Raw genomic sequence first — 45475 nt, 5'->3', positions numbered from 1 at the left:
GGTTTCGTACCATACGGCGCAACGTTCCTAATGTTCATGGAATACGCGCGTAACGCTATGCGTATGGCTGCTCTGATGAAAACTCAGAACATCCAAGTTTACACGCATGACTCTATCGGTCTTGGCGAAGATGGTCCAACTCACCAACCAGTTGAGCAAATCGCTTCTCTACGTCTAACTCCAAACATGAGCACATGGCGCCCATGTGACCAAGTTGAGTCTGCTGTTGCTTGGAAACTAGCAATCGAGCGTAAAGATGGTCCTTCTGCACTTATCTTCTCTCGTCAAAACCTTGCACAACAAGATCGTGACGCTGAGCAAGTAGCAAACATCGCTAAGGGTGGTTACATCCTGAAAGATTGTGAAGGCAAGCCAGAGCTTATCCTTATCGCAACGGGTTCTGAAGTTGAGCTAGCGGTTAACGCTGCTGCTGAGCTAACGGCTGAAGGTAAGAAAGTACGCGTAGTTTCTATGCCTGCTACTGATGCGTTCGACAAACAAGACGCGCAGTACCGTGAGTCTGTACTTCCATCTGACGTAACGGCACGTATCGCTGTAGAAGCTGGCATCGCTGACTTCTGGTACAAGTACGTTGGTTTCGGTGGCAAGATCATCGGTATGACAACGTTCGGCGAGTCTGCACCTGCAGGTGAGCTATTCAAGATGTTCGGTTTCACTACTGAAAACGTAGTAAACACAGCGAAAGAGCTTCTAGCTTAATCTTGAATACATTGTCTCGCCCTTCAATGGGTTGATGCATACAGAAAGCCCCGCATGAAAATACGGGGCTTTTTTTGTCTTTTCTCTCATTCGGATTAAATCTAACGGCTATTTTTCTTCGAAACGCTTTGCCAGTTGGTAGAACTCATTGACTTGTTCTTTTAGCTCTGTGGAGTGGTCTTTCACAGAATGCGTTGCCACTAAGTTTTGTTCTGCGGTCGAGGCGATAGACTGCATATGCAGATTGACTTCACTCGACAGCTCACGTTGCTTATGAGCAGAACTTTCAACAGACTGCATGAGTTCATTCATGGATTGCATTAGGTTTTCGACTTCCGACAAGCGCTCTGCACTCACCTTCGCAACATCACCACATGCGTCCGTTTGCTCACGGTTCGCCAGAATATCTTTTTGCCACCCTTCAATCGTCGTTAGCATGGTATCGATGCTCTCTTTGATCTGAACCGTAGCCTTTGAGGTTCGACCCGACAATGCACGGACTTCGTCGGCAACAACGGCAAAGCCTCGTCCTTGCTCGCCCGCTCTCGCCGCTTCAATCGCAGCGTTCAGGGCCAACAAGTTGGTTTGTTCGGCGATTCCACCAATCTCTTCCATTATCTTGCTTACGCTCTGCGCTTGATCGCTCAGTTGGTAAGTCGTTTGAGTCGCCTTTTCAGCCTGAGAAGCTAGGCTCTCTAAGTTTTGATGAGTTTGATTAATGCTTTCTTTAGCGCCAGCACAGGTTTGCAAAGTCACATCAACAATCTGGTGCGCTTCTTCTGTGCGAGAAGAGACCTCATTGGCGGTGACTTCAACCTCTTCAGTCGCCTCTCGTACTTGAAGAATGTCTTTTGTTTGTTGATCTAAGGCTTCTGATACTTCAAATGACGTCGCATTTAGGTTGTCAGCCAAATCTTGTAACGGCTTGGCTGAGTCTGTCATGCGACCTAATACGGTGTGGATTCTTGCAGACAATAGTTTTAAGTGAAAATCGGCAATAGAGAACTGACTATTACCTGAATAAACAAGACGACTAACACTATCGAATTTAGATTGCAGCTTTTTCAACTGCAGTGGAGTATCAATCAGCTCTTGTCGGAAAAGCAGTGCTAATGCTGAAACAGGAAGTAGGCTCAACAACCATTGTGATACTTGCCCTACTTCAATGAGATTTGAAATTAACGGCGCAGCCAAAGAGCCTAGCAACACGGCGTAACGAACACTGTCACTGATCTTTAATGACCATTGGCGACCCGACTTTTCAGCCTTCAAGAGGCCTTGGTAAGCCTTATCTGCAACTTGTATCCATTCATTCTTTGGCTTAACACGAACAGATTGGTAGCCACTCACCTTACCATTGTCGTAAATTGGAGTTACATAAGCATCGACCCAGTAAAACCCACCAGATTTGGTTTTGTTTTTTACGATGCCACGCCAAGCTTTACCTTGCTTTAGGTTAACCCACATATCAGCAAAAGCGGCTTTCGGCATATCGTTATGCCTTACGATATTGTGGTGTTGCCCTAGCAATTCTTGTTGGCTGTATTCCGCTATGCGACAAAAAGCATCATTACTGTACGTAATCACGCCTTTTAAATCAGTGGTAGAGACAAGTTGTTCGTTTTCGCTGAGAAGCGTTTCACGAGATTGAGTAGATGAGCTGACAGTCATTATATTAACTTAGGTTAATTATTATTTTAGGCGAGGAATATATACAATTATTAAAGTTATGACAAAATGTGAACGTCACATTTTGTGTAAATGCCTGCTATTTATACAAATATTAGCTAAGTACCTCACAAAGCTAATAACTTCACTATCTTCTCACGCCAACAGTCACGACTCATCTAAGTTTACGGCAGTGGTAAATTTCACGGTTCTCATTGAGACAGAGGTATGGAATTTACGAATATTCAGATCTTTGCGTAGTACTCGCTCCACAAAGTCTTCGTAGGCTTGAATGTCTTTGACCGTCACAATCAGCATGAAATCAAAGCTGCCTGATATCTGATAGCACTGCGTGACCTCTTCTGCCTTTGAAATAGAATGGCGAAAGATTTGGTAAATATCCCCTCGATCACGCTCCATTTCCACGGACACAACCAAAGTCATCTTACTGCCGGTCAGTTCTGGATTAATGATGGACACACCACCGACAATCACGCCCTCTTCTCTCAGCCGTTTCACTCGCTTTAAGCAAGCAGGCGGTGACAACCCGACCAGCTCTGCTATTGTTAAATTTCACGTCATTTAAACACTGAAAGTTACTCTCAATACCCTAATTATTGATATTTTGAGTAAAAATAATTTGAGCATGGGTATTTACTAATGACTCAGTTATTACATGCGTATTTTAAAACACCGATAATAAAAAATCATCTTATTAGTTAGAACACAACGCCTTGTATAAAGCGCCCTCCAGAATAATAACCACGACCTAATCAATGTTATTAAACATCCAAACTATCAACTATTCATTCAACAAAACCCATTAAATAACTGACAATAGAATAAATAGCACTCCTTATTTTATATTAACTCTAAATGTTGAAACCGGAACGAATAATTAATTGTAATAATTATCCATTTGATTGGTAAAATTTATAAATATATTTTGTTACATAACCAAAACTAATGGCTTGATATAATAATGTCACACAAAACAATGGCTTTAATGGTTCTAATTTTTTCCTCACTGTCACAGGCTTCCACTATTGAGAACGACGAACTATTGCTTAAGTCATTGATAAAACAAGGTGTTATCTGTTCAGGCTTAACCTATGAGGAAAATCAAGAAGCTTTGCGTATCTATCTCAACGCTAAAAAAGTGAAGAGCACTCCGTTTGATTCAAAAAATAGAAAAGAGACAACCAATACAAAAGAGATAGAAGGTAAAAAACATACAACAAACACACGTCAGTTAAATAAGACACCACAAGAGTGTATTAGGCCAAACTCGGACAACAGATCCGAATAAGGCAAGTTGATACTGATATCGACATGGAAATATAAAAAGGAAATATAATGAAAATGATGAGAAGTACATTGTTGGCTTCAGCAATGCTTACTCTATTTAGCGTCAGTGGTTATGCAAAAACACCTATTGATTTAGGCGTAGTTAATGAAGACAAACTCATTGAAATGCTAGTTAGACAAGGCTTAGTCGACCAAGATGCAACCGATGTGGCAAAGCAGGATGCGCTTGACCGTTACTTGAATAATAAAATCAATTCCGGTTTCAAAGGCGATGCTCAATTCGGAAAAAAAGCACTTGAGCAACGCGCAAAAATACTCAAAGCCATAGAAAAAGGGTCTGGCGTTAAAAAAGCGAGTGTCTTTGCTTTAGAAGTCGGCACCAAGCGCACCGATAAAGTACTCGCTCTATTGGTCGATTTCCCTGATTTGAACTGGGATGACAACAAGTTGACCGAAGAGCACACGCAGATGCTCTACGAGAGCTACAGCCCTGAACATTATCAAGAGTTGTTGTTTTCAAATTCTGGCTACACAGGGCCAAATGGCGAAAACCTAATCTCGATGCGCCAATATTACCAAAGCGAATCAGGCGACAGTTACAGCGTTGCAGGTCAAGCGGCAGGTTGGTATCGCGCCTCTAAGCCTGCGTCATTCTATGGTGGCAACTCCCCTACCACCGACAACGACCTAAACGCCCAAGAACTGGTTCGTGAAGCGCTGAATCAACTGGCTCAAGATCCGAGTATCAACCTTGCCGATTACGACATCGAAGATCGTTACGATTACGACGGTGACGGAAATTTCCGCGAACCCGATGGTGTGATTGACCACCTGATGGTGTTTCATGCATCGGTAGGCGAAGAAGCCGGTGGTGGCGTGTTAGGCCCTGATGCGATTTGGTCTCACCGATTCAACCTTGGTCGCACTCATGTACTGGAAGGTACTTCTAGCTCGCTTCCAGATCGATTTGGTGGCCAATACGCGGCGTTCGATTACACCATTCAACCGATTGATGCGGCTGCAGGTGTTTGTGCCCACGAATATGGTCATGATTTAGGCTTACCAGACGAGTATGACACGCAATACACAGGCAGAGGCGAACCGGTTTCTTACTGGTCAATCATGTCTTCGGGCAGTTGGGCTGGTCAAATTGGTGGTACACAACCAACGGCATTCAGTTCTTGGGCAAAACACTTCCTACAGAAATCGATTGGCGGACGTTGGGTTAACGATGATCAGCTCTCGATTGATGACCTAGAAGACAATCCACAAGTGTATACGCTGTTCCAAACAACGGATAACAGTCGTCCTAACATGATCAAAGTGGATCTTCCTGAAAAGCAGATTGAAAGTCTGAAACCCTTTGAGGGCGAGTATTCATTCCACTCTCAAAAAGGCGATGATCTGAAAAACAGTATGACTCGCAAGTTGATGATCCCAGCGGGTGATTCTGCACTGCTGTCTTTCAAAACTTGGTATGAGATTGAAAAAGACTACGACTTTGCGCGCGTGCTAATCAACGGACAAGCCATTGCAGGAAACATTACCTCAATGGACGATCCATACAACACGGACCTCGTTCCTGCTATTGGCGGCGAATCTGGCGGATGGGTCGACGCTGAGTTCGACGTTTCACAATGGGCAGGCCAAGAAGTGGAACTGTCTTTTGAATACATCACCGATGGCGGCTTAGCAATGGAAGGCTTCTATTTAGATAACCTTGCTGTTGTTGTCGATGGTGAAGTGACCTCAATAGACGATGGTGAGAGCAACTCCACCTTCTCCCTTAATGGTTACAAGCTGAGTAATGGATTCCATCAAGCGCAGCACTACTATCTATTGCAATGGCGCAGCCACATGGATGTTGATGAAGGCCTAGCGAACATCAAACGCATGGGACAACTGATGTCATTCGACCCTGGCTTGATCATTTGGTACGTCGACGAATCACTCACCGACAACTGGGTAGGTAAACACCCTGGTGAAGGTTGGTTAGGCGTGGTCGATGCAGACCAAAATGCCATGGTGTGGGCAAACTCTGGTGAAGCGGCTCAAACACGCTACCAAGTTCGAGACGCAGCGTTTTCACTCAAAGATCATACTCCAATGCGTCTTGTAAACAGCGACAACGATGTACTCGAAGATACCAGTTTGGTTGGCAATGCTAGCTTCTCGGATGACCAAGATTACACATCGCCTCAAGCGCCTGATTCAGGACGCATCCTGACGGAGTTTGGTTTAGCGGTCGATATTGTGAATCAGAGTGATAACAACGAATACGGTGTGGTTCGCTTATCTAAAGTAAGCCAACACAACATCGTTCCTACTGCGAACTTCGAGCTTAATGTGACTGGTCTGACTGTTTCTGCAAACAACTTCAGCTCAGACCAAGACGGTGAGATCGCCCGTTACCTATGGGACTTTGGGAACGGCACAACAAGTAACGAAGTGGCACCAACTTGGTCTTACGAGCAAGCGGGCGAATACACGGTGAACTTGACTGTTGTCGACGACAAAGGCGCTACCGCTTCATTTAGCTCCGTAGTGAGTGTTGAATCTCCAAACGCCCTTCCAGAAGCGAGCGCGAAGTACATTCACTTGGGCCGCTGGGTAACCATGTGGTCTACAAGTTCAGACAGCGATGGTCGTATTGTTGATACCGAGTGGACACTTCCAAACGGAAAGGTGAAACGAGGTCGCACATTCACTTCTATCTTCCCTTCATACGGAAAGCACGAGGTGACTCTGAAGATAATCGATGACCAAGGTGGGATTACGACTAAGACAATTTTGGTCGACCTGTAGCTCATCTTGGGTCTTAGGTTTTAAACGATAGACCATCAAAATAAGTACGCGGCTCTATCACACGTACTTACAAGCAAGCTTAAGCACTGTTGTCTTCGAGCATGAGCCAAGACAGCAGTTTTAAGGAAACGTTATTATTTAAGCCGTAAGCAAAAGCCCTACCGATTTGGTAGGGCTTTTTATTGGTCGCAGTTCGAGATACTAGGGTTTTAATCACAGTAACGAATTTACTGAACCACTATTCGATGAGCCATTACACAGGCTGCTTTTGAATACGCGATTTACGAGCACTAAATGCAAACAGCAAGATAACAGCTAACACGAATGGTAATACGTAGATATTAAGGTTCTGCCACCCTGCTGTCGATTCTAGCCAGCCAGAGAGCATCGCTGTAATCGTCACACAGCCAAAGACAATAAATTCATTAAACGCTTGTGCCTTAGCTTTATTCTGCGATTGGTAGGACTGACTAAACAAACCTGTTGCCGCGATAAACATAAAGTTCCAACCGACACCAAGCACAACTAGAGCCGCTCTGAAGTGCCAGATAGATTCGCCATGAATGTTAATTGCGATACAGACGACGAACAGAACCCCGCCTGCCAAGATCATCATTCTTGAGCCAAACTTCTCGATAAGTGAACCAGTAAAAAATGCAGGAACAAACATCCCCAATACGTGCCACTCAATGACGCCCGCTGCTTTGGTAAAGTCAAAGCCACAACCAATCATTGCCAATGGCGTTGCTGTCATCAGGATATTCATCACCGCATAAGCGACCATGGCAGCAAACACTGCGCCAATAAAGTTAGGCGCTTTTACTATCACACTGAGAGGATCGGATTTAGGTGCCTGACTATTAAAAGAGACTTTTGGAAACTGAATTGTTTGTAAGATGAGTAACGCAAGAATGTTCAATCCAATCAAAGAAGCAAAAGCACCAATGTACAAGCCATCTTGCGACCACTGTTGCGACATAATCGCCAAATTTGGTCCTAATACCGCGGCTAAAACGCCACCAGCCATCGAGATAGAGATCGCTCGATGACGTGCATTTTCATCACACACCTCGATTGCAGCAAAACGATAAAGCGTGCCAAAACCTATGCCTATCCCAAGTAAGAACGTAGCGAAACAAAACAGATAGAAATTTTGCTGAGACAGTGCGTAGGTGGCAAGACTAGCTCCTGTAATGCCAACCACATTACCAATGCTAAATCCTCTCTTTCTCCCTAACTTGCCTGAAATTAAAGATGCAGGAATAGTGGCTGCCATTAGACCCAAAAACTGCAGTGCAACCGGCAAGGTGATCATGCTGACACTGGGTGCAATCTGCTTACCGATCAAACCAATCACAGAGATCAGTAATATGTTACCCGTCATCAACAAGGCCTGACACAGTGAGAGCAGCCAAACATTTCTATTCATCTTCGTTCCTAAATATGAGCACAGTTGGTCAATAGACCAAAAATTCAACAAAGTCGCAACACTTTGTTACTCATAGCAACTCTACAAAGCGACCAATAGACCAATATAAAGTGCTACCACCACATGACTTTGATTAGCGTTACTTAAGACGCTAGAGTTGAAATTATCATTACTTAAGATAATAATAATTTTCTGTTATTTATAGGCTTTAGTATTTGAAGGTGAGTATGATTAATCCACTTTGGCTCAATACGTTTAAGACTCTGGTTGAAGTTGGCCATTTCACCCAAACGGCAGAAAAGTTGTATATGACACAACCTGGAGTCAGCCAACACATCAAGAAGCTTGAACAAGCTTGTAATTGTGACCTGCTATCTCGAGAAAACAAGAGCTTCGAACTGACCGAACAGGGTCGGATTATGTATCGCTATGCGATCAAACTAGAGAAAGACCAAGAAGATCTTTTTGAGTCTCTGAGTTTTGATAACCCTTATGCTGGGCAATGTCACTTGTCTTGCTCTGGCTCACTCTCTTTGCGTCTGTATCCCAAGCTTCTTGAACTTCAACAGCAACACCAAGAGCTCAGCATTAACTTAGAAGCCGCTCCAAACAAAAAGATATTGAATGACCTAAGCGAAGGCACTACCGATATCGGCATTGTTAGGCATTCCCCGAACGACAGCTACTACCAAAGCCAAGTCATCGGCAAAGAAGCACTGTGTCTTATTGTTCACCACAGCCTTGCTGATTTAGAGATAACGCCGCAAGTATTGAATGACATTGGCCTGATTGCCCACCCAGATTCTGCACACTATCTGTCTTTGTATTTCGACCTTTGCGGAGATAAAGACTTAGCGAACATCAACGTTAATGAGATACCAAGATCTGGCTACATCAATCAGCTTCACCAGATCTTGCTACCCGTATCAAAAGGATTAGGTTTTACCGTGTTACCGGCTGGCGCGGTTGAACACTTCCCAGATAGAGACAAGCTACACGTTGTGCCGCCAAAGGTAGAAGTAGAGGAAACGCTGTATCTGGTTCAAAAACGAAACCGAAAACTGCCGCACCGATACGATACGGTTGTTGAGCTAATCAAACAGAACGTGAGTCGTTAGTTCGGTATAGATAGATTTAAAGCCTTTAGCTAGCTCGGTATTTCGCTATAAGAGCTAAAGGCTTTAATGTTGAAGTGATATTTATAAAAGACAACTACTCAGAAGCGCCAAGCCCCTCTTTTGCTCGTTCAAAGTCATAATTATCTAACGCACTTCGAACATCTTTGAGAACAACAGAATGTGGATACTGTGCCAGTAACTCAGTCACATATTGAGTTGCATCGTTATCATAAGCATCCAGCAGTGATAGCAACTGAGCATGCTGTTCTGACGTGATGCTCGGTGAATCAGAGGTATCAGCAAGACTCGCATCGGCTTCTTCAGTACTTGTCGTATTGAATCCCCCAACACCAGACACATCAAAGCTGATCTCAACTGCTTTAATCAGTTCGATTAACCCAAGTTCGCCTTGCTTAAGATCTGCTTCATCACACGCCTTGTTATGCGCTTTGCTTTCTAAATCACTGAGTAACTCTGCCAATCGCAATCCACCAATCGAAGCTGCCATGCTTTTTAAGGTATGTAGATTACGCTCTAACGTCGCCCATTCATCTTGCACTAGGTTGTCGAAGGTTTCCGACATAATGTCAGGCGCCCCTTGGCAGAATCTACCAAGCATCTTCTCTTGCAGTTTCGCATCATGATGAGTCAGTTGCTCAAACCTCGACTGAGAGAAAACAGGCTGCTCTGTTTGAGTATCGGAGTGTAATTCCGAACTATTATCAGAATCACTGGCCAGTATCGTATCTGAAGAGGTGTCTGATGGCGCTCGACCTTCAACTAAGACCTCAGGAACAATGTATCGAGTAATCAAAGACATCGCTTTATCAATAACAATAGGCTTATCCAAGAAGTCCGTGATGCCCGACGCCCTCGCTCGTTGTTTCGCATCATCAAAAACATTGGCTGACATTGCAATAATCGGTACATCTATATCGAATTCACGAATCAAACGGGTAGCTTCAAAGCCGTCCATAATCGGCATTTGAAGATCCATGAAGATTATTTCGTAGTCGTTGTTTTTAGCTAACTCCAGCGCTTCCTTTCCGTTTTCAGCAAGATCGGCATTTAATTTAGAGCGACTGAAAAATGCTAAGGCGAGATCTTGGTTCAGCTCATTGTCTTCAACCAATAACACTCTTTGCCCTTTGAACTCTATCTGATAATCCAGTTGCAACTCTTGAGCTTTGAAGTCGGCTAACGCATCCGAGCTTGAGCGTGGCAATGTCAGTACAAAGGAGAACTCACTGCCTTGCCCGTAAACACTCTCTACCGTAATTTGACTGCCCATCGCATGAACTAATTTCTGGCTAATGTTGAGCCCAAGCCCTGTACCGCCAAACCGACGTGTCGTTGTGGTATCCGCTTGGCTAAAGGCTTCAAACAGCTTGTGACGGTTCTCATCCGAAATGCCTATCCCGGTATCCATCACACTCACTCTCATGGTTAGGCTGCTGTCGTTCGAGTCAACATGCTCCACCGTTAATACTACGCTGCCTTGTTCCGTAAACTTAATCGCGTTGCCCACAAGGTTGAGTATGACTTGGAACAACCTCAATGGATCGCCTTGTAGTGGCGTGTCTAACTCTGGGTCGATGACCATAGACAAATTGAGTTGCTTCTCAGCCGCTTTCGATTCCATCAACTCAATCACATCTTTAAAAGTCGTTACGGGATCAAACGGGACGTTATCAATAACAAGTTGCCCAGCTTCTATCTTTGAAAAATCAAGGATGTCATTGATGATACCGAGTAACGAATGGCCAGAACGGTGCACTTTCTCAATATAATTTCGAGCGACAGGATTAGATATTTCGCCAATCGCCAGATAAGACAAGCCAATAATGGCGTTCATTGGGGTTCTTATCTCATGGCTCATATTGGCTAAGAATTCCGATTTAGCTTGGCTCGCCAAATCGGCTCTCTGTTTCTCTTCTTCCAATTGTTCGTTAAGGCGCTTCATTTCTGAAATATCGAATGCCCAAAATAGTGTGGCGACTTCACCATCAATCTCAAAAAGATAGTAACTGACCAAAGCAACAAATCGGGTTCCATCAGACTTTCTGAGTACTAACTCCCTATTTTCAACTTTACCGTTAAGGTCGAGCTCTTCATGCACGCCATCACGAACGCTCAGCGAGTCATGGATAGCGGCAACGTCGATAGAAGACAACGCCTGATCTTCCACGCCAAACAAACGTTTTGCCGTATCGTTCGCGTAACGAACCTCTTCTTCAAATACCACGCTGGCTGCAATTGGAGAGCTATTTAGCATGTTGTAGAGTTGGTTCTGCGCCTTTTCCAGAGCTTCGGTTGCTTCCTTAGCAATACTGATCTGCTTAGTTAATTTACGATTCCAGAAAATAATAAGAAGAAGGATCACCAGAGAGAACACCGAAATGGTGTAAACCAATTGATAATTAACTCTTTCTATCGCTTTTGGCGCCGCCCATTTTGCAGAGATCTTCTGGTGTTCTTCAGCTGAGATACTGCCTATCGCTTTGTTCACAATAGACAACAGCAAAGGTTCAGATTTGATGACATGCAGAGTTGGCGACAGGAAGAAGTCTAATCGACCGATGATGCCAATTCCTCGATAGCCAAATGAGTCGATTAAGTAATTTAAGACGTCAACGGTATCAATCATCGCATCAAACTCACCCGATTCGACGAGCTCTAATCCATCATTAGTCGATGACACCATCGACCAATTGATCTCAGGGTAACTATCCACAATAGCTTCTGTGTTGGCTCCCCCTTCTAAAATACCTATTTTCCAACCTGCAGCTTCTTCTAAGACAAGGCTGTTCACATCTCGTCTTGAGGCAATAGCCAAACGACTAGAAAATAACGGCTTACCCGCCTTCACGCCCTCGCCAAGCGAACGATTCTCCACAGCGGCCGACACAAGGTGCACTTTTCTATGGTCAACGAGTAGTCGAGTCTCCTGCCAACTGCCGACATCAACATGTTCCAAGCGTAAACCTGTTTTCTGCTCGATCAGCTTTAGGTAATCATCGATCATGCCGATGTATTCCCCTTTGCTCGATACGGCTTCATAAGGCAAAGAGTTAGGATCAATACCGATTTTCAATACTGGATGAGATTTTATCCACTGACGTTCATTTTGACTAAGATTAAGAAGTTCACCGGCTAAACTGTTCGATTGATAAACATCTGAAATATAACGTTTTGCACCATCTCCGAATGAATCAAACTGCTCAATGGCAGGGAAATAAACATAACTTCCTTCCACGGAATCCACATCGAAATAGAACGTCATAAACCCAGCATTGGTGCTGCCCGTCTGCGTTTTATAGCCAACGCCTTTCGTTACGGATGACAATTTAGAGGTGTTTTTCTTGTCCAATGATGGCGTTGATACATCTCCTAGGAACCAAGATTCAAGCGGTCGCTTATTATTATCAGCCAGTGCCGAAATAACCATGAAAGTATTATCTGCATCAAATATGTCAAAAATCTTAGGCAATTCGTCAAAGCGATCATTAACAATAAAGTACGCTGAGATTTGAGCAATAATATCGGCCTTCTTCAGAACCGGAGTCAGGTCGTTCTTAATTTGTCTTCTAAGAATTGGCTCAAACTCCCCGTCTTCCCTTTTCAGGTTTGCCAATGCGGCATTGAAGCGGTCTCTTAGCTCAGCCCCCCTGAAATCCACGTAGATGGGATAACTGACTTTATAATCTTCATGGATCTGAATCTCGCGCATTTCAATAAACCGGGTATTGGTGACAAACCAGGTTAATACGCGCCTTTCTACCATCAGGAGATCAACATTTTGAGCTCTCAGTTGGGAAAACGCCGACTCTAAGCTGTCGAGATCATCTATCCGATCAATGCTCAATTGGCTTTCCAACACTTCTACGGAGTTTTTAATCGGCGATGTTTCATCGAACAACAATGCACCTAAGGACAAATTTTTTGCCGACTTCAAATCCAGCTTACGCCTCTTTAATGACACTGGCACAAAATCAACATCCATCACCTTGTCACTGACAAAGTGCAATGAAGAGTCATCAAGTTGAACGCCAGAAACAAATGATATTGAGTTGTTGTTATCGATAGCTTGACGAGCTGCAGTACGAGGCAAAGTGACAACGTCACCCAATCGATACCCCATATCGTTCAATGCCCTTTGCATAATGTCATGCTCTAAGCCAACAGAAGTACTGTCTGGATACATGTAAGGCGGGTTGCCGAATCCAAATACACCTTTAATGGGAGAGCGATAAGGCGAGTCATCTAACCATTTAGATAAAATGCGGTTCTTTTTACTGATATCAAACGTTGCAATCTGTTGATTCAATAAGTTAAGCAGCTCATTGTCGTTTGAACGAATAACCATGGCTGCTTTGATGTTCTTCCAGCGATCAAGTACATGGTTGACCGCTAAATTCTCGACTCCGCTTTTATGAGCAAGATCCATGGTGGTTACAGGTTCAGCCAGTAAGCCATCAACCGACCCATCTTCTAATGCACGAATAGCATCAATGGCCGTATCGAATTCAACTCTCTCAATCGAACTAAGCTGCACGCCAGATCGCTTTAGGTCGATGCTTTCTCGAACCATGGCAATTCGCCTTTTGGCCTCTTGCTCTATTTTATTATTGAGATGATCTTCGGTAGGAAGAATGACGGCAATTTGGTACGAGATATAAGGAGCAGTTTGAAGGAAACGTCCTCCTTCGCTGGGATCAAACTGTTGAAACGGAAACACATCGCCTTTCCCGTCTAACAAAGCTTGCTTTGCTTCAGCATGAGAATCTACGCTGATGAAGTTGGTTTTTACGTTGAAACGCTCTTCAAGATCGTAAGCCCAATCTCGAATAATCCCGTCGACTTTTCCGTCATCACCAATAAATGAGTAAGGATAATGACTGGATAGTGTAACAAACGTGATTTCACGATCAGGATCTTGCCATAGGTTTGGTTGTTGATCCGGAGCAGCCTCAGCGTTAACGCTAGCGGCACGAACAACGAATACAACAAACAAAATTATGGCGATGACATAACGCTTACCCCACTTACCCCACATCTGCCAGAGGTCACTCATCTTTGAACTTCTCTTTAATCTCTAGAATCTCTGGCAATTTAATGAAAAACAGATCAACGATAGTCGGGTCAAAATGCTTACCTTTCTGCTCAGTGATTAAAGCCAAAGCATCTTCGACACTCCAAGCTTTTTTATAAGGGCGTTCTGCCGTTAGAGCATCAAACACATCAGCCACAGCAGCAATTCTGCCAACCAGTGGGATATCTTCCCCTGCCACTTGACTCGGGTAACCAGAGCCGTCCCATTTCTCATGGTGATACTGCGCCACTTGAATCGCCATGCGCATCAGTTTTGAATCACTTTGCTGCCCTAAAATCTCCACACCATACTCGACGTGCTTCTGCATGATCGCCCACTCTTCCGCATCGAGTTTTCCGGGCTTAAGCAACACGTTATCAGGGATACCTATCTTACCAATATCGTGCATTGGCGCCGCGTCACGGAGCGTTTCGGCATCTTCGTCAGTCATGCCCAACGCTTTGCCTAGCACCTCACAGTAGTGGCTCATGCGCTTAACGTGCATACCCGTTTCGTTGTCTTTAAATTCCGCTGCTCTCCCTAAGATATTGAGCGTCTCAAGTTTACCTAGGTTGATCTCGACGGTTTTGTCTTTCACTTGATGGAACAGCGCTCGTTGTTGGTCATACAACGCGATGTGGGTTTTGACACGCTGGAGCGCGATTTCAGGCGTAATTGGTTTCGTTAGGTAATCGACAGCACCTAAAGACAAGCCTTTCACTTCGGCTTCTGGACCAATTGTGGCGGTCACGAAAATGATAGGAATGTGAGCCGTATTCGGCTGAGCTTTAAGTTGGCGGCACACCTCGTAACCATCGATGTCAGGCATCATGATATCAAGGAGGATAAGGTCTGGCTGCGGCACCATCTTCGCGATCTTGATACCAATTGTGCCGTTAATCGCTACTTTCACTTGATAAGTATCTTTGAGTATTGCAGTTAACACATCCAAGTTACTTGGGGTGTCATCCACGACTAACACTATGGGTTTCCGACTCATTGATACCTCGTATACAAATCAAACAGTTATAACCATAGTGTAGAACGGTTTTCAGAGGTTAAGCAGAAAAAAAGCAATTGATTTTCAAAAATGAAGAGTAGATCTGTGAGTGACTTCAAACTGGCGTTATTAGAAGTACGACCAGTCAATATTACGTCAGTTAAGTTATTATTATACAAGGGAAATTACCTTTTCATTGCAACATTTCACTAACAACACAGATACTATCCGAAAACAAAAAGAGCTCCTCATATGGGAGCTCTTTTCGTTCAACGGCTAGAAAGCAAAACAACCGAGTTATTCAGTAATCTAACGACCAGAATAATACATACAGATTCGAACACCATCGAACTCACGAATCTCAAATGGGATCTCGTAGATAGACTCCATCACCGATTTTTCAACCACTTCCGAAACCTTACCCGACTTAACCACTTTACCTTTCTTCATCGCGACAATGTTATCCGAGTAGCAAGAAGCGAAGTTGATGTCGTGAATCACGATAACGACCGCTTTATTGAACTCATGCGCCAAACGACGCAACGTCTGCATGATTTCAACCGAGTGTTTAATATCAAGGTTATTCAGAGGCTCATCTAAGAACACATAATCCGTATCTTGCGACACAACCATCGCGATAAACGCCATTTGACGCTGACCGCCACTCAACTCATCAAGGTATTTATTTTGGATGTCAGTAATGCCAAGGTGTTCTAGTGCTGTATCGACGATCTTATGATCTTCGTCTTTCAAGCGACCTTGGGAATGCGGAAAACGCCCAAAACAGACCAACTCACGAATCGTAAATCGCATATTGATGTTGTTTGATTGTCTTAACACGGCAAGGTGCTTCGCTAACTCTTTGGTATCCCACTCAGCCAGTAACTTATCGCCAATAACCACTTCACCCGCGTCACTGTCTGTTAAGCGACTCGCCATTGAAAGCAGCGTACTTTTACCCGCACCATTTGGGCCAATGATAGAAGTTACTTCGCCTTTCGGGAACATGGCACTGGCATCATCCACCACAAGTGTCTTGCCATACTTCTTACTTAAACCTGTTAATTTAATCACTACTTACTACCTTTACTGAATTCTGGTGCGTAACAACAAGAACATAAAATACAAACCGCCGACCAAGTTAATGATCACACTCACTGTGGTTTCAAACGCCATCACTTTTTCGATAAACCATTGGCCAGAAACAAGTAGCACCACCGCTAATAAACTGCTGGCAATGATAAGCACACGATGCTGATAAGAGCTGAACATCTGACGAGCCAAGCTCACGGTGATCAAGCCAAAGAAAAGTACTGGGCCAACCAAAGCAGTAGACACAGCCACCATCACTGACACAATCACCAAGATAATCTGAGTCAGTCGCTTGGTGTTCACGCCTAAGCTTGTCGCGTTATCGACGCCAAGCCAAAGTACATCGAGCTTGGGCGCAAACAACCATAGTCCAAGCAAGCTCAAACCCAGTGGAATAAGACTGAGATAAGCCAGCTCACCTTTCACATTATTGAAACTTGCGAACATCACATTCTGCAGCACCGCGAACTCGTTCGGGTCAATCAACATCGCTAAGAAGCTAGACAGACTCGAGAATACGCTGCCACACACAATACCAATCAACAGCAGTGTAAATACGTTGTTTCGCTTGCTCTTAAAGTAGAAGTGGAACAGGGCAAATGAGAACAAGATCATCACAGTCACAGACAACGAAAAGTTAGCGATGGAATCAATCACCCAGAAACTGGTACTGCCAAATACAAACAGAAGCACCGTTTGAACCAGCATGTACAAACTGTCAAAACCCAAGATGGATGGGGTTAAAATTCGATTGTTAGTAATGGTTTGAAAAACCAATGACGATGCAGAAATCGCTACCGCCGCCAACACAATCGACAACAGTTTTGGTAATCGCAGAGACAAGAAGAACTCGTAGTTATCCCACGTCAGCCCCTGCCCGATGAATAGCGCTGTCATACCCAAAGACGCGATAGCCAGAATCGCAATTTTTACTGAATCACGCATTCGACTTGTCTCTCATGATTAGGTAAATAAAAATCATGCCACCAAAGATGCTGATTACCATCGAGATTGGAATCTCATAAGGGAAGATGACGATTCGAGCTAGCAGGTCACAAGCCAACACCAAGATCACCCCCCAGTAGGCAGTCCAAGGCAGAATCTTCTTCATGTTATCGCCCATCATCAGCGACACGATATTCGGCACGATAAGGCCAAGGAATGGGATAACACCAACGATCATCACCACAGAGGAGGCACTGATAGCCACTAACGCAACACCAATGAAGACGATCTTCTGATAATTCAAACCGATGTTTTTCGCGAAGCTCTCACCGATACTCGCCGCACTGAACTGGCTCGCGAAATAGTAAGCCAATACACAAGCAGGCACCGCGAGATAAAGGATTTCATAGCTGCCCTGCAACACGCTCGCAAAGTTCGCCATAGTCCATGCCGACATGGTTTGTACTAAGTCGTACTTATAAGCAATAAAGGTTGTTAGAGACGAAACAACGTTGCCATACATAATGCCAATCAAAGGCACCAATACCGCGTTCTTAAACTTGAGGTGTTGTAGGAAGCGAACCAATAGCATGGTGCCAAACACTGCAAACGCGAAGATAAAGCCTAAGTAGCTCCATTGCGCAGCATTGCCTAGCACTAGAATGCCGACAATGTAACCCAACATCGCACAGTCAATGGTGCCCATCGTCGAAGGCGCGGCAAACTTGTTCTGTACGATTTGCTGCATGATCAAGCCAGAAACACTCAATCCCGCTCCGGCAAGCACGATCGCGAGTAGTCGAGGAATCCGACTAACAATATAAATAGAATTGGCGTGTTGGTTGCCATTGAAGAAGTCACTAAAACTGATTTCAGCGACTCCAATCATCAATGACGCAACGCATAACACAACAAGAAATACAGCAGCTGCAATGGGTTTCAACATAGGAATAATACTAAAGATAGGTCTCGGGTAGCCCGTATAAAAAAGTGAAAAAGGGCTTATAAGAACACTCTTATAAGCCCGAAAATCTGATGGTTAGTAACTATTGAATCGTACGTTCAATGTCACTAAGCATTCTATGAATCGCTGTCACACCGCCACCCGCCAAATACCAAGCACTTGAATCAAGGTAAACGATATTGCCGTGCTGCGCTGCAGGTGTTGCCGCAACCAGTGGGTTATCAAACAGTTGTTGTGCGCGTCCTTCTGATTTACCAATCGCTTTTTCGCGGTCAAGCACGTAAAGCACTTCAGGTTTTGCATCAGCTATGTATTCAAAAGAGATTAGGTTGCCGTGTGTTCCTTTAATCGGAGCCACGGTTGCACTCTTTGATTCCACGAAACCAAAGTCATCAAAGATGATAGAGAAACGGCTGCCTTTGTTGAACATCGCAATGTTGTTGCCGTTGTTCATTAGCATCATTGCTGAAGTTTCGTCAGACGCGACTTTGTCGTTTACCGCCGTGATAGACGCTTGAGTCTCTTTAATGATCGCTTCTACTTCAGCTTGCTTACCAAAGATGTCGCCTAGCACACGCCAGTTTTGCTGAGCATCAGCCCAGTACTTGTCGCCTTCAATAGAAAACATGACAGTAGGAGCAATTTGTGCCAGTTTGTCGTAAACCTTAAGCATGCGGTTTTCCGCGATGATGATGTCAGGCTTCAACATGTAGATAGCTTCAAAATCAGGTTCGCTTAAAGAGCCTGTATTTGCCGTCGTATCTTTGTACGAAGCTAGGTAATCAGGCAGCAAGCTATGAGGCGCGCCAACTGGCTGTACACCAATTTTATCGAGCACGTCTAAGCTACCGTGGCCTAGAACCACCACTCGCTGTGGTACTTCAGTAAACTGCGCTGTGCCTTTCACATGCTCAATGGTGACGGTTTCCGCATGCGCGGTCATCATGAATGATGATGCTAGAACGATGGCAAGCCCGCTCAATAACTGGCGAACTGAATTGATTGTTTTCTTCATGTTTCTTCCTTTGCCATTGATACAAACCACCACTCATGACAATGAAAGTCACATTACTCATAGACGAGCATGGGGCGTACACAACTGCTAAATAACGATAATTTAAAGTCTGTCATTGGATTGACAACAAACTTGTAACGCAAGTGAGAACTATTATCAATTATATTTGCACTAAATTGGCGATACAACAACTTTATTATTCAGAAATGTAAAAGTGATTATTCATATTTTGCGTAGTCAGGAGAGGTATTAGGAATCAGAAATATCAAAAAGACGCGAAGAGGAAAATACTCATCAACCTGAAGAAAAAAACAGATGGGGAAAGCACCCAAAAACCCTGTAATTACAACGCTGAACCCCAAAATCATGGATTGTAATTTACAATGTAAAGATCATATACAACAGAGACTTAATCATCACCAAGTTAGCTGATCAATTAAACCCACTAATGACAACGAATACGAACAGCTGAAAAGCCAAGACTCAGTCAGATATCATGGTCAAATCCCTGACCTTCGCTCATTTAACCTTCAGTAACCGGTGGTAAATCACCCAAAAATATTTTTGAATTTAATTGAAAATAGGGTTGTAATTTTGAAAACTAGGCGTATAGTTCGCCACCTGGCTCTAATCTATAGAGCTGTTAATGCTAAAGTAAGTCCAAGTTCCACATAGACAGTTCTCGATTCCCTCGTTACACCATCTCTGCGTCAGCTTTCACCCAGATAGTCATTCAATAGCTTTTAAATTCGATCCTACTACCGATCTATCGTCATTTGCTCTTTTGTCAGCGAAGTCAGAATAGATCGAGCACTTAAATACAAATGTAATAAACACAAGGCACAGTTATGTCACGCAGAACAACACGACAAACCCATTGGTACCAACTATCACGCGAAAAAACAGTCAATAAACTAAAAGGTAATAAATGCTCAAGATTAAAATAGATTTACACAAAGAAGAGATTTCATGGGTCACCGAGATTCGACAGCTCAATAGCGATATACTCCACCGCCACATATTGCCCAAGCTACAACATCACAGCTATCTCATCGACTTTGAATTTAATGAACGAGAAAGCATCGGAACTATCGTTTCAGGCAACGGAAACACCCTAGGACATTTCACACTCCTATAGCATTTCCCAAAGGCTACAAAAGAAACACCATCTAGTCCCAAAGATGTAAAAGATGTCACCCTCAATTCGCTCTAGCAGAACAAAATAGAGTAGAAGTAAAACAGATCTGAAACCTAGCCCTTTTTGCATTTCACACGCGGCTAACGCTAGCTAGGTTATCGTACTTCTATTGAAACCAACTTATATCAAACTCTGAATCACCATTGAGTCATTATCAGTGCATTCATGGACTAATAAGTTAACGGCATCGACCTTAACTTCTGATCAAGAGTATATAAGTGTTCTGCAGCTTGCATGTGTTGAGGGTAATCACTGAACTTCTCACGATTCTCCTCATTCATCTTACATGTCTCATCCACCAGCATTAACTTCCAATACAGCTTCGTTGTATGCAACATCGCCAGTAACGGTTTGAACACCTCTTTCTCATAAGCTTGAATCAACTCTTCAATCAACTCGTCACGTTCGTCTTCGCTTGCGATTGAACCTTCGGTTGCCGACAACACTTTTTGATACTTCAGATTTTGTTGCAGCTTATCCATAACCGTTTGGTTATCTTCCGCTAAGTCAACAAGCTTCGACTTAATGATATTTACCCAATTCGCTTGGCTCAGTACTGTGTCATCAACGCTGGTAAAGTCTTCTCGTATTTGTCGTTCAACATCTTTTTGAGCTTTCTTTAAAACCGCACGCACCTTTTGGAAAGGCAGCTGATACTCCTTACTTAGCTCGATAATCAGTTTATGAAAACCACCATTTGGAAGGTGTAAGTTTTCTTTAAACGTCGCCATTGCAGCTTCTTGCTGTTCGGTAAGGTGAGTCATTCTGTTTCCTATTCTTTATCACTTATGGTGCTGAGCCCGCGATCATACCATTATTACCCTCGTTTTTTCGGTAACTTGATCAGTTACACCTCGCTATGCCGTTAAATTCTCTCAGCCCTTTCTCTTTTGGCTAGTTATTAACCCACTTGGCATAAAATGGTAAATCTCTATCGGCGAAAGTTCGTACATTACGCGCTCAGGGGATATCGCCAGACAGGAGTCGTTACTTACATATGAAAGACAAGCGCGAGAAATGAGAAAACAGATGACCTATTCAGAATACAAAGAATCCGATTTGCATAAGTGCGTGAGCATTGGTTCAGAAGCAATGGTATCCATTGCCAAGTTTGCCTTTAAAGCCACTACCCTTTTATTTCGATTTTTCCGCTGGCTTGTCGTATCGGCTTATACCTACGTGATGAAGTAATTCTATATGGGAGTCGTTGTTTTCATTACGACTTATCTAAATACCCCAAAGCGCGCCCTATTAGGTCGCGCTTTTTTGTGCCCAGTTTTATACCTAGCTTGATGCCAAAAGTCCGAGTGCATTTTATATCGTCAGTGGCGCTAAATGGTAAAACTGACCATCGAATAAAAACCATACTACACCTGTTCCAACGAAACAGACTTCTAACTTATACAGGTACTAAAATGAAAAAGATTGCACTTAAAATTGTAGGACTAACGGTTTTGGCTTCTGCGCTAACTGGTTGTATCGGCAGCAACGCCGTAACAGGGAAAGTGATGAAATTTAACGTTGAAGTTGTCGATAACCGCTATGCCCGTGCAGGTGTAAACTTCTTATTAGCGCCTGTATACGGTATTACTACCGCAGCAGACTATGTGGTATTCAACTCACTTGAATTCTGGACAGGTAAAAACCCTATCAGCGGTTCACCACACGTATTTGATACAAAAACAGACACGCACTTCAAAGTGAACGATGAGCTGGACCCAAGCCTGAAAGAAGCCCCTGTCGGCCCAATTTCTAACAATCGCACCATTGAAACGGGTGAGATGATTAAGATCGACGAAAACACGATTCAAATGGACATCGTCTATACATCTGGTGAAACAGCGACTCTAACGGGCATCAAAGACGGTCAAAACGTTACCTATTACATGGATGGTCAGCTTGTATCGCAAACAACTATCGCTGAATTAGAGAAGGTTCAAGGCACTGAAGCTTAAGGTTCATCGCCCACACAGAGTTCAAACTTAAAGAGACTTTTGAGCTCATAAAATAGAACAAGCCCGGCGATTGCCGGGCTTGTTTGTATGTGCTCTATTATTTGTAAATGCTCTATTGGGACTGAGACTGTGCAAGTCGAATGCTCACCAAACTCGCCACCATGATAGCTAAGTAAAAGCTGCCGATAATGGATTCCATAAACACAAAGAATTGAGCAATAGGCAGAGCTGGTGATATGTCGCCGTAACCAACCGTAGTCAAGGTGATAAAGCTAAAGTACATCGCATTAAACAAGTTCGTCAGCCAGACTTGCTCTTCTAACCCGTTAAAGGCATTAGGAAAGATCTCTAAAATTAACAAGTAGATGGTCGACCAAGCAAACCCTAGCAACAAGTAAATACAGATGGAGCCGATGATGTGATTGGGTGTCACCGTTTTGGCTTTCATCACCTGCTTCAACGCCGAGTAAATGTGTGAAAACAAGAACACAGCCAACGCCGATAGCGTCACTATCGACAGGTTATAGCCTTCCAAAAATGAAAACACGCCAGACACGAGCGCCGTAATCAATAACAGCCCATACCAAGAGCGATACAAGGCTCGCTCTTTATGAATACCGGCAATTGAACTCGCCAACGTAATAATGATAAGAAATAGGATTGTTTTCTGGCCTTGCGGATAAAACTGCTGCATCACCGCGCAGCCAAAAAACAACACCAACAGTGCATAGAATAAGAAGTAGAAGTTGTCGTCTTTAGAGACTGGCTTCATCTATTTTCCCTCGACCTCTGCAGGTTTTTTCTCAGTTTCTTGTTGGTTTTTCTCTTCAAGTCCAAGCCACGCCATCATCAGCTCATAGCTTAAACTCAGTATCACAGCACCGACAAACAGACCGACGATGCCTGACATCGCCATTCCGCCCAGTGCACCCAATAGAATTACCAACATTGGAATGTGAGAGCCACGGCTCAGCAATACTGGCTTTAAGATAGCGTCACTGCCGCTCACCAAAATACACCACACTAAGAACAAGCTCGCCGCCAGTGTCGATTCAACGCTGAACATGTAGATGATCGCCGGCAATAGAGCGAGAATCGGTGGAAGTTGGATTATCGCAATGAGCAGCACAGCTAGCGCCCAAAACGCAGCTGCTGGAACGCCTGCAATCACCAAACCGATTGCCGACATCATGGATTGAATCACAGCCACACCAATCACACCTTGCACAACGCTTCGCACGGTCGATTTAGAGAGCTCTACCAACTCTTCACCTTTACCGCCCGTTAAACGCGCCACTAAGTGAGTCACGCCGGTTTTGCATTTATCGGCATTACTCATGAATGCACCCGCAATGATGGTAGAGATGATGAACTGAATAAAGCCGCCACCTAACGAGCCAAGAACAGAAGCCGCTTTCGTCGCAAACTGTTTAAGTTCATCCGCATACTTTATGAAAGTGCCTTCAATATTGTTGGAGGCGGCAACCAAGGTTGAATAAACCTTCTCACCTATGAATGGAATATCTTGTAAGGACTCTTTCGGTTTAGGCAATGACAATGTGCCATCTTGAAGCCCTTTCATCAGGTCAGTCGCGCTGGTGTAGATACCAGAAGAAAGCGCCGCCAAAGGAATAAATAGAAGAATCACACCAATAAAGCTCAGCAATGCACTGGCTTTACCTTTCGACATCCCGGTTTTATTTGAAATTGCGACCGCCACTGGATACAACGCAGTCGCAATGATCGCACCCCATATCACCAGAAGAATGAATGGGCGCAAAATCGAAAAACACCAATACACGAGCATGGCAATCGCTGCGATCTTGATGGCAGCGTCTATCGCCTGTTTTGAAAAATCATCGGTTAACTTCATGAGACGTCCTTGTTAGACAAAATTAAGACTGATTTTGTAGAAACTTCCAATTCCGTGTTTCTAGGAATAGAGAAGCCAAAATCATATATATGCCAATTAACACTAATTGGGATATGCGTATAAGAGTGTTGCTATCGATGTCACCGGAGCTCATCAACGTGCTACCAACCAGTACGAGCAACGTACTAAATGCAGTGGCGAAAATAGGTGCTTTTTCGGGAACCGTGTAGATCTTGGTAGCCATAAGAATGGCAATAAGTCCTATAAACAAAGAATAGAAGACAATGTTGGGTACTATAGAAAGAATTGAAAAAGCAGCAATCGCCAGCAATCCCCCGATACCGTTACTTATCACCAAAAAAGCGCTCAACTTTATCGACTTCTCTGACGTAATCATCAACGATAACAACGCAATGAACATCATTGTCAGTAAAGCTTCAGATATTTGAAAAATAAAGAAAAAGCACACCACTGGATAGGAGATAATCATCGCCCTAAAGGCCGCATACCAACGCTGTTTCTTTTCGAGTGGCGCAGCAGCGAAGCCTGAGAACGCCGATTTTGGCTCAGGGAAAAATACATGCACTAACGCAAAACAGGAATGTGTGTAACCATAACGCTCTGCCAGGTTAGAATAATGTTTTAAGTCGTTATCAAAGCGGCGTCGATTCCAGCACCCTGTCAGTGAATCCGTTTCCACCAGCATTCTTAATCGACGCTCCAATATCTTGCGTCGGCTAATATCCGTAAAGGTCACCACGTACTTGTTATTGTGCGGCAGAATTTCAGTTAGCTTTTCCACCACAACGTTTACGGTAAACTGCTCACCAAGTCGACTGACGCCACTCAACTCACCTTTCCATCTCTGGTTTTCCTTCAGTGAGCGAGTAATGGTCGTGATTAGGCTGCTGTTATTCATAAAACAGAGATCAGAAATCGGACGAGATTCGACTTGGTCAAAGGCATAACCTGAAACCCGAGAGAATTGTTGATTCACTTGTATGACCCTCAATTGACTATCGAGGACAATAAAACCTGCGACACCATCAATGATCGCTTCCGACAAGTTATTCTTGCTTTGAGCCATTTCATGTCGATAAAGGCGTGCGGGAATAAGAGTGCTAAGTAAAAACAACGCACACACCGAAAAAAACATGGCTGGCGTAGAAGCAATACTCAGCAACCACAAGCTAAATGCCATATTGAGGACAAGTGCAGACACCACGTATAGCGGCATTTTTCGGTCATAACTTAACTTGTTCATAGTTTGCTCTGGTGATGGGCGAATGACTATGATGGCTAAGTTTTAATTAAGATATTTACCATTTTACGACACATACAAATTCAAATTACATATCGAACAATAAGTGCATAGGGTTACACTAACTATTAAGCGGAAGAGATTGAAAAGATTCGAGACCGCCACTTTGAATGCCAACCAGTGCCGGGTTACCTAGGCCTACTAACCGAATATCTCCGTCAAAATAACGAATAAACAAACGGTTAGTGGCCAAGCTCGTGTTTACTGACTTGGTAGATTACTGAACGGCTAGCTCCCCTCTGTGTACCCAGAATGCTCGAACATGGTCATAAATCAGATTAAACACAAACGCGTAAATGGTAATAAAAATGGTCACGCCGATGTCCATCAAAAATGCTTGCCATAACCCCACGTTAAGTAAGTATGCCATCACAGGGATCGTCGCGATCAACAAGCCAGCCTCAAATAGCACGACATGAAAAACACGTAATTTGAGCGAACGCTTTGATTTTTCACCCGTGAAATAACGATCAAAAATACGGTTAAAACAGTAGTTCCAAATCATCGCGATAGTCGCAACAACTATCATGGTTCCTGATAAGGCATTCACATCGTGATCAGTAAATATCGCTAAACCTATAATTGACAGTGTGACGGCCAATACTTCAAACAACACCGAGTGGAAAACTCTCTCTAACGTACTCATACATTCCTATAGCAATTTATAACATGGTGGACTTACCGAAATTATGTCACCGAAAACAATAAGAGAAAGTTAACAGCCATCACGTTTAGTGATAGCTTAAGTATAAGTACCCCATTTTGTATTGAGCGAGAGATAACATGTACAGTTTTGAGCAACTAAAAGTCTTCGTCACGGTGTGTGAAAGTGGCTCTTTCTCTGCCGCCGCTCGCAAACTGAAACGAGCTCAGTCTGGGGTAAGCCAATCGATAGCCAACCTCGAAATTGCCATTGACCAAGAGCTGTTTAACCGAGAGAAAAACATCCCCGTTTTAACCAGCAAAGGTAAAGCGTTATTGCCTGTGGCTAAGTCCATTCTTGACCAGCAAAAGTACTTCGATCAAAAAGTAGAATCGCTGACCCAAGAAGATGAGCACGAACTGATCATTGCGGTTGATGAAAGCATCATAGATAAGAGCCTCATTAAGATAATCAGCTCACTCGCCGATCAATTTCCAATCACACACTTCGATATCATTACCACCTCAACCTTTGATGTTGAAGACCTAGTAAGACGAGGAAAAGCACAGATTGGCATCATCTACGCGGATGGCGAACTGAAGGTCGATATGGATTTCTTTTTGCTGGGCCAAGCGCGTTTCCTAACTGTTAGCTCTGCCACTCACGAACTGAGTCGCATGTCCGTTGTACAAGACTCAGACCTAAAGCGCTATCGCCAATGTGTGCATCGCAGCTCAAAACAACGCGAACTGTGGTTCACCTACGGTATTAGCTCGATGCTTTGGTACGCCAACAACCACAAGACCATTGTTGATCTCGTTGAACAGAACGTGGGTTGGGCTAATGTGCCCGAGATGATGGTGATGGAAGGCATTCAAAAAGGCGACCTTGTGGCGTTGCCTGTTTCGCACGAGCATGGTGGTTGGATTACTCCAGTGGGATGTTTGGTGTCTCGCAGCCACATCAACGGCCCAGTTCTCACCAGCCTTATTGAGCAGCTTAAGGGGCACTCACTGCAGTACAATCAATGGCAAGCCAACTAGCCTCCCCTGTTTACAAAACATCTCTATTTTCAAAACATCGTCAATTCAGAGATTCAATATCGGCATGGAACACACCACCGCTACCTCATTTCTGCTTATCTTGCCGATAAATATCTTTGTCGTGTGGATAAAACACCCTAGTTGATGTCCCAAAGTGACATAACTACTATGCGATCCCAACGGGTTTGTCTTTTCAAACGAATATAGACAGGCCCAAATCGCTCTTTAACACCACTGACCCAACTTCAAATCTCCCAGATAAGCGCTCAGCCTTGCCGTTGCTTATATCGGTTTCAAATAGATCACTTTTTGAATATTAATTCGCACCCAGTTTATGAGCGCTCTTTGAGTGCTTTTTTATATCTAAATGAACCTTTTGGAAAATTTGTCGTGAACGTTTTAAGAAATATTTGCCCTGAGAAAATGGGTAAAGAGCGTAACAAACGAGAGTATGATTTACGCGTACTTAATTGTGTCAGTGAAAGCGAATATGAATCGCGTATGGCGGTTTGGAATAGCCTAGCGTTAACTGCTACTCCGTCTGCTTCGGAAACAAAGGGCTTCATCGATGAGTCTTTCAACAAGCTTCAACAAGACCTAAAAGAAGCTAGCCGTGAGTTATCGATTAACTACACGGACTTCATCGCAATGGCGCATGAAGAGATCAACTACATTAAGGTGTTTGTGGCTGATAAAACAGCACAATACGGTTGGTACGCTGCGATCGTTCTTATGGTCATCGGCACGGTTGCTCTGTGTATTCAGTAAGTTAGACCACAAATTTTACTGGCTACTGCATCGAGCGCTTTAATGCGCTCTAACTAGAAAACAAATGACGAGTCTCATTTGTTTTCTAGCCACCACAAACTCACTCTCCCATCAAAAACAACAAATCTTGGGTCGCTTGTTTCGGGTCTTCTGCGTGACATATCGCTGAGACCAAGGCTAATCCATGAATACCTGTGTTAACCAACTGCGGAATGTTCGACTCGTTGATTCCACCGATACCCACAATCGGCAACTTCGTTGTTTCCAAAGCCATTTGAATGCCTTCATAACCCCAATGTTTCTTTAGATTCGTCTTGGTCGGTGTGGCAAAAATCGCACTGAGACCAATGTAATCGATCGGCAAACTATCTGCTTCTTGTAGCTGCTGTTCAGTTTCAATTGATAACCCAAGAATCTTATCCGGACCAATCAACTGACGTGCTAACTCCGCAGGCATATCCGATTGCCCCAGATGCAAACCATCGGCATCAACGGCTAATGCCACATCGACTCGATCATTAATGATCAGCGGCACACCCGTTCCAGCTAAAACCGATTTAACGGCCTCTGCACGCTCAATGAACGCTCTTACGTCCCCATGTTTTTCTCTTACTTGAACCATAGTGACGCCACCAGCAACCGCTTGTTCAACCACGAATTTAAGCGTTTCTAGATCTTGTTGGTCGTCAGTCACCAGATAAAGTTTATAAGGGTTCATCGCGTACCTTTGAAGTCGATTTCTAAAATTGGTTTTCTGCCATTTTACCGACAAATCACATCCTATGCATGGAAGTTAGCACTTAATTCCTTAAGTTAGGCGGTTGAATTCAAATACGCAACTCGTTGAAAGCATGTCGAAAAGCCCGATTTTTCTAACAAAAGCGTTACTTATTACACAAACTATTCGCTTTAGCATGCCCAGAATGCTGTTTTATGAAATACTCCCCTATGAAGGAATCAGGTAAATATAGGGATAGTTATGCGCCACCTTTCTATAGCGCTCAAGATCAAGCTGGGTTATGCCATCTGCTTGCTCTTTTTCGTCATTTCAGGCCTTGTGAGTTACAAAGGTATTCAAACCTTGTCGAACGGCTTTAGCCAGTACAGTGACCTCAGCCACAAGGCGACATTGTCAGGCAACATTCAAGTGCACTTTCTTCAGATGCGTTTAGCTTCTGAACGTTACTTAGAGTCATTGGATGATCAATACGAAGCGAATTATCAATCGAGCAAACTTGCGATTGATGAACTGCTGAACAACTTAATCCAAACCACCACCAATACTGATAGCTTGTCGAGCCTGCAATTAGTGCAAGACAGCGTTGCAGCTTTTGATGCGGCTTATGGATCAATGAAACAGAGCCAACTGCTCATTGACCAGTTAGTGAACGTGGAGATGGTCACACGAGAAACCAACGCACTGAAAGCGGCTCAGAGCTTATTGTATGAGTCTTACAATAACAATGATCCAAACGCGAGCTTATACGCAGGCATGTTGATGGAGAACTTCCTCGCAGCCAAGATCACAGTGCTGAGTTACTCAAACAACAACGACCTCAAAACCTATGAAGCTGGTAAAGACATTTTTGAATATGCTCTGCCAGGTATAGAAGGCGATATTGAATCTCTTAAATCATCTCCTTATCAAAGTGAATTGATTGAAGATTTCTCTAACCAACGGGAAGCGTACGCGAAAGGCTTTGAGCAAGTTCATCAACAGATGATTGAGAACACGCAAAGAACCGTTACCCTCGCCTCTATTGGTGACAGCTTAGCGATTTCGGTAGCTGATGCTCAGAGCATTCTAGAACAACAGAAACAAGCATTAACACCAGAACTGCAAGCCAGCGAAAAGCGCTCGATTCAAATCATCATATTGCTGACGGGTGTGGCTTTAGTTATTGGCATGACGAGCGCCGTGTTGGTGACTCGCTCTATTACTAAAGGCATCGCACAAGTTAAACAGATCACCAACGAGCTTTCTCAGGGCAACCTGAATGTGGAAGTGAACATTGAGAGCAAAAATGAGATTGGCGAACTGCTGACTAATATGGAGATCACCATTGAATCTCTGCGCGATATTGTTGGCCAAGTGAACCGTTCTAGCGTGCGTATTGGTGAGATGTCGGAGTCACTCAATCAAGTGACAAATAACAGCTCGACCAACGCAACACAATTGAACAGTGAAATGATCAATATCTCTTCTGCCGTTGATCAATTAGCTTCCAGCACATCAGAAATTGCGGCAAGTGCTAACCACGCGTCTCAAGTTGCCAACCAAGCCACCGAGAATGTGGCGATGGGACTGAAAGAAGTAGATAAGACACTGCATGAAATTGGTAGCGCCGATGAAAGCATGCAGGTAAGCAGCCAAAAAGTGACCGACCTACATAAAGAGTCGATGAACATTGGTGCCATTCTTGAAGTAATCAAAGGCGTTTCTGAGCAGACCAACCTGTTGGCATTGAATGCGGCTATTGAAGCTGCGCGCGCAGGTGAACAAGGTCGCGGATTTGCAGTAGTAGCCGATGAAGTAAGAACGCTCGCTAAACGTACCCAAGACTCTGCTAGCCAGATTGATGAGCTCATCACCTCACTACAACGTGGCGCTAAAGATGCGTTAGAGTCTATCAAAGAGAGCCACAGCACGGTTTCAGACGCTTCAACGCAGGCGCAGCAAGCTTCTCAGAACTTACATGTGATTAATCAACACATCCAAGATCTGAACCAAGCCAACAGCCAAATCGCGGTGTCGGTTGATGAGCAGGATCGTCTTACCAAATCACTGGGTGAAAACGCGCAAGGTGCAAACACTATTGCTCAAAGCAACCAAGAGTCGGTAAGCAGCATTTCAGGTGCAGCGAGCGACTTAACCGAGGTTGCTCATCACCTAGAGAGCCAAGTTAACCGATTTAGAACCTAGCCAGCCAGTCTATACACAGCTGACACAGTTCCAAACCAGTAATAAAAAGCCCCCTACACATAAGTGTCGGGTGCTTTTTTAAGTTAATCTAACTCTAACTTGTGGCTTAGAGTTAGATTAGCCCTACTGAATCTTCAAGCGTTGAATCAGAGTCTCTTCGTCTAACTGATACAACTCATCAAGCAAGTTAATTTGCAAGCTACCTGGGCCGCGAGAGTTTTCAGCCGCGATTTCACCAACCACGCCTAATACCGCTGCTGCAGCTAAACCACTATCATCACCAACAGCCGCGAAAGCACCCGTCAATGCAGTTAAAGTACACCCCATACCCGTCACATACGGCATCATTTGGTGTCCATTGTTTAACGTCACCACGCTGTCTTTGGTGACAACGTAATCTGTCTCACCAGATATCACCACATTTGCACCGTATTCAGCCACTAAGCACTGTGCAGCACCTAACGCAGCATCACTGCTATCAAGCGCATCAACGCCTTTGCTCTGCGCTTGTTCGCCCGCTAACGCGATAATCTCAGACGCGTTACCACGAATGATCAACTTATCGGCTAAGCGTGCAATTTCACGAGAAGTCTCGGTACGCAACGTACTTGCCCCACAACCCACAGGGTCAAGAACCACAACCTTGTTGTTCGCGTTCGCTTGCTCAACAGCAAAACACATTCTTGGCGTCCAAACACTGTCGAGCGTGCCGATGTTAATCACCAAAGCACCAGAGAAAGACATCATCTCTGCCAGTTCTTGTTGCGAGTGCGCCATAATAGGCGAAGCGCCAATCGCCAATAACGCGTTGGCCGTGTTGTTCATCACTACATAGTTAGTGATGTTCACAACCAGTGGTTTTTGCTCTCGTACTGCGCGTAGCGATTGAATAATTTGTTCAGTAAGCATGGGTAAATCCTTATTCGTGAAAGTCGCTTTTAAGCCGCTGTTGAATCATCAAGAGCGTTCAGCCCTTGCTGCCAAAAAGCCACTTCCATACGCGTTGCGGTTTTGAAGATATGAACGATGTTCTGACCGCGTTCGCTGTTGATATCAATTTCAGCAAGCAACTGATTGAAGTATTCCGCGCCCGTTGCTACGCCAGACTGGAACTCTTCACTGCCATACAGTTGCAGCCAGCTTGCGTATGGGTTGCCTTCCAAAACAGTATCACTGCTTTCTAACAGCGCTTTACCAATCACGGCATAACCGATTGAACACGGAGCCAGTGCCGCATATAAGTCGACAAGATCACCCGTCATACCCGCATCTAGAACGTAGCGCGTGTAGGCAACAGTGCCGAAATCTTCAGGTTCGTTTTCTAAATCCGATTCGGTTAAACCCCACTGACCACAGTAAGTCACATGGTGAGAGATTTCAGAATCTAGCAACGCATGAACACTTGGCAGTGCACGACGCATATCAGCCAGTGTTTTTGCCTTGTAAATCGCCAACGCATAAGCGCGAGCATATTGCTTCAAGAACAGAAAATCTTGTTTCAAATAATGCAGAAAACACGGCTGAGCAAGAGTGCCGTTTGCCAGCGTTTTAACAAAAGTGTGCTCTGTGTAGTCTTGCCAATCTTGTTGACAGGCTTGGATTAAGTCTTGGTATTTCATGAGATTCCTTAGTCAAAAGTCGGCACGTAGTAAGCGGCTTTTGGTAGTGATTTGATGATGCCTTTGTCGAACATGAACTGCGCATAGTCATCGTAACGTTTTAGGTCAACTGCTGAAGGGCGAAGTGCAAAACGAGTCAGTGTGTCGTTCCATGCGCGCTGGTTAAGTTCGTTGTTTAACGTATCTGGTGAATACGCAACAAACTCGCTCCATGATTCTTGTGGGTGGTTCACGATGTAAGTTGTTGCTTGCTCTAATGCTTTGTTGAACGCTTTGATCGCTTCATCATCGTGCTGCTTTGCGTTCGCAACAAAGATAAGCTCATCGTAAGCTGGCACACCGTGCTCTTCTGGGAAGAATGCTTTTGCTTTAAAGCCTTCAAGGGCTAGCTGGTTAGTTTCGAAGTTACGTAGGCCACCCCAGATTGCATCTACCTTGCCTGATGCCAATGAAGATGAAAGTGCCCAACCGACATTGATGGTTTGCACGTCTGTAAATGCAACATTTTCTTGAGCTAGCATGGTACCGATAGTCGCTTCTTCGTTACCCGCAATCGCGATACCGATCTTTTTGCCTTTCAGATCCGCTAATGAATCGTTCTTGCCGTTATCCAGTACCATTAGTGTGTTCAGTGGCGTCGCGATAAGGGTTGATGCACGAACTAAAGGAAGACCCGCTGCCACATCCATGGTTAAACTTGGTTGGTAAGTTACCGCTAAATCGACCTTACCTGCCGCGACCAATTTTGCTGGCGTGCTTGGGTCTGCTGGTTCTTGGATTTCAACCTCTAAGCCTTGGTCAGCAAAGTAACCACGCTCTTGAGCAATCACAATCGGGCCGTGGTTCGGGTTTACAAACCAATCCAACATCAATGTCAGTTTCTTTTGTTCAGAGTCCGCTAGAGCATGACCTGAAACTAACGAAGCAAGCAGTGCCACTGCACCTACCAATTTGGTATTTTTCATAGTTAACCTTTCCTTTTGAATATTATTATTGTGTTTATAGAGCTCATTTTTAACGAGCTATTGTTGAGATAAATAGCGTTGAGCGAAGCCTTATTAAACAAAGTGTTATTGAGCAAGCCATTACTGGTTCTCCCAAGGGATAGCTTTTTTGAGTAATTTGTCTGTGATGAAGTAGAGCGAGATAGAGAGCACCGCCAAGATAAACAAGGCAGCAAACATCTCATCAATGATCATTCGTGCATTGGCTTGCAGCATTAGATAACCCAGCCCTTCACTCGAACCTACCCACTCGCCAACAACTGCGCCAATTGGGGCGATAACCACAGCCACACGAATACCCGACGCCAATGTTGGCAGTGCAGCAGGAAGTTGAATGTGGCGTAGCAGTTGCCATTTCGATGCGCCCATCGTCTTGGCAAGGTCAAGATAGCCTGTCGGTGTATTGCGCAGACCGTCGTAACAACAAGTGGTTACTGGGAAGAAGATAATGATCGCCGCCATCACCACTTTTGAGGCGATGCCATAACCAAGCCACAGCATCAGTACTGGCGCGATCGCAAATACAGGAATCGCTTGGCTAGCAATCAAGATAGGCAACAGCCAACGTTTCAACGGATCAAACATCAACATCTGCAAGGCGAAAAACAGCCCCATAGACAAACCTAGCAATAGCCCAAGTAAGATCTCTTGTGCGGTCACCCAAGTGTGTTTGAGTAACACATCGTAGCGTTCAATAAGCTTGAGAAAGACTTCTGCGGGAGCCGGAAGAATGAAGCTCGGCATTTCGAAAACAACGACCACAAGTTGCCATAGGCCAAGAATCACAACACTGCTGATAAGCAAACGCATAACGGGATTCATCTGACTTGAACGTTCAGTGCTAGACTGCACGTTCGTTGACTGAGTGACAGCTTCGCTTCGCGTTAGATCATTCATAATCACGCTCCAGCTGATCTAAGATCGCTTGTTGTAACTCAGCGCATTCACCGTCTAACACTCGTGGTGTTGATGTGAGAGGCACAGATAAAGACTGAGCATTCGCAGGTATGCCTTGCAACACATACAAGTTATCCGCCAAACGCACCGCTTCTTGTGGATCATGGGTGATCAACACAACGGTTTTATCTCTCAACAGCTCACACGCTAAGCTCTGTAGTTTGTGTCTCGTTACCGCATCCAGCGCAGAGAACGGCTCATCCATCAGCACCACTGGCTTGTCTTGCATTAAAGTTCGAGCCAAAGCGACACGTTGACGCATACCACCAGACAACTGATCCGGCATCGCATTCGCATAATCAGCCAAACCAACCGCAGCGAGCAACTCGAGTGCTTGATTGGTTTGCAGTGCTTTGTCAGAAGCTGAATTTTGAAAACAATGACTCAGACATACATTGTCGATAACCGACAGCCACGGCAGTAACAAATCCTGCTGCGCCATGTAAGCGATGCGATCCGTTAAAGGCAATTCATCAGAGGTTGTCAATGTTCCCTGCCACTCCACCTTGTCGTCCAACAAGCCTGCCAGATAACGCAATACCGTGGTTTTCCCGCAGCCACTTCGACCTAGCAATACCGTCCACTTACCTGCGTTTAAGCTAAGCGACAATCCCGATAAGGTTGCGTGCTCACTGTCGTTATAACGTAAAGAGGCATTGCTGAGCTGAACACCCACCGTATTAACGGACATTCCCGTGCCCAGCGAAGAAGTGATTTACGGGCCCATGACCTTGGCCGACTTGCAACTCATCAGCATGAGCAATCGCGCGCGAAATGTATTGTTTGCCTAGCTCAACAGCCTCTGACAGCGTGTTGCCTTGCGCTAAGAAAGAAGCAATAGCAGATGAAAGCGTACAACCCGTACCGTGGGTGTTTTTGGTAGGAAAACGCTTCGCACTAATCAAAGCAGACGTGGTTGGCAGAATCAGTAAGTCGTTACTGTTCTCATCCTTCTCTAAATGACCGCCTTTGAGAAGAACGGCTTTAGCACCTAGTGCACGCAGGTCTTCAATCATATCCTGCATTTCGGCTTCGCTTTCAGGCACAGCTTTGCCCGTTAGTGCTGCGCCTTCCGGCAAGTTAGGCGTAATGATGTCTGCGAGCGGAATCAGTTCTTGTTTTAGCGTGGTGATCGCCGAGTTTTCTAAAAGAAGGTCGCCACTTGTCGCCACCATGACAGGGTCAATCACTAGGTGTTTAGGTTGGTATTGTTTGATTTTGTCCGCGACGACTTTGATGATTTGCGAATCCGCCAACATGCCGACTTTTACCGCCACGATATTCAAATCGGTAAACACTGCATCTAACTGACTAGCGACATGCTCTAGTGGGATTGGAAATATAGCGGACACGCCTTGGGTGTTCTGAGATGTAATCGCGGTAATTACCGAACAAGCGAAGCTACCCGTTGCAGACATGGCTTTAATATCAGCTTGAATGCCCGCGCCACCACCACTGTCAGAACCCGCAATGGTCAAAACAATCGGAGTATTGATCGAAGAAGATTGGTTTTCTGGTGTTTGAGTGCTGTTAGGTGATACTTGAGAATTGGAATGCTGTGTCATGGTCGCTCCTACTGTCTAAAAGACGTAAGAGAACCGAACTTTGGCCGCAAAGAGAGTGTGGAGGTGAAAGCAATGAGAGATCATTGTTGAACCACGTAGGCAAAGTAATCATAGTTCCCTACGCCAGTGTTAACTGAATCAGGTTCAACGGGTCTCGAATAACGATCTCAGCAAACACCAACTAAGGTATATGCCCCCCGACTATTGATAACGATAGTAACAGCACTCTCGCAACTGAGATACTCATTTTATTCAATTATAAGAATCACGCATGAATTTAATTCAATTAATCCCGTTTTAACAAATACTTATAATGGCTTTTTAGTTGGCTGAGATTGGATGAATAAACACATCACTATCAAGAACATACCTAGCCATCCAACCAATGGAATAAGCTCACCCACAATACACACGGCCAACACGGCGGCAACGACTGGCTCAAGTAAGGTAATCAAGTTGGCGCTACTCGCTGTGACATGGCGTAGCCCAAAACTGAAAGCGATATAGCCTAAACATTGAGGAAGTAACACCAAGTAACTCACCACCAATATATTGGTATTCGATGCGAACAAGTTATCCCCCGTAAACCAAAGCGTTGGCAGTAGCAACATCGCTCCTAGCCCAAATATGCTGCCCATCGCTGCTTGCGACTTAATGCCTTCGTCTATCAGAGCTTTTGTCGCCCATGAATAAATGGCGTAACACAACCCAGCAATCACCCCTAATCCAATGCCCAAAAGCTTCAGATCGTCACCAGAATCATTCGCTGATGATGATTCTGAAAATACCAGTAGCCCAATACCAACCACGCCAATGGCAAAGCTCGTTAACCAACGTTTGTTGATATTATTCTTTTTGCTAATAAGACACTCTAAAAGTGCAGAAAAGAAAGGAGCAGTAGCTATCGACACCACTGTGCCCATTGCGACACCCGATAACTTCATCGAAGAGTAAAAAGCCAGAGGATAGATCGCCAAAGCCAGCGCACTCGCCGCTAACAACTTTTTGTTGAGCAAAAGCTTATCAAGTGAAGATAAGATCTTTCGATACGCCAAGACTGCTTGCATTAAGCCGCCGACGCCCATTGAAAAAGCACCAATCGCTAATGGGCTGAGATCAGGCGCAAAGCTTGCGGCGGTGCCTGTCGTGCCCCATAAAACAGAAGCAAACACGATGGCTAAAGTGCCCGTTTGGAATTCGTTAACGCGATTGATGGCAAGATTCATTTCTATTACCTAGTCTATTTTCATTTCTGAAATAGATAATAGTGAACATATACTAAGTTGAGTTTGCCAAAAGGACGCTATTCTTGTTTTGGAAGACTCTCTTTCATCGAGCCCAAAAACGCCCTTGGAGACATGCCAAAGTGCTGAGAGAAGCGTCGACTGAATGCAGACAAGTCACTATAACCCACATTTTCTGCGACCAATTGAACGGGTAAATCGGTATGGCTAAGCAAGGCTTGAGCTTTCTCCATACGATAGCGAGTGATGTACTTAAGCGCACTGATTCCAATGCACTCTTTAAAGCGCTTCTTAAATTGAGTGGGGCTCAAGCAAGCCGTTTCTGCAAGCTGAGAAATAGAGAGAGGCTGGGCGTAATTATCCGCAATGAGCCTTTGGACCGCTCGAATACGAGGGTCGATGCTCTTGCTGACTTTTTGTTGCTCTAATAACAGTGAAAACACATCCAAGATGGATGATTCAATGCCACTGTCCACTTGGTATTCCAACTGCTTTTCAACAAACAGCAAGAAGCTCATTAAGGGTGGCGTGATAGTAAACACCGAGAGCTCATGCTCTAACAAGTGCTGCGGTAACTCTGCCATATCTGCGACAATAAACCGCGCTGCTTCATCCGCCTTAAACGCATGCGCTGTGGTTACCGGAATCACCACGCATTCGCCCACGGCCACCTTGCCGACATATCCCACCATTTCAATACTAATACTCCCTTGAATAGGCAGCACGAGTTGATGGTAGCCATCATGGGCATGAGTATTAAATTGCTTGGTGTAAGATCGAATGCTTAGGCTAGATTTCATGAGCAACGCCGGAATTCAGTTTATTGAAACATGAGTGTTAAAAAGAAATTACATGATTTAAGCGAGGGAGTCACATCGGACTAGTATTTTTGTCGTATCTCTTTCTAGCCTTTCTAAGTCGGATCAAAAAAGCCGTTTAAGTATTGATACTCAAACGGCTTTTTACTCAAGTCTAATTAGCAATCTCAAGAACAGTTAACCGAATCGGCTATCACTTCCTAACAAAATCGCTCATTCAGACTCTATTATTTTTGAAGTTGCTCTTTAGCGGCTTCAACCTTAGAAAAATCTAGGCCAAGCTCTTCAACTGCTTCTTTGATTAGCGCAGGGTTTTGCATTACCTGGCCCATCAGCATTTGAAGTTTATCTTGTGGTAAGCCAAGTTGGCTGATCGTCGCCATTGCTGCAAGAGGGTTCTCGGTCAACGTTTTGAATAGCTCGCTGATCTGCTCGTCGCTAATATTGTTCTCTTTCAACATTGCTAAAATCGGGTTCATTTTTTTGCCTTTGAAACACTAAATTAAGTAGGAGCACAGCATACCATCTAGCTGTGCTCGATTGTACTAGCAACTTATACTTTGCCTACTGTGAAGTAACCCTAAGCCTAGCGAGACTCTAATGGGTAAGAGCGGTAGCTCCACATACCATAGGTTCTAAGCGCATCTCGGTAGATACCTAGTAGCTCACCATCACTCGCCTTCTTAAGATCTGCGAGTGGCTTGTCTGGGTAAGAAACCGTATCAAAAGTAATGCCCTGAGGGCCGGTTTGCCAGCTAGCGATTTCAAACAGAGTTTGACCACGACGAACATGGCTTGCCGAGCTAATAATGGTCGCGTGCTTAATATCATGGCGAGCAAGTGCGTAGCTACTGAATAAGGCATTGCCTACCGTGCTGGTCGCGTAATTCTCTTCGATGATGCGATCTTTGCTTACCCCTTTCTCGATAAGCCAATCCGCCATTAACTTACCTTCAGTCTTGTGGTTCTTGGGCACGCCACCCGTTAACACGATCATCGCATCTGAGTTCGCCTTAGCCATCGCCAATGTTGTCTCAAGACGCTCAATCAAAATTTGATGCATAGAGCCGTCTGGATTAAGCGCATAGCCCAAAGTGACAATCGCGCCATGATGATCAAGCAAGCCTTTATCCGCAGACTCTTTCAACGGTGTTTCTAACACGCGGTCGACCGTAGCAAAAATGCGTTTGATGTCTTCTGCTTTACCTTTGTTCAGGCTTTCCAGTTTCTCCATGTGCTTATTGGATTCACTTTCATTGCCTTCAAATCGCTGCCAAACCGCAAGGTAAGCATGAAGATCAACATCGTCTGGTGCAACCGTCAGCGCTTGCTCAAACAGCTCAATAGCGCGCTCTGCATTCTTGTTGTAGATCTGAGCGTTCGCTGCCGAGATAACCAAATCAGTACGGTAAGGTTCTAGTTGGTAAGCTTCTAACAATCGGTTAGTCACAATTTCCATGTTGCTTGGCATTTTAGCCGTAAAGCCCGCGTGAGAAATTCTTGCCGGAGACTTAAACGCCTGCAACGCATCAAGAAGTAATTGGTCGACAACTTGTCGCTTAGTCACCAACTGCGCGTAATCCGCAGAAGCCTGTACTGCGCCGTCGTTAGCAGCAAAAGAATAAGGTGTTGCGCCAAAAGCCAGCATGCCACCAAGAGCGAGGGCGATAATGTTCTTTTTCATGAAAAGATCCTGTGTCGTTAAGTGTTCACATCAGATTTGCTCACCAATGTAAGTCCCTAAGATTAAAAAACCGTGAAGCACACCTTAATCTCTAACGTTTATATTCATTTGTTGCATAAGGTGTGGCAGCAGATCACGATTTTGAACTTACCAATAAGCCTGTGCATCCAGATAATTCTGGTTTGAACCAGTGCTCAACGTTTTTGTTGGAATATCTGACTGCGGATTTCATACGCCCTATCCCGCCAAAAACCACCCATCACAAATCCGAACTCCGCATAAAGCAACGAATCAAAAAAACCACTTTAAGCTCATTTTTTCAACAACTTAAAATCCAACACACTGAATCGCGCGATTTTACCCCTCGCTCAAATAACGAGGTCTTCAACACATAGAGTTGGAATGCGAGTCAGAAGATCTTCAAATAATTCAAAATCAACCATTGAACGATCGTTCAAGTGGTGCTTTAATAAATGACCAATACAAGGAGTTACCCCATGCTTAAGTTCTATTTTCACCAAACACCAAACCCAATGAAGATCGCTCTGTTTTTGGAAGAGACAGGCCTAGATTTTGAACTTGTTCCTGTCGATACCTTAAAGGGTGAGCAGCATTCACCGGAATATCGTTTAATCAATCCAAATGGCAAAACGCCTGCGATTGAAGATGAAGGACAACGTGTATTCGACTCTAACGCTATCCTTCTGTATCTCTCAGAGAAAACAGGCAAGCTTGGCGGTCAGCCAGAAGACAGAGCTGAACTACTCTCTTGGATGATGTTTATCGCGAGTGGCCTTGGTCCATATTCAGGCCAATCGGTACACTTCCGCCATGCTGCACCAGCAGGCTTAGACTACGCTGTGAACCGATACCTACGTGAAGCACAACGTCACTACGAAGTGTTAGAGAAGCATATGGAAGGTCGTGAATTTATCGTAGGAAATGAGTACACCATTGTCGATGTCGCGGCATGGGGTTGGATTGATAAAGCACCGGTTGTGCTTGGTGAAGAAGGCTTAGAACCTTACCCGAACTTGAAGCGCTGGTTCGATGCAATCAACGCCCGCCCTGCTGCACTGCGTGCTCGCGAAATCGGTAAGGATGTTGAATTCAAAACCGAACGTGATGAAGAAGCGAAACGAGCACTGTTTCCTTCGAATTATGCGAAGTAGAAGAAGTAAAGTCTGATAACAAGGCTCAGTAGTAATCTGCTGGGCCGTTCCTGCAACTTGATTAATCATCAGTAACCGCCCTATCCGTCCAGACTCAAAAACTTCCATCCTGATTCAATCGCCCCGTATGTGTAATAAGTATTCTAAAAACCGTAAGTAACTGTTGTAAGTCATAAAATACAGATTTAGAGCTACTTGATATGAGATCATAATGATATTCTACATATCATTATGATCTCATAGGCTTTAAAACGAGCCTTTAAACTAACCTGTGCGTGGTTGGTATCAATACGATAACCAGCTTTCTTTACGCGACTTACTAGACCCAAAGTAGACTTTCAGTTTCAGTGCTCTGATATAACTACCGATAACGAAGGGGGGGTCTTGTATGTGAAGTTTCGTTGATAACAGAAAGAATTGGTAAGTTAACCTCTTAGCTTACAAACGACATACAAACAAAGTAGAAGACGGTGATATGAGACTAACTGCAACACCAAGTTTAACGACACAAAGACATCGTTGGAAAAGACATTTAAGAACTAAGAAAAACTATCAACCTAACAACGATAATGTAACTTCCAATACACATGAGACTTCAAAACCTGTTTCTCACGTTGCAGATATCCAAGGGGCAAAAATTGCGAAGGAGTTCAATAAACTACATCTAGAACGCAAAGCCTTGAGTAAAAAATCGTGTAGATCCGGGACATATAAATTCCCTGTCCCAAAGAACTTTGACATCTATAATAATCCTGAAAACGTTTTTTCTGGCTTAAGTGAGCTATTTTCTGCTGCAACTTCAAAGCACGTCAAAAGGATTCAATTTTCTCACAAATCACAAAACACCTGTATGGCAAGCGAAGCTTTACTCGGTATTCTTGCAACTGACTTATGCAGAGCTAGAGCACAAGGGAAACATCCTTTACAATTGAAAGGAACAATTAGTGAACAAATTGCTACTCATGAGCTAATCCATGAAGCAGGAATCGTCGCAGAGCTTAATCATGCAAAAATACTAGCGGGTGAACCTTTAACTACATCCAAAGGTTCATTTGTATACAGAAACGAAAGCAACAAATTTGAGTCTGCTAGTGCTACAGCGGATGATGCAAAAACAAACGTCGCTGAAGAGTGCATTGATAGCTTTTGTGATGGCTTAAAAGTTCTGGCTTTGAAGATGCACGATGATGTACAAGCTGAATTACAGATGTGTTTAGCTGAAGTATTAGACAATGCGGAAGAACACTGTCACCGAACGGCTCCTAATTGGTACGTCAGAAGCTATTTAAACTGTAGCCACGAGAGCCAAAGGTATTTTGAACTCATGGTCATGAACATTGGTCACTCAATTGCCGAAACATTCAATGAACTACCTACAACTAGCGCAGCCAAGAAGCTAGCGCAAGATTACGTAGATAGGCATAGTGCTACATTCGATTCCGACGCCCTAACAACTGTAGCTGCGTTACAAGGAAATATAAGTTCAAAAAAAGACGAGGAACCAACCAGAGGGCAAGGAACCGTTCGATTAATTGAGACATTTGAATTAATATATAAAGCCTATACTGAACTTAGAGGTAATGGAAACCATAAAGATCGAGCTATGATGAATATTATTTCTGGCTCTACTTTAATCCATTTTGATGGGAAGCTCTCTTCCAAGACAACCGCAAATGAAGATGGAAGCGAAGATGTACACATTCCTTTAAATGAGGAACAATCTTTGAAATTCCCACCAAGTTCTAAATGCGTAAGAACAATGGATAATAATCATTTCCCAGGGGTCATGATTAATATTAGGATTCCACTAAATGGTAGTACTGTTCCATTAGATAATCTGCAGGAATGACATATGTCTGAACAAAAAATTGATTTCACAAAGATTGAAGGGAAATTACTTTCAGGTAGAAAGAATGGCGAACGTGCGCATAAATTACTTGGCATAAAACTTGCCGATGGCTACAAATTTGTAGCAAGACAAGAGCAGTTGATAACTAGTTCATACTTTCTTGGTTTGATGAGTAATGAGCTTCAAGAACTAAGCTCATCGATCGACATTGAAGAGTTAATGGCCCGACTAGACACAACGGACCTCAATGAGAAGAGCAAGAATGAATGCACTAGAGCTATTCGTCGTAGTATTACGACCGCTAGAGCTCTTTAGGTATTGATATGAGTCGTTTGCTATGTTTATTCTTAATCTGCCTCAGCCATTATGCTTTCGCTGAACCATCAAATTCATACTTCGACGTCGATAAGAAAGATTCTACGATAACACTCAAATTAGAAGGTAAGGCTTCAGATGATGACGGAATTTCGCTTGAAACTGTCTTCGCAGGCTTTGCTGTTCTAATCTCAGTATTGTCTTCTGTGCACACTCACAAACTCACAAAAAAACAAAAGAAAGAGTCTATCCATGACCTTTTTTGGCTTAGAGAAGTGATTTACCCAAACTGCCTAAAACATTTCGTTACTTTTATAGATGAAGCACCACAGTTGTTCAGGGCAAATGGGCAAGATATTGATGACTTTTGGGAAAGCTATGGCTTAGAAGAAACAAACAAAATTCGAGATAGCTTCATATGGCTGGTCTCTGTAAACACCCAATTAAAGGACGACGCAGAACGAATTATGGATGATTTAGATGACAATATAGCTGACGTAAGCTCAGCTGAAGAGCTCAACTTGATACTAAGTCAAACAGCTGAAAAATTCATTGCACTACTAAAAAACACACAAGAAGAGATCTGATATCTTACAATATAAACCTAACTTTCTAGATTAAGTTCTTGTATAGCCTACTGGTTAGTTCGAAGCGATTTCCTTGTTATAAGGTAAGATAAAACATCGTAGTTATTATCCCTTTCCCTGATAATAACTCACTCTTTTATAAAAAGAGCCGCTAAAAAGCGGCTCTTGATCTTCAAACTATTCCAATCCGTTCAGATTACTCTTTACCGAATACGTTGTTCTCTTGCTCTTGTACACGGATAAAAGTCGTACGCTTAGTTAGCTCTTTAAGCTTTGCTGCGCCTACGTATGTACAAGTTGAACGTACACCACCAAGGATGTCAGAAATTGTGTTGTGAACAGAGCCACGGAACGGAAGTAAAACAGTTTTACCTTCAGCAGCACGGTACTTAGCAACACCACCTGAGTGCTTGTCCATAGCCGACTGTGACGACATTCCATAGAACTTCATGAATTGCTTACCGTCTTGCTCTACAACTTCGCCGCCTGACTCAGAGTGACCTGCTAGCATGCCGCCTAGCATTACGAAGTCAGCACCGCCGCCGAACGCTTTAGATACGTCACCCGCACATGAACAGCCACCGTCACCGATGATCATGCCGCCAAGGCCGTGTGCTGCGTCGCCACACTCGATGATTGCAGAAAGTTGAGGGTAACCTACGCCTGTTTTAACACGTGTAGTACAAACAGAACCAGGGCCGATACCAACCTTAACGATGTCTGCGCCAGCTAGGATTAGCTCTTCAACCATGTCACCCGTTACAACGTTACCAGCAGAGATAACTTTAGTCGGGAATTCAGCACGTACTTTTTGTACATACTCAACTAGGTGCTCTGAGTAGCCGTTAGCGATATCAATACAGATAAATACGAATTCGTCGCTAAGCGCCATGATTTGCTTAGTTTTCTCAAACTCAGCTTCAGAAGTACCTGTTGAAACAAATACGTTGTTCAGCGTTTTCTTGTCTGCTGTTTTTGCGAACTCAGCCCACTGCTCTACTGTGTAGTGCTTGTGTACTGCAGTCATAACACCGTGCTCTGCTAGAGCAGCTGCCATTTCAAAGCTTGCTACCGAATCCATGTTCGCTGCAATTACTGGAGTACCAGACCATTGACGACCGCTATGCTTGAATGTAAAATCGCGGGTTAATTCAACTTGAGAACGGCTTTTAAGGGTAGAACGCTTCGGACGGAAGAGTACATCTTTGAAACCTAACTTAAGTTCTTGTTCGATACGCATGATAATTTGTCCTGTAATCATATTACGTGTCGTGCGTTTTCGGTAAGCGTTGGCAGACGCTTTACTGAGTTTCGGACACAAAAAAACCGGAGCGTTGGCAGACGCTCCGGTTTTCAGCATTATAGGCTGTGATTTACTAACAGCAAGTCTGATATTTCATTTTTTTTTGTGCTATCCTCTCAAAGATTCCATATCTGGTAAAAGCTTCCCGCCCGTCATTTCCTACTAAATTCATAGTAATTAATAACTTAACAACATATTCACGCAAACGCTGTCGGTTTATTGCGCAAACGTTTCCCTTGCAAATTCGGCGAAAAAATCTTCGATAAGGCAAATTTGTGAAAAAAGTGCCCTTTAATCACATAAAAATCACACTTTTCTTGAATCAAAAAATGCGTTTTTTCTTAAATAATTTCATTTTTTTCTGACTTTTTTCGCTTCGAGTGCCGATCTCAGCCCTCTTTCATTAGCCCTGAAATTTTTAAAGTACAAAGGCAAGATCGATTAGCACGTTCGAAACTTGGATGAGCGGGGTAAAGTC

The 45475-nt window shown here is 44.0% G+C and carries 38 protein-coding genes, 3 pseudogenes and 1 riboswitch; of the genes and pseudogenes, 14 read left to right on the top strand and 27 right to left on the bottom strand.

Annotated elements, in window-relative coordinates:
* A partial coding sequence (locus A136_RS02930; RefSeq protein WP_017064426.1) for a transketolase-like TK C-terminal-containing protein occupies positions 1-720 on the top strand: 720 nt, incomplete at its 5' end.
* 108 nt (positions 721-828) lie between these two features.
* On the opposite strand, the gene A136_RS02925 is transcribed toward A136_RS02930, so the two are convergent.
* Entirely contained in the window at positions 829-2391 is a 1563-nt protein-coding gene (locus A136_RS02925; protein WP_017064425.1) for a methyl-accepting chemotaxis protein, read from the bottom strand.
* 165 nt (positions 2392-2556) lie between these two features.
* A pseudogene (locus A136_RS02920) lies at positions 2557-2961 on the bottom strand (Lrp/AsnC family transcriptional regulator); the annotation flags it as partial.
* A gap of 409 nt (positions 2962-3370) precedes the next feature.
* Between A136_RS02920 and A136_RS02915 the strand changes: the two are divergent.
* Both A136_RS02915 and A136_RS02910 read left to right on the top strand, forming a co-directional pair.
* The gene (locus A136_RS02915) at positions 3371-3697 is read left to right on the top strand and encodes a hypothetical protein (RefSeq protein WP_017064423.1); all 327 of its coding nucleotides are present in this window, start codon (positions 3371-3373) and stop codon (positions 3695-3697) included.
* A gap of 47 nt (positions 3698-3744) precedes the next feature.
* The gene (locus A136_RS02910) at positions 3745-6501 is read left to right on the top strand and encodes an immune inhibitor A domain-containing protein (protein ID WP_017064422.1); all 2757 of its coding nucleotides are present in this window, start codon (positions 3745-3747) and stop codon (positions 6499-6501) included.
* A gap of 253 nt (positions 6502-6754) precedes the next feature.
* On the opposite strand, the gene A136_RS02905 is transcribed toward A136_RS02910, so the two are convergent.
* Complete coding sequence (locus tag A136_RS02905; protein WP_017064421.1) at positions 6755-7930, bottom strand: MFS transporter; 1176 nt, start codon at positions 7928-7930, stop codon at positions 6755-6757.
* Positions 7931-8157: 227 nt separating this feature from the next.
* On the opposite strand from A136_RS02905, the gene A136_RS02900 reads away from it, so the two are divergent.
* Positions 8158-9048, top strand: coding sequence for a LysR family transcriptional regulator (locus tag A136_RS02900; RefSeq protein WP_017061891.1), 891 nt, complete (start codon positions 8158-8160; stop codon positions 9046-9048).
* A 94-nt stretch (positions 9049-9142) separates the two neighbouring features.
* Here A136_RS02900 and A136_RS02895 read toward each other — a convergent pair whose 3' ends face one another.
* From A136_RS02895 to A136_RS02870, 6 genes are all read right to left on the bottom strand, one after another.
* On the bottom strand, positions 9143-14122 hold the full coding sequence (locus tag A136_RS02895) for an ATP-binding protein (protein ID WP_017064420.1): 4980 nt from the start codon (positions 14120-14122) through the stop codon (positions 9143-9145).
* The gene (locus tag A136_RS02890; RefSeq protein ID WP_029235213.1) at positions 14115-15140 is read right to left on the bottom strand and encodes an HD-GYP domain-containing protein; all 1026 of its coding nucleotides are present in this window, start codon (positions 15138-15140) and stop codon (positions 14115-14117) included. Before A136_RS02890 ends, A136_RS02895 begins: the two co-directional genes overlap by 8 nt.
* 309 nt (positions 15141-15449) lie before the next feature.
* On the bottom strand, positions 15450-16214 hold the full coding sequence (locus A136_RS02885) for an iron ABC transporter ATP-binding protein (protein ID WP_017064418.1): 765 nt from the start codon (positions 16212-16214) through the stop codon (positions 15450-15452).
* A gap of 12 nt (positions 16215-16226) precedes the next feature.
* Positions 16227-17177 carry an iron chelate uptake ABC transporter family permease subunit gene (locus A136_RS02880; protein WP_017064417.1) on the bottom strand — a complete coding sequence of 317 codons (951 nt, stop codon included), beginning with the start codon at positions 17175-17177 and terminating at the stop codon, positions 16227-16229.
* The gene (locus A136_RS02875; protein ID WP_017061896.1) at positions 17170-18123 is read right to left on the bottom strand and encodes an ABC transporter permease; all 954 of its coding nucleotides are present in this window, start codon (positions 18121-18123) and stop codon (positions 17170-17172) included. Before A136_RS02875 ends, A136_RS02880 begins: the two co-directional genes overlap by 8 nt.
* Before the next feature lie 100 nt (positions 18124-18223).
* Positions 18224-19156 carry a siderophore ABC transporter substrate-binding protein gene (locus tag A136_RS02870; RefSeq protein WP_017061897.1) on the bottom strand — a complete coding sequence of 311 codons (933 nt, stop codon included), beginning with the start codon at positions 19154-19156 and terminating at the stop codon, positions 18224-18226.
* Between the two features lie 928 nt (positions 19157-20084).
* Here A136_RS02870 and A136_RS02865 point away from each other — a divergent pair.
* Positions 20085-20294 (top strand): hypothetical protein, encoded by a 210-nt coding sequence (locus tag A136_RS02865; protein ID WP_004731601.1) that lies wholly within the window; start codon positions 20085-20087, stop codon positions 20292-20294.
* 230 nt (positions 20295-20524) lie between these two features.
* Here A136_RS02865 and A136_RS02860 read toward each other — a convergent pair whose 3' ends face one another.
* Positions 20525-21118, bottom strand: coding sequence for a hypothetical protein (locus A136_RS02860; protein WP_017064416.1), 594 nt, complete (start codon positions 21116-21118; stop codon positions 20525-20527).
* Between the two features lie 265 nt (positions 21119-21383).
* Between A136_RS02860 and A136_RS22920 the strand changes: the two genes are divergently transcribed.
* Complete coding sequence (locus A136_RS22920) at positions 21384-21545, top strand: hypothetical protein (protein ID WP_170962358.1); 162 nt, start codon at positions 21384-21386, stop codon at positions 21543-21545.
* 224 nt (positions 21546-21769) lie between these two features.
* The gene (locus tag A136_RS02855; RefSeq protein ID WP_017064415.1) at positions 21770-22309 is read left to right on the top strand and encodes a DUF3332 domain-containing protein; all 540 of its coding nucleotides are present in this window, start codon (positions 21770-21772) and stop codon (positions 22307-22309) included.
* Positions 22310-22421: 112 nt separating this feature from the next.
* On the opposite strand, the gene A136_RS02850 is transcribed toward A136_RS02855, so the two are convergent.
* The 5 genes and pseudogenes from A136_RS02850 to A136_RS02835 form a co-directional block, all read right to left on the bottom strand.
* Positions 22422-23081 carry a potassium channel family protein gene (locus A136_RS02850; RefSeq protein WP_017064414.1) on the bottom strand — a complete coding sequence of 220 codons (660 nt, stop codon included), beginning with the start codon at positions 23079-23081 and terminating at the stop codon, positions 22422-22424.
* The gene (locus A136_RS02845; RefSeq protein WP_017064413.1) at positions 23082-24182 is read right to left on the bottom strand and encodes an AI-2E family transporter; all 1101 of its coding nucleotides are present in this window, start codon (positions 24180-24182) and stop codon (positions 23082-23084) included. It lies immediately after the preceding gene.
* Between the two features lie 22 nt (positions 24183-24204).
* Positions 24205-24777 (bottom strand): annotated as a pseudogene (locus A136_RS23160) (DUF2955 domain-containing protein); the annotation flags it as partial.
* Positions 24766-25446, bottom strand: a pseudogene (locus tag A136_RS23155) (PAS domain S-box protein); the annotation flags it as partial. The pseudogenes A136_RS23155 and A136_RS23160, both read right to left, overlap by 12 nt.
* Before the next feature lie 274 nt (positions 25447-25720).
* Complete coding sequence (locus tag A136_RS02835) at positions 25721-26149, bottom strand: PACE efflux transporter (RefSeq protein WP_017064411.1); 429 nt, start codon at positions 26147-26149, stop codon at positions 25721-25723.
* A 137-nt stretch (positions 26150-26286) separates the two neighbouring features.
* Between A136_RS02835 and A136_RS02830 the strand changes: the two genes are divergently transcribed.
* Positions 26287-27189 (top strand): LysR family transcriptional regulator, encoded by a 903-nt coding sequence (locus tag A136_RS02830; RefSeq protein ID WP_017064410.1) that lies wholly within the window; start codon positions 26287-26289, stop codon positions 27187-27189.
* A 423-nt stretch (positions 27190-27612) separates the two neighbouring features.
* Positions 27613-27957, top strand: coding sequence for a hypothetical protein (locus A136_RS02825; protein ID WP_017064409.1), 345 nt, complete (start codon positions 27613-27615; stop codon positions 27955-27957).
* Positions 27958-28057: 100 nt separating this feature from the next.
* On the opposite strand, the gene thiE is transcribed toward A136_RS02825, so the two are convergent.
* On the bottom strand, positions 28058-28675 hold the full coding sequence (thiE, locus tag A136_RS02820; RefSeq protein WP_017064408.1) for a thiamine phosphate synthase: 618 nt from the start codon (positions 28673-28675) through the stop codon (positions 28058-28060).
* Positions 28676-28936: 261 nt separating this feature from the next.
* On the opposite strand from thiE, the gene A136_RS02815 reads away from it, so the two are divergent.
* On the top strand, positions 28937-30880 hold the full coding sequence (locus A136_RS02815; RefSeq protein WP_017064407.1) for a methyl-accepting chemotaxis protein: 1944 nt from the start codon (positions 28937-28939) through the stop codon (positions 30878-30880).
* A 123-nt stretch (positions 30881-31003) separates the two neighbouring features.
* Here the strand turns inward: A136_RS02815 and thiM are convergent, their stop codons facing one another.
* From thiM to A136_RS02765, 10 genes are all read right to left on the bottom strand, one after another.
* Positions 31004-31789 (bottom strand): hydroxyethylthiazole kinase, encoded by a 786-nt coding sequence (thiM, locus tag A136_RS02810; protein ID WP_017064406.1) that lies wholly within the window; start codon positions 31787-31789, stop codon positions 31004-31006.
* A 29-nt stretch (positions 31790-31818) separates the two neighbouring features.
* On the bottom strand, positions 31819-32499 hold the full coding sequence (gene tenA / locus A136_RS02805; protein WP_017064405.1) for a thiaminase II: 681 nt from the start codon (positions 32497-32499) through the stop codon (positions 31819-31821).
* A gap of 8 nt (positions 32500-32507) precedes the next feature.
* Positions 32508-33464, bottom strand: coding sequence for an ABC transporter substrate-binding protein (locus A136_RS02800; RefSeq protein WP_017064404.1), 957 nt, complete (start codon positions 33462-33464; stop codon positions 32508-32510).
* A gap of 120 nt (positions 33465-33584) precedes the next feature.
* Positions 33585-34400, bottom strand: a complete 816-nt coding sequence (locus tag A136_RS02795; protein ID WP_017061914.1) for an ABC transporter permease — start codon at positions 34398-34400, stop codon at positions 33585-33587.
* A complete protein-coding gene (locus tag A136_RS02790) occupies positions 34393-35151 on the bottom strand; it encodes an ABC transporter ATP-binding protein (RefSeq protein WP_017064403.1) in 759 nt (252 codons plus the stop codon). Before A136_RS02790 ends, A136_RS02795 begins: the two co-directional genes overlap by 8 nt.
* Positions 35141-36025, bottom strand: a complete 885-nt coding sequence (gene thiD, locus A136_RS02785; protein ID WP_017064402.1) for a bifunctional hydroxymethylpyrimidine kinase/phosphomethylpyrimidine kinase — start codon at positions 36023-36025, stop codon at positions 35141-35143. The genes A136_RS02790 and thiD overlap by 11 nt, the downstream gene beginning before the upstream one ends.
* Positions 36026-36123: 98 nt before the next feature.
* Positions 36124-36235: riboswitch (TPP riboswitch) on the bottom strand.
* 98 nt (positions 36236-36333) lie between these two features.
* Positions 36334-37251 (bottom strand): DMT family transporter, encoded by a 918-nt coding sequence (locus A136_RS02780; RefSeq protein WP_017064401.1) that lies wholly within the window; start codon positions 37249-37251, stop codon positions 36334-36336.
* Between the two features lie 77 nt (positions 37252-37328).
* Entirely contained in the window at positions 37329-38069 is a 741-nt protein-coding gene (locus A136_RS02775) for a helix-turn-helix domain-containing protein (protein WP_017061918.1), read from the bottom strand.
* Between the two features lie 245 nt (positions 38070-38314).
* On the bottom strand, positions 38315-38566 hold the full coding sequence (locus A136_RS02770) for a DUF2999 family protein (RefSeq protein WP_004731647.1): 252 nt from the start codon (positions 38564-38566) through the stop codon (positions 38315-38317).
* Between the two features lie 107 nt (positions 38567-38673).
* Positions 38674-39771: a YdcF family protein gene (locus A136_RS02765; protein ID WP_017064400.1), complete on the bottom strand. Its 1098-nt coding sequence runs from the start codon at positions 39769-39771 to the stop codon at positions 38674-38676.
* Positions 39772-40268: 497 nt separating this feature from the next.
* Between A136_RS02765 and A136_RS02760 the strand changes: the two genes are divergently transcribed.
* From A136_RS02760 to A136_RS02745, 4 genes are all read left to right on the top strand, one after another.
* The gene (locus A136_RS02760) at positions 40269-40943 is read left to right on the top strand and encodes a glutathione S-transferase family protein (RefSeq protein WP_017064399.1); all 675 of its coding nucleotides are present in this window, start codon (positions 40269-40271) and stop codon (positions 40941-40943) included.
* Between the two features lie 475 nt (positions 40944-41418).
* The gene (locus A136_RS02755; protein ID WP_017064398.1) at positions 41419-42792 is read left to right on the top strand and encodes a hypothetical protein; all 1374 of its coding nucleotides are present in this window, start codon (positions 41419-41421) and stop codon (positions 42790-42792) included.
* Positions 42793-42795: 3 nt separating this feature from the next.
* A complete protein-coding gene (locus tag A136_RS02750) occupies positions 42796-43107 on the top strand; it encodes a hypothetical protein (protein WP_017064397.1) in 312 nt (103 codons plus the stop codon).
* Positions 43108-43115: 8 nt separating this feature from the next.
* Positions 43116-43694: a hypothetical protein gene (locus tag A136_RS02745; RefSeq protein ID WP_017064396.1), complete on the top strand. Its 579-nt coding sequence runs from the start codon at positions 43116-43118 to the stop codon at positions 43692-43694.
* A 196-nt stretch (positions 43695-43890) separates the two neighbouring features.
* Here the strand turns inward: A136_RS02745 and A136_RS02740 are convergent, their stop codons facing one another.
* Positions 43891-44934 (bottom strand): GMP reductase, encoded by a 1044-nt coding sequence (locus A136_RS02740; RefSeq protein WP_017062429.1) that lies wholly within the window; start codon positions 44932-44934, stop codon positions 43891-43893.
* Positions 44935-45475 lie beyond the last annotated feature (541 nt).

The organism is Vibrio crassostreae 9ZC13, from assembly GCF_000272045.2.
Classification (GTDB): domain Bacteria; phylum Pseudomonadota; class Gammaproteobacteria; order Enterobacterales; family Vibrionaceae; genus Vibrio; species Vibrio crassostreae_C.
This window is presented reverse-complemented; position numbering and strand designations above follow the sequence as displayed.

Excerpts from the sequence above, each read along its gene's own strand:
- A136_RS02925 (WP_017064425.1), bottom strand. The coding sequence starts at position 2,391 with ATGACTGTCAGCTCATCTACTCAATCTCGTGAAACGCTTCTCAGCGAA.
- A136_RS02915 (WP_017064423.1), top strand. The coding sequence starts at position 3,371 with ATGTCACACAAAACAATGGCTTTAATGGTTCTAATTTTTTCCTCACTG.
- A136_RS02910 (WP_017064422.1), top strand. The coding sequence starts at position 3,745 with ATGAAAATGATGAGAAGTACATTGTTGGCTTCAGCAATGCTTACTCTA.
- A136_RS02905 (WP_017064421.1), bottom strand. The coding sequence starts at position 7,930 with ATGAATAGAAATGTTTGGCTGCTCTCACTGTGTCAGGCCTTGTTGATG.
- A136_RS02900 (WP_017061891.1), top strand. The coding sequence starts at position 8,158 with ATGATTAATCCACTTTGGCTCAATACGTTTAAGACTCTGGTTGAAGTT.
- A136_RS02895 (WP_017064420.1), bottom strand. The coding sequence starts at position 14,122 with ATGAGTGACCTCTGGCAGATGTGGGGTAAGTGGGGTAAGCGTTATGTC.
- A136_RS02890 (WP_029235213.1), bottom strand. The coding sequence starts at position 15,140 with ATGAGTCGGAAACCCATAGTGTTAGTCGTGGATGACACCCCAAGTAAC.
- A136_RS02880 (WP_017064417.1), bottom strand. The coding sequence starts at position 17,177 with ATGCGTGATTCAGTAAAAATTGCGATTCTGGCTATCGCGTCTTTGGGT.
- A136_RS02875 (WP_017061896.1), bottom strand. The coding sequence starts at position 18,123 with ATGTTGAAACCCATTGCAGCTGCTGTATTTCTTGTTGTGTTATGCGTT.
- A136_RS02870 (WP_017061897.1), bottom strand. The coding sequence starts at position 19,156 with ATGAAGAAAACAATCAATTCAGTTCGCCAGTTATTGAGCGGGCTTGCC.
- A136_RS02865 (WP_004731601.1), top strand. The coding sequence starts at position 20,085 with ATGCTCAAGATTAAAATAGATTTACACAAAGAAGAGATTTCATGGGTC.
- A136_RS02860 (WP_017064416.1), bottom strand. The coding sequence starts at position 21,118 with ATGACTCACCTTACCGAACAGCAAGAAGCTGCAATGGCGACGTTTAAA.
- A136_RS22920 (WP_170962358.1), top strand. The coding sequence starts at position 21,384 with ATGACCTATTCAGAATACAAAGAATCCGATTTGCATAAGTGCGTGAGC.
- A136_RS02855 (WP_017064415.1), top strand. The coding sequence starts at position 21,770 with ATGAAAAAGATTGCACTTAAAATTGTAGGACTAACGGTTTTGGCTTCT.
- A136_RS02850 (WP_017064414.1), bottom strand. The coding sequence starts at position 23,081 with ATGAAGCCAGTCTCTAAAGACGACAACTTCTACTTCTTATTCTATGCA.
- A136_RS02845 (WP_017064413.1), bottom strand. The coding sequence starts at position 24,182 with ATGAAGTTAACCGATGATTTTTCAAAACAGGCGATAGACGCTGCCATC.
- A136_RS02835 (WP_017064411.1), bottom strand. The coding sequence starts at position 26,149 with ATGAGTACGTTAGAGAGAGTTTTCCACTCGGTGTTGTTTGAAGTATTG.
- A136_RS02830 (WP_017064410.1), top strand. The coding sequence starts at position 26,287 with ATGTACAGTTTTGAGCAACTAAAAGTCTTCGTCACGGTGTGTGAAAGT.
- A136_RS02825 (WP_017064409.1), top strand. The coding sequence starts at position 27,613 with ATGGGTAAAGAGCGTAACAAACGAGAGTATGATTTACGCGTACTTAAT.
- thiE (WP_017064408.1), bottom strand. The coding sequence starts at position 28,675 with ATGAACCCTTATAAACTTTATCTGGTGACTGACGACCAACAAGATCTA.
- A136_RS02815 (WP_017064407.1), top strand. The coding sequence starts at position 28,937 with ATGCGCCACCTTTCTATAGCGCTCAAGATCAAGCTGGGTTATGCCATC.
- thiM (WP_017064406.1), bottom strand. The coding sequence starts at position 31,789 with ATGCTTACTGAACAAATTATTCAATCGCTACGCGCAGTACGAGAGCAA.
- tenA (WP_017064405.1), bottom strand. The coding sequence starts at position 32,499 with ATGAAATACCAAGACTTAATCCAAGCCTGTCAACAAGATTGGCAAGAC.
- A136_RS02800 (WP_017064404.1), bottom strand. The coding sequence starts at position 33,464 with ATGAAAAATACCAAATTGGTAGGTGCAGTGGCACTGCTTGCTTCGTTA.
- A136_RS02795 (WP_017061914.1), bottom strand. The coding sequence starts at position 34,400 with ATGAATGATCTAACGCGAAGCGAAGCTGTCACTCAGTCAACGAACGTG.
- A136_RS02790 (WP_017064403.1), bottom strand. The coding sequence starts at position 35,151 with ATGTCCGTTAATACGGTGGGTGTTCAGCTCAGCAATGCCTCTTTACGT.
- thiD (WP_017064402.1), bottom strand. The coding sequence starts at position 36,025 with ATGACACAGCATTCCAATTCTCAAGTATCACCTAACAGCACTCAAACA.
- A136_RS02780 (WP_017064401.1), bottom strand. The coding sequence starts at position 37,251 with ATGAATCTTGCCATCAATCGCGTTAACGAATTCCAAACGGGCACTTTA.
- A136_RS02775 (WP_017061918.1), bottom strand. The coding sequence starts at position 38,069 with ATGAAATCTAGCCTAAGCATTCGATCTTACACCAAGCAATTTAATACT.
- A136_RS02770 (WP_004731647.1), bottom strand. The coding sequence starts at position 38,566 with ATGAACCCGATTTTAGCAATGTTGAAAGAGAACAATATTAGCGACGAG.
- A136_RS02765 (WP_017064400.1), bottom strand. The coding sequence starts at position 39,771 with ATGAAAAAGAACATTATCGCCCTCGCTCTTGGTGGCATGCTGGCTTTT.
- A136_RS02760 (WP_017064399.1), top strand. The coding sequence starts at position 40,269 with ATGCTTAAGTTCTATTTTCACCAAACACCAAACCCAATGAAGATCGCT.
- A136_RS02755 (WP_017064398.1), top strand. The coding sequence starts at position 41,419 with ATGAGACTAACTGCAACACCAAGTTTAACGACACAAAGACATCGTTGG.
- A136_RS02750 (WP_017064397.1), top strand. The coding sequence starts at position 42,796 with ATGTCTGAACAAAAAATTGATTTCACAAAGATTGAAGGGAAATTACTT.
- A136_RS02745 (WP_017064396.1), top strand. The coding sequence starts at position 43,116 with ATGAGTCGTTTGCTATGTTTATTCTTAATCTGCCTCAGCCATTATGCT.
- A136_RS02740 (WP_017062429.1), bottom strand. The coding sequence starts at position 44,934 with ATGCGTATCGAACAAGAACTTAAGTTAGGTTTCAAAGATGTACTCTTC.